The 43,597-nt window shown below is 49.1% G+C and carries 20 protein-coding genes; 19 read left to right on the top strand and 1 reads right to left on the bottom strand.

The window, feature by feature from the left end; all coding sequences use genetic code 11:
* The 19 genes from L696_RS0117245 to L696_RS0117160 form a co-directional block, all read left to right on the top strand.
* The coding region (locus L696_RS0117245) for an anthranilate synthase component I family protein (RefSeq protein ID WP_025684753.1) at positions 1-1,215 on the top strand (1,215 nt) is incomplete at its 5' end.
* A gap of 5 nt (positions 1,216-1,220) precedes the next feature.
* The gene (pabA, locus tag L696_RS0117240) at positions 1,221-1,796 is read left to right on the top strand and encodes an aminodeoxychorismate/anthranilate synthase component II (protein ID WP_025684752.1); all 576 of its coding nucleotides are present in this window, start codon (positions 1,221-1,223) and stop codon (positions 1,794-1,796) included.
* Positions 1,797-1,799: 3 nt separating this feature from the next.
* Positions 1,800-2,696 (top strand): aminotransferase class IV, encoded by an 897-nt coding sequence (locus L696_RS0117235; RefSeq protein WP_025684751.1) that lies wholly within the window; start codon positions 1,800-1,802, stop codon positions 2,694-2,696.
* Complete coding sequence (gene folP / locus L696_RS0117230) at positions 2,693-3,559, top strand: dihydropteroate synthase (RefSeq protein WP_025684750.1); 867 nt, start codon at positions 2,693-2,695, stop codon at positions 3,557-3,559. Before L696_RS0117235 ends, folP begins: the two co-directional genes overlap by 4 nt.
* A 289-nt stretch (positions 3,560-3,848) precedes the next feature.
* A complete protein-coding gene (folB, locus tag L696_RS0117225) occupies positions 3,849-4,211 on the top strand; it encodes a dihydroneopterin aldolase (protein WP_025684749.1) in 363 nt (120 codons plus the stop codon).
* A 9-nt stretch (positions 4,212-4,220) separates the two neighbouring features.
* Positions 4,221-4,769 (top strand): 2-amino-4-hydroxy-6-hydroxymethyldihydropteridine diphosphokinase, encoded by a 549-nt coding sequence (gene folK / locus L696_RS0117220; protein ID WP_025684748.1) that lies wholly within the window; start codon positions 4,221-4,223, stop codon positions 4,767-4,769.
* The gene (locus L696_RS29680) at positions 4,721-4,921 is read left to right on the top strand and encodes a helix-turn-helix domain-containing protein (RefSeq protein WP_187644971.1); all 201 of its coding nucleotides are present in this window, start codon (positions 4,721-4,723) and stop codon (positions 4,919-4,921) included. The genes folK and L696_RS29680 overlap by 49 nt, the downstream gene beginning before the upstream one ends.
* Before the next feature lie 46 nt (positions 4,922-4,967).
* Entirely contained in the window at positions 4,968-5,996 is a 1,029-nt protein-coding gene (gene dusB / locus L696_RS0117215) for a tRNA dihydrouridine synthase DusB (RefSeq protein WP_025684747.1), read from the top strand.
* Between the two features lie 213 nt (positions 5,997-6,209).
* The gene (gene greA, locus L696_RS0117210; protein WP_025684746.1) at positions 6,210-6,686 is read left to right on the top strand and encodes a transcription elongation factor GreA; all 477 of its coding nucleotides are present in this window, start codon (positions 6,210-6,212) and stop codon (positions 6,684-6,686) included.
* Between the two features lie 110 nt (positions 6,687-6,796).
* Entirely contained in the window at positions 6,797-8,323 is a 1,527-nt protein-coding gene (lysS, locus tag L696_RS0117205; RefSeq protein WP_025684745.1) for a lysine--tRNA ligase, read from the top strand.
* Between the two features lie 85 nt (positions 8,324-8,408).
* On the top strand, positions 8,409-9,746 hold the full coding sequence (locus L696_RS0117200; RefSeq protein WP_025684744.1) for a TrkH family potassium uptake protein: 1,338 nt from the start codon (positions 8,409-8,411) through the stop codon (positions 9,744-9,746).
* A gap of 299 nt (positions 9,747-10,045) precedes the next feature.
* Positions 10,046-10,573: a hypothetical protein gene (locus tag L696_RS0117195; protein WP_025684743.1), complete on the top strand. Its 528-nt coding sequence runs from the start codon at positions 10,046-10,048 to the stop codon at positions 10,571-10,573.
* A 575-nt stretch (positions 10,574-11,148) separates the two neighbouring features.
* Positions 11,149-11,919, top strand: coding sequence for an enoyl-ACP reductase FabI (gene fabI, locus L696_RS0117190; RefSeq protein ID WP_025684742.1), 771 nt, complete (start codon positions 11,149-11,151; stop codon positions 11,917-11,919).
* A gap of 12 nt (positions 11,920-11,931) precedes the next feature.
* On the top strand, positions 11,932-13,392 hold the full coding sequence (locus tag L696_RS0117185) for a class I adenylate-forming enzyme family protein (protein ID WP_025684741.1): 1,461 nt from the start codon (positions 11,932-11,934) through the stop codon (positions 13,390-13,392).
* 44 nt (positions 13,393-13,436) lie between these two features.
* The gene (locus tag L696_RS0117180; protein WP_025684740.1) at positions 13,437-14,660 is read left to right on the top strand and encodes an aldehyde dehydrogenase family protein; all 1,224 of its coding nucleotides are present in this window, start codon (positions 13,437-13,439) and stop codon (positions 14,658-14,660) included.
* Positions 14,657-16,357: a thiamine pyrophosphate-binding protein gene (locus tag L696_RS0117175; protein ID WP_025684739.1), complete on the top strand. Its 1,701-nt coding sequence runs from the start codon at positions 14,657-14,659 to the stop codon at positions 16,355-16,357. Before L696_RS0117180 ends, L696_RS0117175 begins: the two co-directional genes overlap by 4 nt.
* A 23-nt stretch (positions 16,358-16,380) precedes the next feature.
* On the top strand, positions 16,381-17,622 hold the full coding sequence (gene fabF, locus L696_RS0117170; protein WP_025684738.1) for a beta-ketoacyl-ACP synthase II: 1,242 nt from the start codon (positions 16,381-16,383) through the stop codon (positions 17,620-17,622).
* Positions 17,623-17,626: 4 nt separating this feature from the next.
* A complete protein-coding gene (locus L696_RS0117165) occupies positions 17,627-18,034 on the top strand; it encodes a 3-hydroxyacyl-ACP dehydratase FabZ family protein (RefSeq protein WP_049827430.1) in 408 nt (135 codons plus the stop codon).
* 92 nt (positions 18,035-18,126) lie between these two features.
* Positions 18,127-41,856: a non-ribosomal peptide synthase/polyketide synthase gene (locus tag L696_RS0117160; protein ID WP_025684736.1), complete on the top strand. Its 23,730-nt coding sequence runs from the start codon at positions 18,127-18,129 to the stop codon at positions 41,854-41,856.
* Positions 41,857-41,965: 109 nt separating this feature from the next.
* On the opposite strand, the gene L696_RS0117155 is transcribed toward L696_RS0117160, so the two are convergent.
* Positions 41,966-43,000, bottom strand: a complete 1,035-nt coding sequence (locus L696_RS0117155; RefSeq protein ID WP_025684735.1) for an alpha/beta hydrolase — start codon at positions 42,998-43,000, stop codon at positions 41,966-41,968.
* Between the last annotated feature and the right edge of the window lie 597 nt (positions 43,001-43,597).

Here is a 43,597-nt window from a genome sequence, read left to right as displayed (position 1 = left end):
CCCCTACCGATACAGGCAGCAGACGATGCAGGCATACCAGACTATGTATGGATGCAAGTGAACGAGCTATGGATCTATGATCATGAGGAAGGCCGTATTTATTGCGCTGTTCATACGCCCACACCTGTTCACTTGGATACCATCAGTAGTAACACCGTCAATGTCGATGATGTCGCTTTGGATCAGCAGAAAGCCATACTTTCCGAATATTACGCAGAAGCTGTCCAGCGTGCAGAACGTATGCTGACCCAGTGGGAAAACATCATACAAGCCGGAGCAGCTGACCCTGCTTATATTCGCCGTTGCGTAAGACTTGCCGAAGAAGAGCTGTTCGCTACTCATCATGAAGCAGAAGGCTGGAAAGCAGCTTTCAACCAAGAGGACTTTGAACGCGCCGTAAAGCGCGTGCAGGAATACATTGCACAAGGTGACGTGTTTCAGGTAAACCTGTCGATTCGTCAGCAACGTACGCTGGTAGCCCAACCTGAGGATATCTATGAGTGGCTTCGCCTGCTGAACCCTTCCCCTTACATGGGCCTGCTGCGTATGCCGGATTTACGAATCGTCAGCGGTTCGCCGGAATTGTTGGTTAAGCTGGAAGATGGTCGCGTCAGCGCACGTCCCATTGCAGGTACGAGAAGGCGCGGACTGACACCGGAAGAGGATAGCGCCATGGCTGCCGAGCTGCTATCGAGCGAAAAAGAGCGTGCCGAGCATATTATGCTCGTCGATCTGGAACGTAATGATATCGGCCGGATTGCTGAATACGGAACGGTGCATGTGCCGGAGCTGCTGACTGTCGAGTACTATTCGCACGTGATGCATCTCGTTTCTCAAGTAGAGGGTAAGCTGGCCGCGGGTCGTACCGCTTTAGATGTGATTGCTGCTACCTTTCCGGGGGGAACCATTACCGGAGCGCCCAAGGTGCGTACTATGGAGATTATTGAAGAATTAGAGCCTGTCCGGCGCGGTCCTTATACAGGGTCCATGGGATGGATTGACTATAACGGCAATATGGAATTAAATATTATAATAAGAACACTAGCTGTCAGAGGCAGCACGGCCTATTTACAGGCAGGTGCAGGCATTGTCATTGACTCAGACCCGTACAGGGAATATCGCGAGTGCCGAAATAAGGCAAGAGCCGTCATGAAGGCAGTACAATGTGGTGAAGAAGAAGCCGCTTTGAGCAAGAGCGGTATCACAGGAGGGTGAGTCGTATGATTTTGGTGATTGATAACTATGATTCGTTTACGTACAATCTTGTTCAGTATTTGGGTGAGCTTGGCGAGGAAGTAACCGTAAGACGGAACGATGAGATTGATCTGAAAGGCATAGAAGAGTTGGCGCCAGAGCATATTCTGATTTCGCCAGGTCCATGCACGCCGAATGAGGCGGGAATATCGCTGGACGTGATTAGCCACTTTAAAGGGCGAATTCCGATCTTCGGCGTTTGTCTCGGTCACCAGGCCATCGGACAGGCGTTTGGCGGTCATGTCATCCGGGCTGAACGACTCATGCACGGCAAAACATCACCGATTCTCCACCATAATACATCGGTATTTGAAGGCTTGCCTTCCCCGTTTACAGCGACCCGGTATCATTCTTTGCTGGTGGAACGCGAGAGTCTGCCTGAATGCCTGGAAATTACTGCTGAAACTGCGGAAGGTGAAATTATGGGCTTGCGGCATAAAGAGTTTGCCGTGGAAGGAGTTCAGTTCCATCCCGAGTCCATCATTACGGACTACGGGCATCAACTGCTACGCAATTTCCTGAAACGCAAGGTAGGCGTCTGATTCATGAAATACATCGGAGTCAATGGCGCCCTCACGGAAGCCGCAGATGCCGTGATTCACGTAAGTGATCACGGCTTTTTGTACGGAATGGGCCTGTTTGAGACCTTCCGTACCTACAAGGGAGTTCCGTTCCTGCTCGATCGTCATTTGCACAGACTGGCAGAGGGCTGCCAGATGCTGGGCATTCCTTTTCAACCGGACAAGAACCAGCTTACCGAGCATATCCACAGTCTGATGGTCGCGAATGGTCTGAACGAAGCATATATTCGCTACACCGTATCTGCGGGCGAAGAGGCAATCGGCTTGCCGTCTGGTGACTATACGCGGCCTAACCATATTTTGTTTGCCAAGCCGTTACCCGCTACGCATATAGAAGCTATGGGAACGACTGCCGTATCGGCGCTTCAGTTGTTGCGAACCCCGAGAAACACGCCCGAGGGCGAGATTCGTTTAAAGTCGCTCCATTATATGAATAACATTCTCGCCAAGCGAGAGCTTCAGCAGTACGTCACTGCCGTCCAGCATAAGGCTGAAGGTATGATGCTTACGGCAGACGGTTTCCTGGCAGAAGGAATGGTCAGCAACCTGTTTTTTGTCCGAAGCGGTACGCTGTACACCCCAGACCTCTCCACAGGTATCCTGCCAGGTATTACACGTGGACTCATTCTAGAGCTGGCGCAAGCGAGAGGCATCCACTGTGAGCAGGGTCTATACCGTTGGGACGAGCTGCGACTGGCCGATGAAATATTTATGACGAATTCCATACAGGAAATCCGGCCTGTGAACCTGTTGCTGGAGCCATATGGAACGACGCAACGGTTATCCGATGCCTGGACACAGACCGATTCCATGACCGCTTTGCTGTTACACGATTACAGAGAGAAAGCAGGGATGAATTGAATATACCGACCTTGTACCGACGAAGCTATCAGATGGGCGAGGCCGAGCTTACGCTCGGAGATTCCACACAGGTGATGGGTATACTGAACGTGACCCCGGATTCATTTTCTGATGGCGGATTGCACAATAGTCTGGAGATTGCTGTTTTACATGCCTTGAAGCTGGTGGAGGATGGAGCCGATATTATTGATATTGGCGGGGAGTCTACCCGGCCGGGGCATGATCCGGTAGGTGTGGAGGAAGAACTGGCCCGTGTCATTCCGGTAGTACAGGCTATTCACCGTATTGCTCCTCACATTCCATTATCCGTGGATACTTACAAAGCTGAAGTAGCACGGCAGGCCCTTGAAGCGGGTGCGCATATCATCAATGATGTGTGGGGATTTAAGGCAGATCCTGACATGGCACGTGTAGCTTCACAATTCGATTGCCCTGTCATTTTAATGCATAACCGTCATGACCGTAACTATAGCGATTTAATACCTGATATGATTGATGATTTAAAAGAAAGTATCCGATTGGCGCTGGATGCAGGTGTACGTGCGGAACAGATCATTTTAGATCCCGGCATCGGATTTGCCAAAGATTACGACGAAAATATTCAAGCTATGACTTCTCTGGATACGCTAAGTCAGTTGGGTTATCCGCTGTTATTAGCGACGTCACGCAAAAGATTTATCCGTACAGCGCTGGATTTGCCTGTGGATGATGTGGTTGAGGGCACAGCAGCTACTGTCGCCTTTGGCATTGCCCAAGGCTGTCAGATAGTGCGTGTACATGATGTTGCACAAATCAAACGCACGGTACGGATGTGTGATGCGATGGTGTACGGGGCTAAAAACGCACTGAGTTATGGCGGGTAAAGTCCGCTTCACGAATCATTTGACCCTGCGATCGCTGTTGCAACGGGATTTTTTGAATTGGTAAAACATGTAGAGGTAAAAATCCCGTTGCAAAGGCGAGCGCTACGCTTCTTCGGATTCAAATAATTCGCTACGCTACTGCCCGCATAAAGTCCCCGTATTTTTAGAGGAATTTATTATGCAAGATGAACTAAAGAAAAGAATCCGACCGCGTAGTGGCACCTCGTGTACATCTTTAGTTCGGCTTATAGAGAAAAAATTGAAATCAAAAAACAGGGGGACTACCACGATGGATAAAATGGTTCTGCACCGCATGGAGTATTACGGATATCACGGCGTTTTTCCGGAAGAGCGCAAGCTGGGACAGCGTTTCTATATTGGTCTGGAGCTGGAGCTTGATCTGCGTGAGGCAGGCGAGCAGGATGCTTTGGATAAAACGGTCAATTATGCTGAGGTTCATCAGTTGGTTAAGGATATCGTAGAAAAGGAATCTTACCAATTGATTGAAGCTTTGGGCGAACGTATTGCATCTTCCTTACTGGACACTTATACTAGTGTCAATGCACTGACTGTCAAAGTCACGAAGCCGCATCCGCCGTTCGATATACATTTTGAGGGCGTGACGGTTGAGCTTTATCGCGCAAGAAAGTAGGAACGGTACATGAACGCACATTCGACCTCTGAGGCATCAGAGGCTTATATTGCTTTAGGGGCTAATTTGGGGGATCGTGAGCATACCCTGTATGAAGCCATCACGGCGCTGGACGAACATCCGGGTATACGGGTGCTGCGTTGCTCCAGCCTGTACGAAACAGAGCCTGTCGGGTATCTGGATCAGCCTTCTTTTCTAAACATGACAGCAGCCGTATCCACAACACTTGCTCCAGAAGAGCTTCTGACCTTCATGTTAGAAGTAGAGAGCCGTCTGGGTCGAGTAAGACATATCCCTAACGGTCCGCGCACCATTGATTTGGATTTGTTATGGATGGAAGCGGTGGAGCTCGCTACACCGGATTTGGAGCTTCCTCATCCCCGCATGCTGGAGCGTGCTTTTGTGCTTGTCCCATTGGCTGATATCGTTCCGAACCAAGATCCATCCGGCCTGTACAGTATCGTGCATACCGCATTGAAATCATTGGATGGAAAGGAAGGCATACAGTTTTGGAAAACATGCAGCTGGCACAACGGCTTCGCGCCTTTCGGAAGCTAAAAGGATTTACGCAGCAGGAGTTGGCTGAGCGAACTGGCATATCGTTGGCCATACTGGGTGCTGTGGAACGGGGCAACCGAACAATAGAGCCTGACATGCTGAACCTTATTGCCCAAACCCTAGAAATACAAGTCCGGGAACTGACGGAATGACGATAAGTACACCATATACAAGTATAAATAAAGGAGTGAACAGAGCATGTTGAAAATCGGCGGTATTGAAATGAAAAATCAGGTCGTGCTGGCTCCGATGGCGGGCGTGTGTAACCCTGCTTTCCGTCTGATTGCCAAAGAATTTGGCACAGGCTTGGTATGCGCAGAAATGGTTAGTGACAAGGCGATCATTCACGGCAACAAGCGCACCCGTGAGATGCTGTTCGTAGATGAGCGCGAGAAGCCGCTCAGTCTGCAAATTTTTGGGGGAGACCGTGAATCCTTGGTGGAAGCGGCTAAGGTCGTGGATCAGGAGACGAACGCAGATATTATTGATATCAATATGGGCTGCCCGGTTCCGAAGGTAACCAAATGTGATGCAGGTGCCCGCTGGCTGCTTGATCCCAATAAAATTTATGAAATGGTATCCGCAGTTGTGGAATCGGTTAGCAAGCCTGTTACCGTGAAAATGCGTATTGGATGGGACAGCGAGCATATTTATGCCGTAGAGAACGCCCGCGCCGTAGAACGTGCAGGAGGCCAGGCTGTTAGTGTACATGGCCGTACACGGGAGCAACTGTATACGGGACATGCGAACTGGGATATTATAAAAGAAGTTAAAGAAGCGGTTTCCATTCCTGTAATCGGAAACGGGGACGTGGCAACACCGGAAGATGCCCGCCGGATGCTCGATTTGACCAACTGTGACGGTGTTATGATCGGACGCGGCGCTCTGGGTAACCCTTGGATGCTGTACCGTACGATTGAGTATTTGCAGACAGGGGAGCTTTTGCCTGATCCTTCACCGGAAGAAAAAATCCGCATTGCCATTCTGCATATGGATCGTCTGGTGGCATTGAAGGGTGAAGCCGTGGCTGTACGCGAAATGCGTAAGCATCTGGCCTGGTACCTCAAAGGACTTAGAGGCTCTGCACGCATTAAGGACGTTGTTATGGAAGAAACGAGACGTGATGATATGGTACGTATTTTGGATGGTTTTGTATCCGGACTACACACGGTAGAAAATGATGAACATTCCACGGGGGCTGTTTCTCCTGCCGCCGTTGCGAAATAAGGAAGCTGTTTCTGCCTTTGCATGTGATTGACTTTTCCAATTGCTTGCCCTATAATCGTTCAGTATAAAATCTTGATGTATGCTACAATTGTATGCAGCTCTCAAGACAACAGCAGGAAATGTTCTCATTCCCTCAGAGTGGCATATTATGTTTTGAAAGCGTGCATTCCGATGCACTTTTAAACTTTTCCCATGACAGGAGAATTGGTTAAGATGAGCGATAAAGAAGTCATTCTGACACAGGAAGGTCTTAGGAAGCTCGAAGATGAGCTTGAGAACTTGAAGTCTGTCAAACGCCGTGAAGTGGCGGAACGGATTAAGGTAGCTATCGGGTACGGGGATATCAGTGAAAACTCTGAGTATGAGGATGCGAAGAATGAGCAGGCTTTCATTGAAGGCCGTGTAATTACACTGGAAAAATTGCTACGCAATGCCCGCATTATCAATAGTGATGAAATTGAAACCGATGTTGTTGGAGTAGGCGCAACCGTGACCGTTGAGGATATGGAATTTGGAGATGTTACAGAGTATGCGATCGTAGGTTCGGCTGAATCGGACCCGCTCCAGAATAAAATCTCCAATGAAAGTCCGCTTGGCAAGGCAATGCTCGGTAAGAAAAAAGGAACTGTTGTGGATGTCACCGTTCCAGCAGGCGTTATACAATATAAAATCGTGGATATCAAAAAATAAGACACAAACTTTGGAATTGAATGTAAAAGCTTCCTTGGGGAAGCTTTTTTTCTCTACAACCGGACGGACCCCGGCCCGTCTATTCATATTGAAGGAGCTGATTTAGCACCATGTCGGATGAAACTACTAACCAGGAACCTCAAGAAAATCGCGAGGAACTAAGTGAACTGCTGCAAATTCGCCGCGCCAAATTGGACGAGCTTCGCTCGTTGGGCATTGATCCTTTTGGTCGTAAATACATACGCACAGCTGAGGCGGGTGTACTGCTAAGCAAGTATGACAGTCTTACCAAGGAAGAACTGGAAGAAAAGAATATTGAAATTAGCATTGCAGGCCGTATTATGGCCAAACGGGTTATGGGGAAAGCCAGCTTTGCCCATGTACAGGATCTCAGTGGACGTATTCAAATTTATGTTCGTCAAGATACCGTGCCGGAAGCGAAATACAAAGCATTCGGTATTTTGGATCTGGGCGATATTGTGGGGATTAAAGGCGTGCTGTTCAAGACCAAAACAGGGGAAACCACCATTAAGGTGCTGGACCTTGAGGTATTGTCCAAATCGTTGTATCCATTGCCGGAAAAATATCATGGTCTGAAGGATGTCGAGCTGCGCTACCGTCAGCGCTACGTCGATCTGGTTATGAACCCGGAAGTACAAAAAACGTTTATTACCCGTTCCCGTATTATTCAATCCATGCGCCGTTATCTGGACTCGCTCGGTTATTTGGAGGTTGAAACGCCAACACTGCATTCCATCGCAGGCGGGGCGGCGGCCAAGCCGTTTATTACACATCATAATGCACTGGACATGCAGCTATATATGCGTATTGCCATTGAACTTCATCTGAAACGACTGATTGTCGGCGGATTGGAGAAAGTATATGAGATCGGTCGCGTTTACCGTAATGAAGGTATTTCCACTCGCCATAATCCTGAGTTCACGATGATTGAGCTGTATGAAGCGTATGCTGACTACCAGGACATCATGAAATTGACGGAAAACATGGTGGCTCACATTGCGCAAGAAGTGCTTGGCACACAGCGTATTCATTATCAGGGCCAGGAAGTGGACCTGACGCCGCAATGGCGCAGAGTATCTATGGTTGATGCGGTTAAAGAAGTAACAGGCGTGGATTTTGGCGCACAATTGAGCAATGAAGAAGCTCATCGCCTTGCGAAAGAGCATAAAGTGCCGGTAGAGCCGCATATGACCTTTGGACATATTCTGAATGCCTTCTTCGAACAATTTGTAGAGGAAACACTTATTCAACCGACCTTTATTACCGGGCATCCGGTTGAAATCTCGCCATTGGCGAAGAGAAACGAACAAGATCCACGCTTTACGGATCGCTTCGAGTTGTTTGTTGTAGCTCGTGAGCATGCTAACGCATTCACTGAGCTGAATGATCCGATTGACCAACGTCAACGTTTTGAAGCACAATTGCTGGAACGTGAGCATGGCAATGACGAGGCTCATGAAATGGATGATGATTTTATCCGTGCCTTGGAATACGGCATGCCGCCAACAGGCGGACTGGGCATCGGCATCGATCGCTTGGTTATGTTGCTGACGGATGCTCCTTCCATTCGCGATGTGCTGCTTTTCCCGCATATGCGTAACCGTACTGTAGAATAACATAAATTATGAATATAGAGGATCAGCCGGGCTTCCCGTGTCTTGTTCCTCTTTTTCATAAGAACGGATGGAGAGAAAACTTCTAATGAAACGCAGCGTCAAGCTTACCCGGTTTGCTTCCCCTCCTTTTATATTGGTCATCGGATATTTGCTGATTATTGCATTAGGCACTTTACTGCTGATGCTTCCTATCTCCAATCATAGCGGGCATGCTCCACATTGGATTGATTCGCTTTTTACGTCCGTCTCCGCTGCCTGTGTCACAGGATTAGTTGTGGTTGACGTTGATTCAACCTATACGATGTTTGGAGAGACCGTTATTATGGTGCTGATGCAACTGGGCGGGCTTGGTTTTATGACCTTGGCGACATTGTTTGCGTTGCTGTTGGGGCGTCGATTGTCGCTGAAGGACCGACTGCTGCTCAAAGAAGCTATCAGTGCCGACAGCATGGAAGGAATCGTGCGTATTATCCGCAAGGTGCTGATCTTCTCTTTTACCATTGAGGCGATTGCTGCCGTCGTTTTAGCTTTGCGATGGATGAGGGAGATGCCTGTCGGACAAGCGATATATTATGGAATATTCCATTCGGTTTCCTTGTTTAACAATGGAGGATTTGATCTGTTCGGAAGCAGCTTCCAGCAATATGCCGGAGACTTTGTGTTCAATATGATTGCATCCGTGCTTGTCATTTCGGGGGGACTGGGTTTCCTTGTACTAAGCGATCTATTCGATTTTCACCGCACTCGAAGACTGACTTTTCACTCGAAAATGGTACTCAGTGTGTCAGGGACGCTTATTGTGCTTGGTGCGCTGGTCATATTTATTTTTGAGTTTACCAATGCACGAACCTTGGGCTCACTGAACTGGGAAGGCAAAGTGTATGCCTCTGTCTTTCAGTCCGTATCCACACGATCATCGGGAACCAGCACAGTAGATATCAGCGGGTTAAGGCAGGCCAGCCAGTTTTTTATCATGTTGCTGATGATTATCGGCGCTTCTCCAGGCTCCACCGGGGGAGGAATCAAAACGACTACGTTCCTGCTAATGGTTGGGGCCCTAATTGCCGTCATGCGGGGACAGAAGGAAATTGTGTTCTTTCGCCACCGGGTTCCCAAAGATATCATGATGCGTGCGCTGACCATTATTGTATTGGCCCTATTTATCTTCTCCATTGTGGTCATGCTGCTCTTAATGACAGAGGCTGCACCTTTTCTCTCACTTGCGTTTGAGGCCGCCTCCGCGATCGGAACGGTGGGGCTGTCGACAGGTGTGACCCCGGGACTGTCTGACGCGGGTAAGCTGATCATTTGTGTGACCATGTTCATTGGTAGAATTGGGCCGCTCACGATTGCTTATGCCATTCGTTCACGCTCTACCAAAACGCTGTACCGTCGTCCCGAAGGACATATTGTAATTGGATAGTGGATAGCTTATCTGAATAAAAAAGATGCACCCGTGTCATGCGCACGGGTGCATCTTTTTTTTATTTCACATCATCATAATCTAATTTGCAGCATATCATGAAAAGCACCCCATTTGAGAATGATAGGCAATGAACTTGACAGATACTATTTTCATGTAGAAAAAAGGCTATTTGTTTCCTTTTATGTAATTGTAGACAATATACTAGGAATATTATGTATAATATTGTATGATAGTGGGCATGGAAGGGGGATAGCTGAGGGAAACACCAATTTCTAATTTGAAAGGAATCATCTATTATGTATTTATTTATTATTAGTGCTGAAGTTTTATTCTGGGTTTTTGTTGTTTTAGGGTTGATCGCAAGATATATGTTTGGCTTAAAGAAATTAGGCGGTCTTCTTTTACTGTGTACTCCTATTATTGATATCCTGTTACTGATTGCGGTGTTCATCACGGTGAGCAGCGGCATGGAGATTACGACCGCTACTGGCCTGGCGGCTTGCTATCTTGGCATTACGGTAGCATTTGGTCATAGGCTAATTAAATGGGCGGATGTGCGGTTCTCTCATTGGTTTGGCAAGGGACCGAAGCCCGAACGCAAATATGGGGCTGCTCATGCAAAAGAGGAACGGACGGGGTGGTTGCTTCACCTGTTGGGCTGGGTCATTGGCAACGCTCTACTGTTTGCTATCATTGTGTATGTAGATGATCCACAGCGTACGGTTTCCTTGGAAGGCATTATGAGTACATGGGCAATCGTTCTGGTAATCGACTTTATTGTTTCCTTTAGCTATACCTTGGCTCCAAAGAAAAATAAGGCATAGCCCTAAGCAGTATAAGGCTTTACACTCGGATGAAATAAGACCGATCAATCAGGATGTTCAAATCGGAAGGGACATTGATGGTAAAAAATGAAGTTGTCACTTCCGGTAGTTTGCTGAGTCCATCGCTATTATGAGAATATGTACAAAATATTTGAAAAGTATATTGAACTCGCTTTGACAGTCACCTCATTTTTGCCTTCCATCTTTTCACTTGCATGGATTCCTTCCGATTTGAACACAGACAAACAGAAGCAGTGCAGTTTTCATAAGCTGACATGATAAGGGCCCAGCTTATGTTGTTGCTGGGTATGGCAGGACAAGCTATCGTATGGAGCGCGCTTGAATTCCCGAAGGAATGGGACCTTTGATTACAGCCGAGCTCATCCGCAGAATAGTGTCCTGCCAATCCTCATAAATTTTAAAATAATTGTTGTATTTGCCTAAAACGTCGATTGTTTAACTTTGGCAACTAGCATGATAATAATCCAGAAAAGATTACATATGTCTATATATGTAGACATACGAAATTAAGTTGTTTTTTTGTCGAAAAATGTAAGACAAGAGAGGTGATTTCTGTGGCAGCACTGCTGAGTGGTAAGAACATTTTGATTATGGGTGTGGCTAACAACAGGAGTATTGCCTGGGGGACAGCCCAATCTTTAGCTGCTGAAGGAGCAAGGCTCATTTTTACTTACGAAAATGAGAGGGTTGCAGATCGGGTCCTAAAGCTCGTTGAAACGATTCCGGGGTCCATTGTCTGTCCCTGTAATGTACAAAGCGATGAAGAATTGGATGCACTGGCGGATTTTCTAAAGGAGAAAGTAGGCGTCCTGCATGGTTATTTTCACAGTGTTGCCTATGCTAAGGCTGAGGATTTGGACGGTCTGTTCGTCGACACTTCTCGCGAGGGATTCGCCATTGCTCAAGAAATCAGTGCCTACTCTCTGGCTGCTGTTTCCCGACGGGTTTACCCGCTGATGACGGAGGGTGGAAGTATCGTCACCATGACGTATATTGGCGCAGAACGAGCGATCAAGAATTACAACGTTATGGGTGTGGCGAAGGCTTCACTGGAAGCAAGCATGCGTTATCTGTCGAATGATCTGGGTACTTATGGTATTCGTGTCAATGCGATTTCGGCTGGTCCCATACGGACTTTGGCCGCTTACGGGATTAAGGATTTTAGCACGATGCTAAAGCATATTGAAGAGACGACGCCCCTACGCAAGTCGGTCGATACGTCCGAAGTTGGAGATACCGCGTTATTCTTATTTTCCCATTTATCGAGAGGCATTACGGGAGAAGTTATCCATGTTGATGCAGGATACCATATTACGGGGATGTAAGGAGGGAACGCTGTGATTGTTACGCATACGGATTGCCGTATTATCTCACCTGAAGGGATTATGACAAGGGAGCGTCTGGAGCGGGATGTTACGATCTTCTCCCAGATGTTGACTCTCAGAGGAATTCCCGAAGACGGTAGAGTGATTCTGAAAGCGGCCAATTCCTATTGGTTTATTGTGTCTCTGTTCTCCCTGTGCAATATCGCTGTTTCGGTGACTGTGGTGGACGAGCAGACTGTACTCGATGAGGTGGCCCAAATCTATGATGAAGCGGGTGCCTGTTGCATCCTTACGGATTCCGATTTAGAACTTCCTCATGCTCTCGTTATTCTGATTCGAGATCTAATTCAAGAAGAAGCAGTACACCCGGATTGGGTGGGAGAGCCAAAGCTTGAAGCCCTCGACTTTAACAAGTGGTGCGAGAGACCGGATGCGCTCATTCTGTATTCTTCAGGTACAACAGGAAAACCCAAGGGAATCGTGAAAGCTGGATCAGCCTTCATGGACAATATCAGGCATTCTATACACGCCATGAACTACCTGCCGTCTGACCATATGCTCCCTGTTGTACCGTTTTCTCACTTTTATGGTATTTCACTCATCTTCTCCTGGTGGTTAACATCATGTTCTCTCATCATCTGCAATCCTAGAAACCTCTGGAGCGTCATTGCAAGTATTACGAAAGACCGGGCGACGGTCGTAGACGCTAACCCCTCTGCTTTTTACACCTTGTTGCGTATGTTAAACCGAAAACCCGAACAACTGGAAATGGTCAAGGAAGCTCCGGTGCGCATGTGGTGCGTAGGCGGTTCTCCACTTACCCAAGACCTCGAAGAGAAATTTAACAACATATTTGGACAGCCCTTGCTGAATGGTTACGGCCTTTCTGAATTGGGCAACGTTACGCTGGGGACGCTGGAGTGTCCACAAGGTTGTGGCAAACCGTTGCCTGGTGTGGACCTGAAAATACTGGATGCTACTGGTGATCAGCAGGCGAACGGCATCGTAGGCGAAGTGTGGATACGCAGTGCCGGATGCATGGAAGGTTACCTGAATCGTCCAGACCTGACGCAGTCCGTTCTACAGGACGGCTGGTTCAAAACGGGTGATTTGGGCTATCTGGATGACGAAATGCTGTATGTAATTGGTCGCAGCGGTAAGACGGTCAACCGGATGGGTTATATGGTATCTCCGGTTTATATCGAGGACCGGATTGGTTCGCTAGGTTACCGATCCTGCGTGATTACCTTGGAGGACGAGGCGAAAGGAACATTGCTTGTTGCATTCATCGAAAGCGAATCCTCGCAGGCCTTGTCTGTACTCCGCAAAGAGATGAATCGGGTACTTCCTTCCTACATGTTTCCCGATCTTTTGCTTCCGCTCGCCCATTTTTCTTTAAATCGCAATGGAAAAGTAGATCGGCTGGAGATGGAGCGCATTGCCCTGGAGAAAGTTGCTTCTCGCAAAATATAACAAGGTATTTACCAAAAACCGCATAAGGAAAGGGAGAATGCACCATGAGTATGAATCCGGAACTAGCAAAAAACACGCTTTTTTTGGAAAGGCATGAAGCAATTTTAAAGTGCCTTAATTATTTGATCGAGCATCGGCAGGAAGTGATGGATATTCTCACCCAATTTTCATCCTATCGGGCCGCCAATGCAGAAATTGATTCCACCATCCTCACACTGCAAGGTGCTTTGCAAGAAGTGCAGACCTATCAGCCAAGCCCGCAACGATCTATGGCTGTATTTATGCCTTCCAACGTCGTTTTGTACTCCTATGCATTATACCTCTTGATTCCGTCCCTGTACGTTGAGAATATAGACTTTCGTCCTTCTTCTCACGTAAACGAGTACGTCAACATGCTGCATGAAAAGCTCCAGGCTGTACATGGATTACCCATCTATATTCGTAAGGTTAGCCAGAGAGTTTTCATGGAAAATTCGGTTATGCCAGCTGATATTGTGGTGTTCACTGGAAGCTATACCAATGCGGAGAAGATCAAAAAACAGATTCGAAAGGAACAGCTCTACATCTTTTACGGACAAGGGATAAATCCTTTTATCATCGGACCCGATGCCGATCTGGAACTGGCGGTTGCCGATGTGATTCGAATGAGATTGTTCAACTCTGGACAAGACTGCCTGGGACCCGACATCATTCTGGTACATCAGGATGTGACGGAGAATTTCAAAAACCTGCTGATTCAGCGGCTGGACGAACTCGTGTTTGGAGCCAACAATGACCCGAACGCGAACTACTCCCCTATTTTCTATAAAGACACGCTGTATTCGGTTTCGGAATATTTTAATACGAACGATAAGTTTATTATTTACGGCGGTGGCATTGATTTCCGTACGAAAAAGATGGAGCCAACGATTGTATATAGCGAACTAGATCAGGATTTGGAGATTATTGAGTATTTTTCACCAGTCTTCAACGTGGTTAGCTACCGAGACGACGAGCAACTGATCAAGCGTATTTCCTCCAGTTATTTCAGTGAACGTGCGATGGGCTGCAGCTTATACGGATCTAATCACCTGGCGGACGTCCTGCGAAAGAAGCACACGCTGACCATTAATGAGACGCTTGAGGATGTGGATCAGGGCAATAAGCCCTTTGGTGGCTATGGCACGATGTCGAACTATATTTTTTACGATTTTAAGCTCGTTTCGAAGCCTATTTTGATTTCAAAAATTGTCGCAGAATATTTGTCGGAAAAGAGGAGTTTGGTATGACTGCGAGCTTATTGCCATGGGATGCCATCATTGGCTACTTAAAATCGGCTGGGGTTCGGCATCTCTTTGGATTACCAAGTGATGATCTCAAGATCGTATCGTCACTCCCCTCGTCCGGTATGGATTTTATTCTGTGCAAAGATCAGCGTAATGCTGTATTTATGGCAGCAGGCTATGCGCTCACAACCAACCAGATGTCCGTATGTGTTGTGGGTAAAGGGCCTGCGCTCAGTAATACACTTACGGGGCTGCTGGAAGCCAAGAACCTTGGTGCTCCGCTTTTACTTTTGGCGCTCGGCACCGGAGGGGACAAGCTGGGTACCCGATCCTTTCAGGAGGCAGATCAAATCTCACTCGTGAAGCCGCTCGTAAAATGGGCTTACCGTGTCGAGCATGTGGATCGACTTGTATGGGCGCTGGAGCGGGCAGCCTTTTTGGCGATCAATGGGGCTCCAGGTCCTGTCTATATTGAACTGCCCGAAAACCTGATGGACCAGCCTGTGCCGACAGGGCTTCAGTTTATTCCGCCAGAAAAGCTTTCGTGCTCTCCGTCTCTTCGGGAGCTGGATGCGGCATGGGAGATTATCAAGACTGCTCGCAGACCTGTCATTTTGGTCGGAGGCGGGATGAAGTCCGTTACAAATGATGTAATCGGGATATTCGCTGATCTGTGCGGAGCAGCCTTGTTCGCAACCGCCTCGGGACGGAGTGCAGTTGATGAAGAGGACGAGCTTTTCTGTGGGGTGGCCGGGCTCTATACGGATCTCAGTCTGAGACAAATCTGGAAGGAATCTGATGTAGTGATTGCGCTGGGCAGCCGATTGGAAGAAACGGCTACATTCGAGTGGGATATTTTGCTAGAGGATACACCTTTAATTCAAGTCAATGTCGAGCTGGAGGATTTTGCACACGAATACCGGGGTGTCAAAGTACTTGGAGATGGATATGCAGCATTAGAGCAGTGGGTTCAACGGTACGGACATAAACCTGATGAAGTGTGGCTTGAAACGATCAGAAGTTGTAAACAGAAGGCATTTTCTAATAGAGCCATTTATCTGGAGGAGTTGAAAAAGACCCCTGGAATCCACGTTCCAGAGCTGCTGGAGATCATTCAGACGGAATTTCCAGAAAAAATGGTGCTTGTTCAGGAAAATGGATTACAGGATATGTGGTCTTACTTTTATCCATATTTTCGATTCACGCAAGGTTCTCTTTCAATTGTTCCCAGTGACCAAACGAGCCTTGGATTCGGTGCGGCTGCTGCTTTGGGAGCAAGCGTGGCAACAGAACGTCCAGTAGTGGCGCTTGTAGGTGATGGTGCGTTCAATCTCTTCTGTTCGGATTTTATGACGGCGGTACAGTATCAAATACCGTTAATCTATCTCGTACTCAATAATGGCGGGTATGGTTGGTTGCAAAATCAGATGAATTATAAGCACCTTTCAGGGCAGTCCCTCCCATTTGTCTCAGAGGCGGCCAAGACAGGAATCCAAATTCCACAGTATGAATTTGTGGAAAGTCTTGCAATCCGGAGCAAGGGGGAGGCCCGGGAACAGCTTCAGCTTGCTTGGCAAAAGTATCAGGAGAACAAGCTTGTGGTCGTCGAGGTATATGCTGATCTTGCGGATGTGCATGAAAAAATCAGTCATGTGTATGGCGACTTTCCTCTCTACGAGCAACAGGCTTCCAAGAATTAATTTCAGCGAAGGACGTGGGTACAGTGAGAAGACGTGTTGTGGTTACAGGACAGGGAGTCGTAACGCCGGTTGGGCTTAATCTTACGGATTTCTGGAATTCACTGTTGGAAGGAAAGAGCGGCATCGGACCTGTCACTGCTTTTGATACAGCGGACATTCCGACAAAGATTGGCGCACAGGTTACGGGCTTTGATCCGTTGCAATATATGAGCAAGAAGGAAGCTAATAAAGTCGCACAGTTCACTCAGTTTGCCCTAGCGGCTGCACGGCAGGCAATGGAGCAATCGAAATTAGTGATTGATGAGCGGAATGCAGGCCGCGTGGGGGTTATTGTCGGCTCTGGAGCAGGCGGCCTAGACGTCATAGAGGAGAACTACGGGAAATTAACAAAGCTGGGTCCCAAAAGGGTTTCTCCTTATTTTGTTTCCTCCATGATGATTAATTCAGCGCCTGGTGAAATATCCATTGCTATCGGAGCCAAGGGACCTTCGTTTGCCGTGGTTACGGCTTGCGCCACAGGAAGTAATGCCATTGGTGAAGCATTACGTACGATCCAGTACGGCACGGCTGATGTCGTGGTCGCTGGAGGATCAGAGGCTAATTTTAGTCAGCTTGATTTGGCATCTTTTGCGAATATCCATGCGCTCTCCAGACGCAATGAAGAGCCGCAAAAGGCCAGTCGTCCGTTTGATGTGGACCGCGATGGATTCGTCATCGGCGGAGGAGCAGGGGTCTTAGTGCTGGAGGAGCTGGAGCATGCCTTGAACCGCGGGGCTACCATTTTGGCCGAGGTTGCGGGTTACGGATGCACAACCGATGCGTATCATATCACGGCTCCAGACCCCTCGGGCTCCGGTCCGGCAGAAGCGATCAGCATCGCACTGCAGGATGGTGGCTTGACACCACAGGAAATCGACTATGTCAATGCTCATGGTACGAGTACGCCGTTTAACGACCGCATGGAGATTAATGCCATTCAGAAGGTATTTGGGGAGCATGCTCCCCATTTGGCGATATCGTCTATTAAATCCATGACAGGCCATTTAATGGGCGGAGCAGGGGCAGTCGAATTAATTGCAACTGTACAGAGCATGATCCACGGCAAAGTACCACCGACACTCAATTGTGACAATCCCGAAGCCCCTGAACTGAATTTTGTACCGCATGTATATCAGGAACGCGAGGTCCGTGCGGCGATTAGTAATTCCTTTGGTTTCGGGGGGCACAACGTCTGTCTTGCTGTTCGCAAGTGGGAGGGGGTATAAGCCTGTGAGCGAAGAGCTAATCCATATCCCGGATGTGCTTCCACACAGGTACCCGTTTCTTCTGCTGGATGGCGTGACTGGGTACGAAACGTCGCAATGGGCGAAGGGGTACAAGCTTGTTACCTGGAGTGAATGGTTTATTACAGAGGCTAATCCATACATGCCTCCTATGTTGATCGTGGAGTCGCTCGCACAATTGGCGGCATTCGCTGCGATTGACAAAAAAGGTATTTCATATATGACCAACCTTAATGGAGTTCGATTCCATAGCTTGGCGAGGCCAGGGGACCGAATTGATCTCTATTTTGAAGTGATCAAGCGTCGGCGGGGATATATACTCGGCAGCGGTCGTGCTTCTGTAGGCGAGCGTTTGGTGGCTGAGGCGGAAGAAATTGTTTCACTTGATCAATGACCGGAGGAAGCGTACATTAAACGGTCCTTTTGTCCTCCTGACTGCCAGTAGCAGCGGGAGGATAATCACATCACGGAATAGGAGTGAACGAGATGAATGACATGCAGTTATATGATTTAACAAATGCGCAGAAGCGTATATGGTATACCGAATTACTCTATCCAGATACGTCAGTGTCACAGCTTTCCGGTACAGCCAAGATGAAGGGTCGTATCCATATTGCTGCTTTCATGAAGTCTATTCATTTGATAATCAAACAATATGATGCGTTCCGCATTCGTATTACCTCAGTGGATGGAGTGCCCCAGCAGTATGTCGTTCCTTATGAAGAGAGACAGTTGGAATATCTGGATCTTACCCATTATGAAAATATATCTGAGGTGGAAGCCTTACTTGAGCAGCACAAGAGGAAACCCTTGCCACTGCTGGATTCTGAGCTATTCCAGTTTTTGATTGTGAAGATTAGCGAGGAAGAGTATTGGATTAATACCAAGATGCACCATATTATTTCTGACGGGATCTCAATGGTGATCTATGGCAATCAGTTGACCGAGTTTTACATGCAAATCATTCAAGGAAATGAACCCACACTGAATGACGATTGCTCTTATATTCAATATATTGCAGAAGAGAACGCATATGAACTTTCTGACAGATACCAAAAGGATAAGGCATACTGGCTTGATAAATTTTCTGATTTGCCTGAGCTTACGGGTTGGAAGTCATATAACCCGTTATCTCTAAGTACTCAAGCCGTTCGGGAGCATTTTACCGTACCAGAGGTGCTTTATCATGAGCTACAGGCATTTTGCCAGCAGAACAGGATTTCCCTGTTTCAGTTCTTCATGGGTGTGATGTATATCTACATACACAAAGTGACGAATCAGCCGGATGTGGTGATTGGTACTTCGTTCGCTAACCGGGGGAACAAAAAAGAGAAGCAAAAGATCGGTATGTTCGTTAGTACGGCTGCGGCCAGAACATACGTCGAAAAGGACATGGATGTATTGAGCTTTCTGCAGGATGTAGCCAGGGATCAGCTGTCAATCCTGCGGCATCAGAAATATCCATACAATCAGTTAATCCAGGATCTAAGAGAAATGCATGGCAACAAGGATATTCAGCGTCTTTTTGGCGTTTCCATGGAATACCGACTTATCAATTGGGTTGACCTGGAAGATGTGCGCATTTTGACGGATTATGATTTCTGCGGCGACGAAGTGAATGATTTTGTGCTTCATATCGTGGAGATCCTGGATGAAGGCGAGCTGGTACTGGATGTCGATTACCGGGCAAAGCTGTTTGAACGCAGTGAAGTAACGGACATGGTTTCCCAGTTGCTTACGATCGCCGAGCAGATCATTCATACACCGCAGCTTTCCATCGCAGAGGTAACCCTGCTGGGAGAAGCAGATGAGCAATCCATTTTGGCTCTCTCGGAAGGGATTGTAGCTGATTATCCGCGTGAAAAGACAATTCATGGCTTATTCGAAGAACAAGCCGAGCGCACGCCCGATCATGTTGCCGTTCAGATGGGCGAGCAGTGCATTACATACCGAGCTCTAAACGAGCAGGCTAACCAGCTTGCGAGATATTTGCGCTCTGAGGGAGTAGAAGCAGATACGCTCGTAGGGATCATGGCTGACCGTTCCTTGGAGATGATCGTCGGCATGTTGGCCATTTTGAAAGCAGGAGGTGCCTATGTACCGATTGATCCTGATTATCCCGAAGAACGTATCCATTATATGCTGGAGGATTCGGGAGTCCATCTGTTGCTCACTCAAAGCCATCTATGGGAGTGCACTACTTTTGACGGAAAGCTTGTGAATCTGGACGAAGCTGCATCGTATACAGGAGACGCTTCAAATCTGGAGAGCATTTCGGGACCCGGCAATCTAGCCTATGTTATCTACACGTCGGGTACAACCGGCAAGCCGAAGGGAACGCTGATTGAGCATAAAAATGTAGTTCGACTGCTCTTTAACGATCAAAATTTATTTGATTTCAGTGCTCAGGATACGTGGACGCTATTTCATTCGTTCTGCTTCGATTTCTCCGTTTGGGAGATGTATGGAGCCCTTCTTTACGGAGGAAAATTGGTGATTGTTCCGTCTCTCACAGCCAAGAGTCCAGCAGCTTTCCTGGAGTTGTTGAAAGACAACCAAGTCACCATTTTGAACCAGACGCCAACGTATTTTTATCAGGTGCTACAGGAAGAATTGGCGCACTCTTCGACAGAGCTTAGCCTTAGAAAAATCATTTTTGGTGGAGAGGCCTTAAGTCCGTCTCTTCTGAGAAACTGGCGGGTCAAGTATCCTGATGTGCAGCTGATTAATATGTACGGTATTACGGAAACAACGGTCCATGTCACCTACAAGGAAATCACGGAACATGAGATTGAAGCGGGGAAAAGCAATATTGGCAAAACGATTCCGACACTTAGCGCTTACATTTTTGATGAGCAAAGACGCCTACAGCCTGTCGGGGTCCCAGGGGAGCTATATATCGCGGGCGACGGTCTTGCCCGAGGGTATTTGAACCGTCCAGATTTGACGGCTGAGAAATTCGTTGAGCATCCGTTTCGGACGGGAGATCGGATGTACCGCACTGGAGATCTGGCTCGCTGGTTGCCTGATGGTAATATCGAATATTTGGGCCGGATCGACCATCAGGTCAAAATTCGTGGCTACCGAATTGAGCTTGGCGAGGTAGAAGCGCAAATTCTCAAGGCTCCGAACGTACGGGAAACGATTGTCCTCGCACGGGACGACGAACAGGGCCAAAAATTGCTGTGCGCCTACTACGTAGCCACTACCGACCTTTCGCCGGGCGAATTAAGGTCTCAGTTGGCGGCGGAACTACCAGCTTATATGATCCCTTCTTATTTTGTCCGGCTGGAGCAAATGCCGCTTACGCCAAATGGCAAGCTGGATCGTCGCGCTCTGCCAGCTCCTGAGGGTAGTACACAATCCAGCGAGGATTATTTGGCTCCGAGAACTGCTGCGGAAGCCCAGCTAGCGCTAATCTGGCAGGATATTTTGGGAGTTGCCCGCGTGGGCGTTAGAGATAATTTCTTTGAAATTGGTGGTCACTCTTTGCGGGCGACACTGCTCGTTTCACGGATTCAAAAAGAGCTCGGATGCAGCATTTCGCTGCGTGAAGTGTTTCAGTCGCCTACGGTTGAGTCCCTGGCGCGACTGCTGAAGGAACGCATTCCAACCGTGTATGAATCCATTCCACAGGCGGAGGAAAGCGAAGCTTACCCTGTGTCCTCAGCGCAGAAGCGGTTATATGTGTTGAGACAAATGGACGGGGGAGAGCTCAGCTACAATATGCCTGGGGCATTCACAGTGGATGGACCGTTGGATCGCATTCGGCTGGAGTCCGCGTTCCAGGCACTGATCCAGCGTCACGAATCCCTGAGAACCGGCTTCTATATGAAGGATGGAGAGCTTGTTCAGCGTGTGCACAGGGATGTGTCATTCGCGTTGGACTACACAGAAGCTTCGGTGGAGGAGGCGGATACGCTCGTACGCAGCTTTATCCGTGCCTTTGATCTTAGTCAGGCTCCATTACTGCGTGTTGGCTTGGTGAAGCTACATGAGGAACGTCATCTGTTGCTGTTTGATATGCACCATATCATTTCGGATGGGGTTTCCATTCAAATACTGGTGGAAGAACTCACCTCATTGTATCAAGGGGAACAGCTGCCAGAGCTGCACATCCAGTACAAGGATTATGCTGTATGGCAACGGGAGCATTCAGAGAACCAATGGCAAGAGCATGAAGCGTACTGGCTGCAGGCTTTTGAAGGGGAACTGCCTGTACTTGATTTGCCTACGGATTATCAAAGACCTTCTGTTCGCAGCTTCGAGGGTAGCCGAATTGATTTTACATTGGATGCGTCCGGCAATAAGGCATTACAAGAGCTTGCATCCCGTACAGGTACTACGCTGTATATGGTATTGCTGTCTGCTTATTCGGTGCTGCTGCACAAATATACGGGGCAGGAGGACATCATCGTAGGTTCTCCGGTGGCCGGAAGACCGCAAGCGGAGCTTGAGGGCATCATCGGGATGTTCGTCAATACACTGGGTATGCGCAGCTATCCGGCGGGAGATAAGACCTTTCAGGATTATCTCCTCGAAATCAAGGAAACGGCGCTCAAGGCATTCGAGCATCAGGACTATCCATTGGAGAAACTGATTGAGAAGCTGGGTGTAGGACGTGATGTCAGCCGCAATCCACTCTTTGACACCCTGTTGGTATTGCAAAATACGGAGCAGGAAGAGCAGGAAATGGATGGACTGCGCTTTACTCCTTACCCGCTGGAGACCGTTACAGCCAAATTTGACCTGTCACTCAATGTAGAGGAGCAGGGAGCAGAACTAGCCTTTGGCCTCGAGTATAGTACGGCTTTATATCGGCGTGATAGTGTAGAGCGACTTGCAACGCACTTGCTCCGGGTTCTGCACGCAGTCGCAGCCAATCCTCAGTTGCAACTGGCCGAGATTGAAATGATCACACCTGAGGAGAAAGTACAGATCGTTGAAGTATTTAACTCGACATCGGCTCCTTATCCAAGGGACAAGACTATTCACGAGCTGTTCGCAGAGCAAGTCAAGCGTACACCGGAACAGACGGCGCTTGTATTCGGCGATGTTCGGCTAACCTACCTCGAATTGGAAGAGAAGGCGGGGCGGCTAGCCCAAACGCTGCGTCGTTTGGGAACGTTGAGGGAGCAGCCTGTGGCCGTGATGGGCGGACGAAGCATCGAGATGGTTATTGGTATGCTTGCGGTGCTTCAGGCGGGTGGAGCCTATGTGCCTATTGATCCCGAATACCCTGAGGATCGGGTTCGCTATATGCTCAATGATTCAGGTGCCAAGCTACTATTGGTGCAAAAGGGTGAGTTTGTAAGTGTAGACTACGGTTTACCGATTGTGGACCTCAGCAGTGAAGAGGCTTATGCAGATGAACTCGGTCAGTCGGAGGAGACTGTCCATGGATCGCAGGGACTCGCTTATGTCATCTATACTTCGGGTACGACGGGTAGACCGAAGGGTGTTATGGTTGAACACCGGAACGTGGTTCGTCTGGTCAAGGAAACCAATTATGTGGAGCTGAATGAATCCACCCGAATTTTGCAGACAGGAGCGGTGGCCTTCGATGCCTCTACTTTCGAGATATGGGGGGCGTTGCTTAACGGCGGACAGCTCTATTTCGTGGAGAACGACGACATCCTGATTGCTGATAGGCTCAAAGCTGCCATTGCCAAGTACGGGATTACGACGTTGTGGCTCACTTCACCGCTTTTTAATCAGCTTTCACTGCAGGATGAGTACCTGTTTAGAGGGCTAAAAACATTGTTCGTCGGTGGTGACGTACTGTCCGTATCTCATATGAACCGTGTGATTGAGGCCAATCCTGATCTTGTCCCTATCAATTGCTATGGTCCGACAGAGAATACGACCTTCTCCACCACCTACAAGATTCCGGGTCGTGCTGAAGGGGTGGTGCCGATTGGTCGCCCCATCAGTAATTCGACCGCTTATGTGGTCAATGGATCGCTTCAATTGCAACCTATTGGAGCTTGGGGCGAACTGATTGTCGGCGGTGAAGGTGTAGCGCGCGGATATCTCAATCGCCCTGATCTCACGGCAGAAAAATTTGTCCCTAGTCCTGTGAAGGATGGAGAGCTCTGCTACCGAACGGGCGATCTGGTACGCTGGCTTGCGGATGGAAATCTGGAATTTAAGGGAAGAATTGATGAACAGGTCAAAATACGCGGTTATCGCATCGAACTCCCCGAAATAGATGCCCAACTGGCCAAGGTGGAGGGGGTCATCGACGCCGTAGTAGTCGTCCGCGCGGATGAGCTTGGAGAGAAGCAGCTTTGCGCTTATTATGTGGCGGATCGTATGCTCACGGCAGGCGAAGTGCGTCTTGCCCTGTCGCAAGTGCTTCCGAGTTATATGATCCCGTCCTATTTTGTGCAACTGGATCGTATGCCATTAACGTCGAACGGAAAAGTGGACCGCAGGTCTCTGCCGGCTCCTCAAGTGGGTGCGCATACGGGACGGAAGTACACGGCTCCCCGTACACCGGCCGAAGAAGCCTTGGCGTCTGTTTGGCAAGGGGTACTGGGTGCCGAACAGGTGGGAATCCATGACAATTTCTTTGAATTGGGAGGAGACTCCATTAAGGCTATTCAGGTTTCATCTCGGCTACTACAGGCTGGTTATCGCTTAGAGATGAAGGAGCTGTTCAAATCTCCAACCATTGCGGAGCTAAGCGCGCAAATACAAACGGCTGTGCATATGGCTGAACAGGGAGTTGTGCGTGGAGCGACTCGCTTGACTCCAGTCCAACAGTGGTTCTTTGGACGGAAGCAGGCAGAGCCTCATCACTTCAATCAAGCGGTTATGCTGTATCGTGAACAGGGGTTTGAGGAAAAGGCCTTGCATCAGGTGTTGAGAAAACTCGCTGAGCATCATGACGCCCTTCGCATGGTTTTTCGTCAGACAGAGCATGGCTACGAGGCTTGGAATCGTGGTCTTGAAGAAGGAGAGCTTTATAGCCTGCTTACCGCTGATTTACGGAATGAATCCAATCCGGTCGCAGCCATTACAGTGTTGTCGGACGACATTCAGCGCAGCATCAATCTGGCAGAGGGTCCGCTGCTGAAGTTAGGACTTTTCCATTGTCAGGATGGAGACCATCTCCTGATCGTGATCCACCATTTGGTGGTGGACGGAGTATCCTGGCGGATTTTGTTTGAGGATATCGCAGCAGGCTATGAACAGGTGACTCAAGGACAAGTGCTGACATTCCCGCAGAAGACGGACGCCTTCCGTGACTGGGGTGATGCTCTTTTCCGTTATTCGGAAAGCCCGGAAATCGAAATTCATCAGGCGTATTGGAGAGACATGGAAGGCCAGCAGCTCGAGCAGTTGCCGAAGGATACAGCTGTAGAAAGCCTCCTTTTACGGGATAGCGAAGTGGTAACAGCACAATGGACTGTAGAAGAAACCGACCAACTGTTGAGAAAAGCCCACCGCGCTTATCAAACGGAGACGAACGATCTGCTATTGACCGCTCTGGGCATGGCGGTATTCAAGTGGTCCGGCATCGGAAAGGTTGCTGTGAATCTGGAAGGACACGGTCGTGAGCCGATTATACCGAATATCGACATCACCCGTACCGTCGGCTGGTTTACAAGTCAATATCCGGTGATTTTAGACTTGGGGGATAACCTGGAAGAGGCAGCCTTGATCAAGTCTGTAAAAGAAGGGCTGCGCCGAATTCCGAACAAAGGCATCGGATACGGGGTACTCAAAACCATGGCAAGTCAGGTGGACGCAGACAGCTTCAGCTTGCAGCCTGAGATTTCTTTTAACTATCTGGGGCAATTTGATCAGGATTTGCAGGGAAGCTCGTTGCAGATTTCGCCTTATCCGACCGGAAGCGCCCAAAGCTTGTTGGAGGAACCAGCCTATGCGCTAGATATCAATGGCATGGTGACGGACGGAGCCCTGTCTCTGACGATTACTTATAACGGAAAACAGTATAAGTCATCTACGATGGAACAGCTCGCTGGATATATTGAAGAGAGCTTGCGGCAGCTTCTCCACCATTGCGTAACCCAGGAAAGAACTGTATTGACACCAAGCGACGTGCTTGCGAAGGGTCTAAGCATTGACGATCTGGAAGAGCTCTCTAAGCAGACCAGCCACATAGGTGATATTGAGAATGTATACAGTCTGACGCCGATGCAGAAGGGTATGCTGTTTCATGATATGTTTGAGCCGCATACAGGTGCCTATTTTGAGCAGGCTGCCTTTGACTTTAAGGGTAGCTTTGATCCGGCAGCCTTTGGACACAGTCTGGATGCATTGGTGGAGCGGCATGCCATCCTGCGCACGAACTTTTATAGCGGATGGGGCAGCGAGCCTTTACAGGTTGTTTTTCGGCACAGAGGCGCCAAACTGGTATATGAAGACCTGCGGGAGATGAACGCATCGCAGCGCGAAGCTTACTTGCAGACATTTGCTGTAAAAGACAAAGCACAGGGCTTCAACCTATCCGAAGATGAGCTTCTCCGTGTTTCGATTTTGTGCACAGGTGAAGATAGCTTCCGTCTCTTATGGAGCTTTCACCACATCGTCATGGATGGATGGTGTGTTCCGTTAATTACGCAGGAGGTGTTTGAGCATTATTTTGCCCTCCTGGAAGGAAGAGAACCTGAGTTGGCAGAGGTTCAGCCGTACAGTCGATACATTGAATGGCTGGAAAAGCAGGATGAGACAGCTGCGTCCAACTATTGGAGTCGATATCTGGCCGGTTACGAGCAACAGACGCTTTTACCTCAGGTCGGGGAAACAAGTAAAGGGGAAGGGTATGTATCAGAAAAGCAAAATTACATCCTAGGCAAGGAATTAACCGGACGCCTGGAAAAGGTAGCCAGAGATGCTCATGTCACGATGAATATATTGCTGCAATCCATCTGGGGCATTGCACTTCAACGCTATAACGGTAGCCGGGATGTCGTATACGGAAGTGTAGTATCCGGCAGACCGGCAGAAATTCCGGGCATTGATCGAATGATCGGTTTGTTCATCAATACGATTCCAGTGCGTGTGAAGACGGAGGAAAATCTCCCCTTCTCCATTCTGATGAAGCAGCAGCAGGAACAATTTATGGCTTCTCATATGTACGACACCTACCCGCTGTTTGAGATTCAGGCTGAGACCGATCAGAAACAGGATTTAATCTCACATATTATGGTATTTGAGAACTATCCTGTTGAGGAAGAGGTAGAGCGTCTGGGTGGTGGCGAGGCTGACTTTGAGATTGAGGACGCTGAGCTTCTGGAGCAAACGAATTACGATTTTAATTTAATTATCCTCCCTGGCGAAGAGATGAGATTGCTTTTCCAATACAATGCGCTCGTCTATGATCAAATGACGATTGAGCAAATCAAGGGACACTTGATTCACCTCATGGAACAAATTGTAGAGAACCCTGCCATTTCCGTGGATGCTCTGGAATTGGTCACGCCGCAGGAGAGAGAGCAGATTCTGAACGTATGGGGAAACACGAAAGTTAGTTACGAGCACTGTAGCACGTTCCACGGGCTGTTGGAGGAACAGGCGGGACGAACGCCAGACGCAACTGCCATTCTGTTCGAGGACGAGATGCTGACCTATGCCGAGCTCAATGCAAAAGCCAACGGAGTGGCAAGAAAGCTGCGTACTCAGGGAATCCAGACGGGAGATCTGGTGGGACTGATTGCTGAACGGTCGCTCGAAATGATCGTTGGAATCTACGGCATTATGAAAGCGGGGGGTGCCTATGTTCCCATTGATCCAGAGTATCCGAAAGAACGAATCAGTTACATGCTTGAAGATTCCGGGGCGAAGCTGATCCTTACACAGACCCGTCTCCTGGAGCATCTTGGATGGACGGAAAATGTTTTGTTGCTGGATGAACCATCGACATATGATGCCGACACCTCGAATTTGAAGGATACTGCTGGTCCGGATGATCTGGCTTACGTGATCTATACTTCAGGTACGACGGGTCAGCCTAAGGGCGTATTAGTTGAACATCGGGGACTGCAAAATCTTTCGGACGTATATGGGGCACACTTCGAAGTTACACCGCAGGATCGGATCGTTCAGTTTGCAAGCCTGTCGTTCGATGCATCGGTTTCGGAAATTTTAACGGCACTGAGCCAAGGGGCTGCTCTGTGTATTCCTTCTACACAAGACATTTTAGATTATACCTTGTTCGAGCAGTTCCTAAACGACAAGGGAATTACGATAGCGACTTTGCCACCAGCTTACGCTATCCACCTTGAGCCGGAGCGCCTGCCAGCACTGCGATGCCTGCTTACCGCCGGATCGGCCGCATCGGTCGAGTTGATCGAAAAGTGGAGGAAGCATGTGCGATACTCCAATGGCTATGGCCCAACGGAAGACTCCGTATGCACCACAATCTGGTCTGTCCCGGACAGTGAGGAAGCAACGGATATTGTGTCTATTGGACGACCTATTGCTAACCATAGCGTGTACATCTTGGATGACCATTTCAGATTGTTGCCTGTCGGCGTAGCTGGAGAGCTCTGCGTTTCGGGTATCGGGTTAGCACGGGGGTATCATAACCGGCCTGCGTTAATGGATGAGAAGTTTGTGGAAAATCCGTTTACTCCAGGGGAGCGTATGTATCGAACGGGTGACTTGGTTCGCTGGTTACCGAATGGTACCATCGAGTACTTGGGTCGAATAGATCACCAAGTCAAAATTCGCGGTTATCGAATCGAGTTGGGTGAGGTCGAAGCACAATTGCTCAGAGTGCCGTCCGTACAGGAAGTCGTGGTCATGGCTGTGGAAGGCGATGACGGTCAGAAGGATCTGGTCGCTTACTTCGTAGCCGCTCAGAAACTTGAGGCATCCGAGCTCCGGACAGTTCTGTCGGAGATGTTACCTGGATATATGATCCCTTCCCGCTTCATACAGCTAGAGGATATGCCTCTGACGTCGAACGGAAAAATCGATCGAAAAGCGTTGCAGGGAGAACACGGATGGGTAGCTGCTTCATCTGTAGCTCCGAAGACACCTGTGGAAATTCAATTAGCTGAAATTTGGCAAGAAGTGTTGGGTGTAGAGAACGCGGGAGTGAATGATAATTTCTTCCATTTTGGAGGTCATTCACTGCGTGCAGCCCTGCTAGTCTCACGAATTCGCAAGGAAATGAATCGCGAAATTAGTCTGAGAGAAGTGTTCGAGTCTCCTACCATTGAAGGCTTGGCTCATGCCATTGAGAGCTATACACCGCTGGATTTTGAAGAAATTCCCACAGCGGGCGTGCGTGAGCACTACCCATTGTCCTCAGCCCAAAAACGCTTGTTTATTCTAAGTCAGTTGGAAGGCGGAGAGCTGAGCTACAATATGCCGGGTATCCTTACGGTTGAGGGAGCCCTGGATCGGGAACGGCTGGAGCAGGCATTCCGTCGTCTGATTCATCGCCATGGTTCGCTGCGTACCCGTTTTGTGACCGTTAACGGTGAACCTGTACAGCAGCTCCTAACAGATGTTCCGTTTACTGTGGAATATGCGGAGTTGAGCGAGGAAGAGGCAGGAGCTACCCTTCAGCAATTTGTCCGTCCTTTTGATCTTGGCGAGGCTCCATTGCTGCGGGTCGGCCTCATCCGGATTGCGCATGAGCGCCACTTACTGTTGTTTGACATGCATCATATTGTCTCAGATGGGGTTTCTATGAATATTCTCATAGAAGAGTTTCTCCGCTTCTATCAAGAGGAGGACTTATTACCTGCGCTACAGATCCAGTACACAGACTATGCCGTATGGCAGCAAGAGCAACTCGGAAGCGAACGTCTTAAGGCCCAGGAAGCTTACTGGCTGGATGCATTCCGCGGAAGCTTGCCAGTGCTGGATTTGCCGGGAGATGAAGTCCGTCCTGCGGTGCGAAGCTTTGCGGGGGATCGAATCGACTTCCATATTGATTCTTCTCTGAGCGGTTCACTCCAGGAGCTGGCTACCCGAACGGGTTCTACTCTGTTCATGGTACTGCTGGCAGCCTATACAGCGCTCTTGCACAAGTACACAGGTCAGGAAGATGTCATTGTCGGTTCACCTGTGGCGGGAAGATCCCATGCCACACTCGAAGGCCTCATCGGTATGTTCGTCGGCACAGTGGCACTACGTACTTATCCGGAAGGGGAGAAGTCTTTCGAGGCTTATTTGCAGGAAGTGAAGGAAACAGCGCTGCGGGCCTATGAAAACCAGGATTATCCGTTCGAGGAGCTGGTAGAAAAGCTGGAGCTTCAACGTGACCTGAGCCGCAACCCGCTATTTGATACCATGTTTGTCCTGCAAAATATCGAGCAGGGAGAACAAGAAATAGAGGGATTGCGCTTCACTCCTTACGATCATGTACATCCGGCCGCCAAGTTTGACCTTACGCTGACCGTGAGTGAAGTAGATGGGGTATTGAACTGCACGCTTGAGTACTCGACTGCGATCTACAAGCGAGAGACTGCTGAGCGGATGGCGGGCCATTTTGTACAGCTTATTCGGGAAGCAACTGCCAATCCAGCAATGCCGTTGTCATCCCTTGATATCGTGACACCTGAGGAAAAATCAAGGCTGATGAAGGATACAGACGAAGCGAAAGCAGATTATCCTCGTGACAAGACGATTCATACGCTGTTCGAGGAACAGGCTGTCCGTACTCCAAACGCAGTGGCAGTTGTTTGTGAAGATGCAGCCCTGTCCTATAGCGAGCTGAATGAGCGGGCCAACGGACTTGCCAGAACGCTGAGGGAGCGTGGTCTGCAACCAGACGGTTTGGCTGGAATCATGGCGGATCGTTCCCTTGAAATGGTGGTCGGGATTTTAGCCATCTTGAAGGCAGGCGGGGCCTATGTCCCTGTAGACCCTGAATATCCAGAGGACCGCATTCGCTTTATGCTTGAGGATTCGGGAGCCAAGCTGCTGCTGACACAAGCGCATCTGGAACAACGTGTCTCCTTCGCCGGGGACATCGTAAGTCTGGACAAGACGGCTTCCTACAAGAAAGATGTCTCCAACCTGGAGCCTGCGGCCGGACCTGAGCATCTTGCCTACGTCATCTACACATCGGGTACGACAGGCAAGCCAAAGGGAACGCTGATTGAGCACAAAAATGTAGTTCGCCTGCTCTTTAATGATAAAAATCTATTTGATTTCGGTCCTCAGGATACGTGGACACTCTTCCATTCGTTCTGCTTTGACTTCTCCGTATGGGAAATGTACGGGGCATTGCTGAACGGAGGACGATTGGTCATCGTTCCATCGCTTACCGCGAAGAGTCCGGATCGTTTCCTGCAATTGCTGAAAGACCAGAAGGTCACCGTTTTGAATCAGACGCCGACCTACTTTTACCAATTGCTACAGGAAGAGCTTGGTCATCACGCGGCAGAACTGAGCCTCCGCATGATCATCTTCGGTGGAGAGGCATTAAGCCCGGCCTTGCTCAAGGACTGGAGAACGAAGTACCCGCAAGTGCAGCTCATCAACATGTACGGCATTACCGAAACGACCGTGCATGTAACATACAAGGAAATTACAGAGCTGGAAATTGAACAGGGCCGCAGCAATATCGGCACCACGATTCCGACGCTGCGTGCGTACATTTTGGATGAACAACGCCGACCACAGCCGATTGGTATTCCGGGTGAACTCTATGTGGCGGGCGAAGGCCTGGCGCGCGGCTACCTGAACCGACCGGAATTGACGGAAGAGAAGTTTGTCGCTCATCCATTTGAAGCGGGCGAGCGCATGTACCGCTCGGGTGACTTGGCACGCTGGATGCCGGATGGCAGCATGGAGTACCTGGGACGGATTGACCATCAGGTTAAAATCCGTGGTTACCGTATCGAGCTGGGCGAAGTGGAAGCGAAGCTGCTCCATGCTCCGTCTGTAAGGGAGGCCGTTGTGCTCGCCCGGGAGGATGGAAGTGGACAAAAAGTGCTTGTCGGCTATTTCACTGCCGATCAGATGCTAACGGTAGGCGAGTTGAGAAAAGCCTTGGCTGCTGAACTGCCGGCTTATATGATTCCGTCTTACTTTATGCAATTGGAACAGATGCCATTGACGCCAAATGGCAAGCTGGATCGCAAAGCGCTTCCGGCTCCGGAGGCCAATGTGCAGACTGGAGCGGTTTATGAAGCGCCAAGGACGAAGGCTGAGGAAGCATTGGCATCCGTATGGCAAGGTGTGCTGGGGGCGCAGCAGGTCGGCATCCATGATCATTTCTTCGATCTGGGTGGTGACTCCATCAAGGCGATCCAAGTGTCCTCGAGATTGTTCCAGTCCGGATATAAATTAGAGATGAAGGATCTCTTCAAATATCCGACAATTGCCGAGCTAAGCCCGTATCTTCAGGCAGCCGGACGTACAGCAGAGCAGGGTGAGATTAAAGGTGCAGCAGAGTTAATGCCAATTCAGCGTTGGTTCTTTGAACGCCATACAGCGGAGCCGCACCATTACAATCATGCTGTTATGCTCTATCGGAAAGACGGCTTTGATGAGGCTGCACTCCGGTTGACAATGGACCAAATTGCGATCCATCATGACGCGCTGCGCATGGTTTTCCGGCCTACAGAAGCTGGATACACAGCTTGGAATCGGGGAACGGACGAAGGAGAACTCTATACATTGGATATCGCCGATATGCGGCAGGCGGAAGACCAGACAGCCGCGGTTCAGGCCCAAGCCGATGCCATTCAGGCGAGCTTTGACTTGGAAGGTGGCCCACTGTTCAAGCTAGGCCTGTTCCATTGTGACGATGGCGATCATTTGTTGATTGTCATTCATCACCTCCTGGTTGACGGCGTATCCTGGCGCATCCTGTTCGAGGACATTGCAGCCGGATACGAACAGGCGTTGAATGGACAAGCGATTGTTCTTCCACAAAAGACCGATTCGTATCTTGTGTGGTCGGAGCAAGCGGCGAAGTATGCAGCAGGGCCTGCTCTGGACAAGGAGCGTGCATACTGGCAGCAAATCGAGGAGGCAACTTTAGCCCCACTGCCGAAGGATGAGGATCAGGAGCCAGGCACCATTCGGGATACTGAATCGGTTACGGTAACGTGGTCTGCGGAAGAAACGGACCTGCTGTTGCGACAAGCGAACCGGGCGTATCATACGGAGACGAATGATTTGCTCTTGACTGCTCTGGGGGCAGCCGTTCAGCGCTGGACAGGCATGGAGCGGATTTTGGTCAATCTTGAAGGGCATGGACGGGAAATGATCGTACCAGACCTGGATATTACCCGTACCGTGGGCTGGTTCACAACCCAGTATCCGGTTCTGCTGAACCTGCAAGGCGGACAGGAAGTATCTGCGCGAATCAAGCGCATCAAGGAGAATTTGCGAGATGTTCCGCACAAAGGAATCGGCTACGGTCTTCTGAAGTATATGGCACCGGAGAAAAGTGTCGGATTCGGCGCAGAGCCGGAGATTTCCTTCAATTATCTTGGGCAGTTTGATCAGGATTTGGAGGGTAATGCCCTTAGCCTATCCACACATTCAGTTGGTAAGGCGCTCAGCGATCTCACACCACAGCAATATGCTCTGGATGTAAATGGCATGATTGCCGAAGGCCAGCTATCACTGACGATTACGTACAGCAGCAGGCAGTATCGTAAGGAGACGGTGAGTCATTTTGCTGAATTATTACAGTCAAGCCTTAGTGAGGTCATCCGGCATTGTGTGGCTCAGGAGCGTTCACAGCTTACGCCAAGTGATGTTCTGTTCCAAGGATTAACATTGGAGCAGCTTGATCGACTCACGGCGCAGACGACCCACATCGGAGAGATTGAGGATGTGTACAAGCTGACGCCAATGCAGAAGGGAATGCTGTTTCACAGCTTGCTGGAGCCGGACTCCTCTTCATACTTCGAACAGGCAACGTTTGAGCTGCGTGGCAGCTTCGATGTAGATATCTTCTTCGAGAGCTTCCAGGCTTTGGTGCAACGACATGCCATACTACGTACCGGCTTTTACAACAACATTGCTGATGTACCGCTGCAAGTTGTCTTTAAGCAGCGGTTAATCCCTCTGCACTACGTAGATTTGCGCGACGCATCTATGCAGGAACAAGAAGCCCGGATCAAGGCTTACACGGCTGAAGATATGGTTAAGGGATTCAGCTTGTCAGAAGATTCGCTGATGCGAGTGACCGTCTTGCAGAAGGATCAAAGCTGTCTTGTATTGTGGAGCTTCCACCATATTGTCATGGATGGCTGGTGTATCCCGATCATTACACAGGAGCTGTTCGATTATTATTCTGCCAAGAAACAGCAATTACAGCCTGTGCTGCCGCCAGCTCAGCCCTATAGCCGTTATATCGAGTGGCTTGACGCACAGGATGATCAAGAAGCTTCAACGTATTGGAGCCAATACCTCGAAGACTATGACGGGAACACCGTATTGCCGGACGGCAAAACGAAATCACAAGCCAAAGAAGCGGGCTATGTTCTGAATGAGCATGTTCTCCATCTGGGTGCAGCCTTGACCGGTAAAATGGATGTTGTCGCGAAGCGAAATCACGTGACCGTCAACACACTCATGCAGACAGCCTGGGGACTGATTCTTCAACGTTATAATGCCAGCTCGGATGTGGTTTTTGGCGGTGTTGTGTCGGGTAGACCGGCTGAGATTGCAGGGATCGAAAATATGGTGGGTCTGTTCATTAATACAGTACCTATCCGTGTGCAGTCATCCAAAGACGAAGCCTTTGTCGAGGTCATGAAACGTACACAGGCACAATCGCTGGCAGGTCGTGCTTACGACACCTATCCACTGTATGAGATTCAGGGGAAAACAAGCCAAAAGCAGGATCTGATTTCTCATATTATGATCTTTGAAAATTACCCGCTCGACGAACAGGTGGAGCAATCGGGGAATCAAACGGAGGACAATCTCGAAGTCGCCAACTTCACCATGTTTGAACAAACCAACTATGACTTTAACCTGGTTGTGATTCCAGGCGAGGATATCAAGGTCTGCATTCGCTACAATGCTTTGGTTTACGAGCAAGAAAGCATTGCACGAATCGGAGGACACCTGTTGCAAATGCTTGATCAGGTGGCTGCTCGTCCGCAGGCGACTATCCGGGAACTGGAGATCGTAACATCTGAGGAACGGGTGAACCTGCTTGACTGGGGTGGCAAGGCCCATACCTATCCAAGTGATCAGGGTCTGCATACCTTGTTTGAAGAACAGGTTGTCCGTACGCCGGATAAGATTGCGGCTGTAAACGGGGACATCCAGATCACGTATCGGGAACTGAACGAGCGGGCGAACAGACTGGCCTCTACCTTGATAGCCCAGGGACTACGGAGTGAACAAGTGGTAGGTCTGTTGGCAGATCGGTCTGTAGAGCTGCTTGTCGCCATCATGGGTGTGCTCAAAGCGGGCGGAGCCTATGTGCCTATTGATCCTGAATATCCGCAGGAGCGGATTCAGTATATTCTGAAGGATTCCGGCGCCGAGATTCTGCTCACACAGAGCCACCTGACGGAGTTGGCCTCTTTTGAGGGAATCGTTATGGAATTGGATTCGCCGCACATCTACGGAACTGGGGTGGATAATCCCAATATTCCTGTTGGAGGAAACGATCTGGTGTATTTAATCTATACCTCGGGTACAACAGGAAATCCGAAGGGAACCATGATTAACCACAAAGGGATCGTGAACTACATCTGGTGGGCCAATAAGGTCTATTGTGCTGGAAAACCAACGGATTTCCCGCTATACTCATCCATTTCGTTTGACCTGACGCTGACGTCGATTTTTACTCCATTAATTAACGGAGGCTTAGTGCGGATTTATGATGGTATAGATAAAGCGGAGGTTGTACAGCATATTTTGCGCGAAAATGCGGTGGATATTCTCAAGCTGACGCCGACTCATCTCAGCCTGATTAAAGATATGGCCATCCCGGCGGAAAGTCGCATTCGGCAGCTCATTGTGGGTGGAGAGAATTTGACCACACATTTGTCGAAAGCCATCACAGATCTCTTTGGCGGCAACATCAAAATCTACAATGAATATGGTCCAACCGAAACGGTCGTCGGCTGCATGATTCACCTGTACGATCCTGCGAAGGATACACGTGAATCCGTACCGATTGGATTGTCGGCAGACAATATATACATCCATATCCTGGATGAACAGCTTCGCCTCGTACCGTTAGGCGTGGAGGGCGAAATGTACATCGCCGGGGACGGGGTAGCCCGCGGGTACCTGAACCGTCCTGAGCTTACCGCAGATAAATTCATTAGAAATCCGTTCGCTTCGGAAGGAAATATGTATCGCACCGGGGATTTAGCTCGTCGCCTTCCTAATGGAGACATTGAGTACATTGGACGCATTGACCATCAAGTTAAAATACGGGGCTATCGTATTGAGCTTGGTGAGATTGAGGCCAAGCTGCTGGATATTCCACTTGTCGAGGAAGCTCTCGTTGTTGCGTGGGCAGATGCCCAAGGGCAGAAATCGCTGTGTGCCTACTTCGTAGCCGATCGGGAAATGTCTGTGAGCGAGCTGAGAAACGAACTGTCTGCCGGATTGCCTGCATATATGATCCCGTCTTACTTCGTCCAACTGGACGTGATGCCTTTGACGCCGAATGGCAAGCTGGATCGCAAGGCACTGCCTGAACCGAACTCGGGTATAAAGGCGGGGGCAGACTTTACCGCTCCGCGGACGGATGTGGAGAACATTTTGGCTTCAATCTGGCAAGGCGTACTCGGCGTGCCGCTTGTCGGCATACATGATAATTTCTTTGAGCTTGGAGGTGACTCGATCAAATCCATTCAAGTCTCTTCAAGGCTTCTCCAAGCGGGCTATAAGCTTGAAATGAAGGATTTGTTCGGTTATCCGACAATTGCAGAGCTGGCACAGCGCGTTAGTGTGGTCAGCCGAATTGCGGACCAAAGCGAGATACACGGAGCGGTAAGACTGGGACCTGCCCAGCACAGATTCTTCGATGAACAGTCGATGGATCTGCATCACTTTAATCAGTCGGTCATGTTGTACCGACGGGATGGCTTCAATACCGATGCGCTCGCCGAGGTTGCTCGGAAAATTGCAGAGCATCATGATGCGTTGCGACTGGTGTTCCGCCAAGGAGAACAAGGATTGGAGGCCTGGAACCGGAGCATGGGTGAAGGTGAGCTCTATAGCCTCCAAATCCACGATCTGCAGGAAGAAACAGACCCGGCTTCGGCAATAGAAGCAGGTGCGGAAGCCATTCAGCGCAGCATCTCTCTGGAGAATGGACCTCTCTTTAGACTGGGTCTGTTCCGCTGTACGGAAGGCGAACATCTGTTAATCGCTATTCATCATCTGGCTGTGGATGGCGTATCCTGGCGTATTCTCTTTGAGGACCTGCAGGAAGGCTACGAGCAGGCAGCACGCGGAGAAGCGGTCAAGCTTCCGCAGAAGACGGATTCGTACCGTGCATGGGTTGAGGGAATTACACAATATGCGAACAGCCCGGCGGCTGAACAAGAACGCAGCTATTGGGCAAAAGTAGAAGGAGATGGCTTCGCCCCTCTTCCAAAAAATAACGTAGACGGCGCTCTTCTCATCAAAGACAGCGAGGCTGTTACGGTGAAGTGGTCGCCAGAAGAGACAGAGCAGTTCCTGAAAGAAGCGAACCGCACCTACAACACGGAAGTTAACGATCTGCTCCTGACGGCACTCGGTATGGCTGTTCACGAGTGGACGGGAATCGAACGTGTAGGCATCCTTCTGGAAGGGCATGGACGGGAGCCTATTGTACCGGAATTGGATATCACTCGCACAATGGGCTGGTTTACAAGCCAATACCCTGTCGCTCTTGAAATGGGAGAGGAACTGGAGATCGGCGCCAGAATCAAGCGCGTCAAGGAAGGCTTGCGTCGTATTCCGAACAAAGGTGTCGGATATGGTATTTTGAAATATCTGAGCGACGTATCGGATGTCTCCTTCTTCTCGGCAGAACCGGAGATTACCTTCAACTACCTGGGGCAGTTTGACCAGGATCTTGCAGAGGGAACGATGGAGGTATCGCCTTACCCGGTAGGATCTGAGGTCAGTGAGCAGATGGTGCAGCATCAGGCATTGAACATTAATGGACTGATTGCCGAAGGACAGCTTCAACTTTCGGTCAGCTATAACCGTCAGCAGTTCCACGGGGAGTCAGTGGCTAAGTTTGTTGGTATCTTGAAAAACCGTCTCAGCGAAGTCATTGGACATTGTGTACGCAAGGAAAGAACAGAGCTTACACCAAGCGATGTACTCCTCAAAGATATCGGCTTGGAAAAAATCGAGGAGTTGGAAGAGCAGACACGGCATATCGGCAGTATTGAAAATATGTATAAACTAACACCGATGCAAAAGGGAATGTTGTTCCACAGCTTGCTGGAGCCTCATTCGGAAGTCTACTTTGAGCAGGCCAAATTTGAAATTCAGGGAGCCTTCTATCCCGAGGATTTCAAACGCAGCTTAAAATATCTGATGAAACGGCATGCCATATTGAGAACGAATTTCCATGCCGGATGGGGCGATTTCCCTATACAGATTGTGTTCAAAGAAAGAGCGTGTGACTTCGTATACGAGGATCTGCACGAGCTGGAATCCGCTGAAATTGAAGCACGTCTTGCAGCTTATACTGCTCAGGACAAGGCAAGAGGCTTTGATCTTACCGAAGAAGCATTGCTGCGTGTTGCTATTCTGCGCACAGCAGAAGAGGCGTACCATCTGCTGTGGAGCTCTCATCACATCATTTTGGATGGCTGGGGTATGCCTCTTGTACTTCAGGAAGTGTTTGAAACATATGGCGTTCTGCGTGAGCAAAGGGAGCCTGAGCTACCTGCTGCTGCACCGTACAGCCAGTATATTCAATGGTTGGAGGAGCAAGGTGAAGAAGAGGCTTCCTCCTACTGGAGAGAGTATCTGGAAGGCTACGAGCAGCAAACGAAGCTGCCGCAGGCGACAGCACAGCCACTCGGAAAAGCGGAAGCCTACGTGTCGGAGAAGCTGGTATTCACGTTGGATCGGGAACTGACCGAGCGGCTGGAGCAAGTGGCCAAGCAGAACCAGGTAACGATGAACACGCTGATGCAAGCAGCCTGGGGTGTCGTGCTGCAGCGCTACAATAGAAGCCAGGATGTCGTCTTCGGAAGTGTGGTATCGGGAAGACCTGCCGAGATTCCGGGTATCGAAAGCATGATCGGTCTCTTCATTAATACAGTTCCGGTTCGGGTACAGGCCGAGGGAAGCGATTCGTTCTCCCATGTGATGAAAAGACAGCAGGAATTATATTTGGCAGGACATGCTTATGATTCCTATCCGCTCTATGAGATTCAAGCACAGAGTGAACAAAAGCAAGATTTGATTTCTCATATTATGGTATTCGAGAATTATCCGGTAGAAGAGCATCTGGAAGAGAAAATTGCCAGTGAAGAGGCTGAATACAAAATTACGGATGTTCAGATGTTTGAACAGACGAATTATGATTTTAACCTCATTGTGCTGCCGGGCCGTAATCTGGAGTTCTTGTACCGTTACAATGCCCGTGTCTATGATCGGGAGAGCGTGGAACGGATTCAAGGACACTTAATGAAGATTCTGGAAAGTGTGTCTGTTCATCCTGCCATCCGCATTGATGAGCTGGAGCTGATCACGCCGGAAGAGAAATCGCAGATTATAGAGGTGTGGGGCGATACAGCAGCTCCTTATCCGCGTGAGCAGACCCTTCACGGTATATTTGAGGAAAAAGCAGCGCTCACACCGGATCGTACAGCACTTGTTTACGGAGAAACGAAGCTAACCTACGGAGAACTTCATCAGCAGGCGAACCGTCTTGCACGTACGCTGCGTGCCCAAGGAGTCAGACCGGATCAACCAGTCGGCATTATGGTTGAGCGCTCGCTTGAGATGATTATTGGTATCCATGCCATTCTAAAAGCGGGTGGGGCCTATGTACCAATTGATCCGGAGTTCCCGGAAGATCGTATTCGCCATATGCTGGAGGATTCGGGAGCGAAGCTTCTGCTGACGAAGAACCATCTCAAAGATCGCTTTCCGTTCACTGGCACGATCCTGGCACTCGATGACCCGCAGGCGTATCATGCGGATGACTCGAATCTGGAGCCAATCGCGGGGCCGGAGCATCTGGCGTATATCATTTACACGTCAGGTTCAACGGGCAAGCCGAAAGGTGTAATGATCGAGCATCGTTCCGCCGTTCATACGCTGAGCCAGTTGGAAGCTGAATATCCGATGTTGGCAGGTGACCGTTTCCTGCTCAAAACGACATTCACCTTTGACTTCTCCGTGCCGGAGCTGTTCTGCTGGTTCTTTGGACAGGGGACTCTCGTGATCCTGCCACAAGGCGTGGACAAAGACCCGATGGCACTGCTGGAGGCCGTGGATACGAACCGTATCACGCATCTCAATTTGGTGCCGTCGATGCTCAGTGTGCTCGTTCAATACTTGAAAGAAAGCGGCACCCAAGGATTCCTTACTCTGAAATACCTGTTTGCCTGCGGCGAGACGTTGCCTGCCAAACTTGTAGAAGAGTACTATAAAGTATCTCCATACGCAGTACTGGAGAACATCTATGGTCCAACGGAAGCGGCCGTATATGCGACCCGATATACAACGAGCCCTGAGACTGCTGCTCTAACGCATGTACCTATCGGTAAACCGTACGCTAACGTTCAAGTATGGATGATGGACAGCGCTTCTCAGGTATCACCGGTGGGTGTACCGGGAGAACTCTGCATAGCAGGCGAAGGGGTAGCGAGAGGGTACTTCAACCAACCAGACCTGACGGCAGAGAAGTTCATTCCTCACCCGTACAAACCGGGAGCACGGATTTACCGGACGGGCGATTTGGCCCGATGGCTGCCAGACGGGAATATTGAGTATTTGGGACGGATCGATCACCAGGTAAAAATCCGGGGTTACCGCATTGAGTTGGGAGAAGTGGAAGCACAAATTTTGAAAGTGCCATCTGTGCAGGAAGCGGTTGTTCTTGCACTGGCTGATTCCACTGGAAGTACTCAGCTTTGCGCGTACTTCGTGGCTGAGGAGGGGCTTACAGCGGGCGTGTTACGTGAGGCACTGGCCAGCGAGCTGCCGAGCTACATGATTCCGTCTGCTTTCGTACAGTTGGCACATATGCCGCTGAATCCGAATGGCAAATTGGATCGCAAAGCTCTGCCGGCACCGGAAACACTTCTGCGGAGCACAGCGGAGTATATCGCGCCGCGTACGCAAACAGAAGTAGAGCTCGCTCAGATTTGGTCCGAGGTGCTCGGCGTACAGGAAATCGGGATCAGGGATCATTTCTTCGAACTTGGGGGCCATTCCCTGAAAGTATTGGGCTTGATCCAAAGGATCTCATCCGGTATGGGCGTCCAGCTCCCACTCCAAGTCGTGTTTAATCTGCCGACTGTGGAAGAAATGGCGCATGAAATTTCCAAGCTGCAAGCAACAACTGCTGCTAATGAAGAGGAAATGGAAATTATCCGCTTCCCAGGGAAAGGAACGCTCAAAGTATTTTGCTTCCCTCCACGGGTAGGCCACTCTCTGGGATACTATGAGATGGCCAAGGAGCTGGAAGGGCTTTGCGAGGTGTACGGGATGGAATTTATCGGCGATCGTTTCCAGGGTCAAGATATGCTGGATCGATACATCGATGCCATCGTGGATATTCAAGCAGAGGGCCCATATGTATTCCTGGGATACTCACTTGGAGGAAATCTCGCCTTCGAGGTAGCTAAAGCCATGGAAAGCCGAGGTCACCATGTTAGCGACATTATTATGGTAGATGCTATGAGAAAGATGTCCAAGGATGAATCGACACCGGAGGAGCTTGAAGAGATTGTCGAGATGGTACTGGACAGCATTAGGGACCAGTACAAAGTATTCCTCGCAGATCCAGTGGACAGGGAGCGAGTCATGGACAAAATGTTGGTTTACTCCGTCTACCGCGATGAGCTTATTAACTCAGGTGAAGTTCATGCGAATATCCATGCTCTGATTGCAGAGGATGATAGTATTGGTCCGGATACATCATTAGATAAATTGTTATGGCAACAGGCGACGCTTGGTCTATACAAAGAATACAAAGTCATCGGAACGCATGATGTGCTGCTTGATTCCGGTTTTGTTGGAGAAAATGCTAAAGTACTGAGACAGATTCTTCGCAAGGTCGCAGAAGCATCACCTGAAAATAAGTCCATTTTGTCCTAAGATCAATCAAGTATAATAGTGTTAGACAGCAAAGACGCCCGGATTCCTTTATATAGAAGGAACTCGGGCGTCTTTTGTTTTTTTATGCTGTCATTAACATATAAAGTCCCTAATCATCTGTGTATGCTTTAGACATGGTTGACTGAAAGTGACTGGTGTCGGTGATGAGTTCACAGATTACTTGGATGACAAGCTCCGGTTGATCATGGATAATCATATGCTCGCTCTTCTTGGCAACAATAAATTTGCTGTTTGTAGAGATGTTAAGCATCTCGCGCTGTCCAATTTGCCAGCTTTGTTCGATCTGATCATTTCCGCGTTTACTAATACCGAACTGAGTCAAATCTTGTTGGATGCCCCGGGCAATCACACGTACAGGGAGGTTACCCAGATGCTGCCCTCGTATGGCATCTTCGGTAGTGCTCGCCAGATCACCCTCCTCGGCAACAGATCGAAAGTATTTGGGGGAAGCGACAATATTCACAAAAGATTTTCTATCTTGATACTCGACACGACCCGTTAGCATATAATTGGGGAACAGACGGAAAGCCCCCGACTTTTCTAGGAGAATGGATAGTAACGGCGAGGGATTGCCCTTAGGTCGTTCCTTGGCATAGATCTCATTTGTCCGACGGGCGTCATTCTCAGGCCTGGCATCCACCAGGACCAATCCTGCCACCTCGTCTCTGTACGTTTGTGCATACAGCCTTGAGTACATCCCCCCGAGGGAATGGCCTACAAGAATATAAGGAGCCTGAATGTTTGCATTCTTTAAGGCGACATGAAGCTCCCGAATGATGTTTTCCCCGGTTCGTGGAGTAGCAGCCTCCTCGCTCCAGGCATAGCCTGCCCGGTCATAGGATACAACGGTGGCGAATGATGACAGCTTTTCGGGAATATCTCTCCAGGACAGGCTACTTTCCCCACTCCCCGATTCAAGCAGTATGGTCGGAGAGCCGCTACCAAGTTTGTGAATATGAAGTCGATATTCCCCGGCGTCGACCATTTCCCCCAGAGGGGGGTACTGCAATTTATCCTGTTTGGATGCAATCCACTCATACACAAATCCAGAGATAACGACAAGCAGTAAGCAAGAGATGATAAGAGTCACAATTCTCGTCCATGTTCGCCTTCGTTGCTTCATTTAAAAATCTACTCCTCTATAATGTAATAATTAATCATCACCTAATGTCATATGAAACAAAATTGTTTTCGTGTGGTTTGTGGCTTGCTGAAGATTGCATGTAAACTATCAAAATGAAGTTGCGTAATATCCGCCTACTCTCTATTAGAGGGTGGGTGGTTATGGCGATGGCGTTCTCTTATCATGTTTACCCATCCTTTCTTTATCAAATCATCAATATTAAAGAAAAATCAGACTTTGAACTTGAATTGTAATGAGTAACCCGATATTTCGAGGCAAACAATTTAATAAAAAAGGTTGCATTTAAATACCTAGTATGATATATTCTAATTCCGGCCAAGAAATACAATATTGCGAGCGAGTGTTACAAAAAAGATTTTAAAAAAATGCTTGCAAAGTTGGTTCGGACATGATAAGATATAAGAGTTGGTAAGGCGACAAGCTGAGTCAACGAAAAAGAAATGTTTGATCTTTGAAAACTGAACAACGAGTGAGTAAATGATTTTGTTCGCAAAATCAACCACAAAGATTTCGGTACATGCCGTAAGGTTGTATGAAATTGGAGTGTAAAAGAGATATTTTATCTCGTCAGTTTCA

Origin of the sequence: Paenibacillus maysiensis (assembly GCF_000520815.1) — a bacterium.
In the GTDB taxonomy this organism is placed as follows: domain Bacteria; phylum Bacillota; class Bacilli; order Paenibacillales; family Paenibacillaceae; genus Paenibacillus; species Paenibacillus maysiensis.
Note: the sequence above shows the minus strand (reverse complement) of the source record. Positions and strands in the feature narration are given on the sequence as shown.

Bases quoted from the DNA above. Each gene is read 5' to 3' on its own strand.
- dusB (WP_025684747.1), top strand. From the start codon at position 4,968: ATGTTGAAAATCGGCGGTATTGAAATGAAAAATCAGGTCGTGCTGGCT.
- L696_RS0117200 (WP_025684744.1), top strand. From the start codon at position 8,409: ATGAAACGCAGCGTCAAGCTTACCCGGTTTGCTTCCCCTCCTTTTATA.
- L696_RS0117160 (WP_025684736.1), top strand. From the start codon at position 18,127: ATGAATGACATGCAGTTATATGATTTAACAAATGCGCAGAAGCGTATA.
- folB (WP_025684749.1), top strand. From the start codon at position 3,849: ATGGATAAAATGGTTCTGCACCGCATGGAGTATTACGGATATCACGGC.
- L696_RS0117175 (WP_025684739.1), top strand. From the start codon at position 14,657: ATGACTGCGAGCTTATTGCCATGGGATGCCATCATTGGCTACTTAAAA.
- lysS (WP_025684745.1), top strand. From the start codon at position 6,797: ATGTCGGATGAAACTACTAACCAGGAACCTCAAGAAAATCGCGAGGAA.
- L696_RS0117155 (WP_025684735.1), bottom strand. From the start codon at position 43,000: ATGAAGCAACGAAGGCGAACATGGACGAGAATTGTGACTCTTATCATC.
- L696_RS0117180 (WP_025684740.1), top strand. From the start codon at position 13,437: ATGAGTATGAATCCGGAACTAGCAAAAAACACGCTTTTTTTGGAAAGG.
- pabA (WP_025684752.1), top strand. From the start codon at position 1,221: ATGATTTTGGTGATTGATAACTATGATTCGTTTACGTACAATCTTGTT.
- greA (WP_025684746.1), top strand. From the start codon at position 6,210: ATGAGCGATAAAGAAGTCATTCTGACACAGGAAGGTCTTAGGAAGCTC.
- L696_RS0117235 (WP_025684751.1), top strand. From the start codon at position 1,800: ATGAAATACATCGGAGTCAATGGCGCCCTCACGGAAGCCGCAGATGCC.
- L696_RS0117195 (WP_025684743.1), top strand. From the start codon at position 10,046: ATGTATTTATTTATTATTAGTGCTGAAGTTTTATTCTGGGTTTTTGTT.
- folK (WP_025684748.1), top strand. From the start codon at position 4,221: ATGAACGCACATTCGACCTCTGAGGCATCAGAGGCTTATATTGCTTTA.